Source organism: Gemmatimonas sp. (assembly GCF_041689975.1).
Lineage (GTDB): Bacteria > Gemmatimonadota > Gemmatimonadetes > Gemmatimonadales > Gemmatimonadaceae > Gemmatimonas.
The window spans coordinates 1-50,697 of the sequence record NZ_JBDNFF010000058.1 but is presented as its reverse complement, the minus strand read 5'-3'; the positions used below and the strand labels follow the sequence as shown (position 1 = coordinate 50,697).

41 protein-coding genes and 2 pseudogenes are annotated in these 50,697 nt (G+C 64.8%); 21 read left to right on the top strand and 22 right to left on the bottom strand.

The window, feature by feature from the left end:
* Positions 1-122: 122 nt before the first annotated feature.
* Positions 123-1,010: a M55 family metallopeptidase gene (locus tag ACESNG_RS04400; RefSeq protein ID WP_373059264.1), complete on the top strand. Its 888-nt coding sequence runs from the start codon at positions 123-125 to the stop codon at positions 1,008-1,010.
* A 104-nt stretch (positions 1,011-1,114) separates the two neighbouring features.
* Here the strand turns inward: ACESNG_RS04400 and ACESNG_RS04395 are convergent, their stop codons facing one another.
* Both ACESNG_RS04395 and dnaK read right to left on the bottom strand, forming a co-directional pair.
* Entirely contained in the window at positions 1,115-2,638 is a 1,524-nt protein-coding gene (locus tag ACESNG_RS04395; protein WP_373059266.1) for a trypsin-like peptidase domain-containing protein, read from the bottom strand.
* 134 nt (positions 2,639-2,772) lie between these two features.
* A complete protein-coding gene (gene dnaK / locus ACESNG_RS04390; RefSeq protein ID WP_373059268.1) occupies positions 2,773-4,713 on the bottom strand; it encodes a molecular chaperone DnaK in 1,941 nt (646 codons plus the stop codon).
* A 190-nt stretch (positions 4,714-4,903) separates the two neighbouring features.
* On the opposite strand from dnaK, the gene ACESNG_RS04385 reads away from it, so the two are divergent.
* The 5 genes from ACESNG_RS04385 (at position 4,904) to ACESNG_RS04365 (ending at position 10,922) form a co-directional block, all read left to right on the top strand.
* Positions 4,904-5,674, top strand: coding sequence for a rhomboid family intramembrane serine protease (locus ACESNG_RS04385; protein WP_373059270.1), 771 nt, complete (start codon positions 4,904-4,906; stop codon positions 5,672-5,674).
* A gap of 138 nt (positions 5,675-5,812) precedes the next feature.
* Positions 5,813-6,424 (top strand): DUF47 domain-containing protein, encoded by a 612-nt coding sequence (locus ACESNG_RS04380; protein ID WP_373059272.1) that lies wholly within the window; start codon positions 5,813-5,815, stop codon positions 6,422-6,424.
* Between the two features lie 7 nt (positions 6,425-6,431).
* Positions 6,432-7,469, top strand: coding sequence for an anion permease (locus tag ACESNG_RS04375; protein ID WP_373059274.1), 1,038 nt, complete (start codon positions 6,432-6,434; stop codon positions 7,467-7,469).
* Positions 7,470-7,530: 61 nt separating this feature from the next.
* Positions 7,531-9,672 (top strand): polyphosphate kinase 1, encoded by a 2,142-nt coding sequence (gene ppk1 / locus ACESNG_RS04370; protein ID WP_373059276.1) that lies wholly within the window; start codon positions 7,531-7,533, stop codon positions 9,670-9,672.
* Between the two features lie 32 nt (positions 9,673-9,704).
* Entirely contained in the window at positions 9,705-10,922 is a 1,218-nt protein-coding gene (locus tag ACESNG_RS04365; protein WP_373067964.1) for a porin, read from the top strand.
* A gap of 24 nt (positions 10,923-10,946) precedes the next feature.
* Here ACESNG_RS04365 and ACESNG_RS04360 read toward each other — a convergent pair whose 3' ends face one another.
* The 10 genes from ACESNG_RS04360 to ACESNG_RS04315 form a co-directional block, all read right to left on the bottom strand.
* Complete coding sequence (locus ACESNG_RS04360) at positions 10,947-12,542, bottom strand: Ppx/GppA phosphatase family protein (RefSeq protein WP_373059280.1); 1,596 nt, start codon at positions 12,540-12,542, stop codon at positions 10,947-10,949.
* Positions 12,539-13,252 carry a phosphate signaling complex protein PhoU gene (gene phoU, locus ACESNG_RS04355; RefSeq protein ID WP_373059282.1) on the bottom strand — a complete coding sequence of 238 codons (714 nt, stop codon included), beginning with the start codon at positions 13,250-13,252 and terminating at the stop codon, positions 12,539-12,541. The genes ACESNG_RS04360 and phoU overlap by 4 nt, the downstream gene beginning before the upstream one ends.
* On the bottom strand, positions 13,252-14,028 hold the full coding sequence (pstB, locus tag ACESNG_RS04350) for a phosphate ABC transporter ATP-binding protein PstB (protein ID WP_373059284.1): 777 nt from the start codon (positions 14,026-14,028) through the stop codon (positions 13,252-13,254). Before pstB ends, phoU begins: the two co-directional genes overlap by 1 nt.
* Entirely contained in the window at positions 14,025-14,813 is a 789-nt protein-coding gene (locus tag ACESNG_RS04345; protein WP_373059286.1) for a phosphate ABC transporter ATP-binding protein, read from the bottom strand. Before ACESNG_RS04345 ends, pstB begins: the two co-directional genes overlap by 4 nt.
* A complete protein-coding gene (gene pstA / locus ACESNG_RS04340) occupies positions 14,806-15,645 on the bottom strand; it encodes a phosphate ABC transporter permease PstA (protein ID WP_373067962.1) in 840 nt (279 codons plus the stop codon). Before pstA ends, ACESNG_RS04345 begins: the two co-directional genes overlap by 8 nt.
* Before the next feature lie 38 nt (positions 15,646-15,683).
* Positions 15,684-16,625 (bottom strand): phosphate ABC transporter permease subunit PstC, encoded by a 942-nt coding sequence (pstC, locus tag ACESNG_RS04335; RefSeq protein ID WP_373059290.1) that lies wholly within the window; start codon positions 16,623-16,625, stop codon positions 15,684-15,686.
* 56 nt (positions 16,626-16,681) lie between these two features.
* Complete coding sequence (gene pstS / locus ACESNG_RS04330; RefSeq protein ID WP_373059292.1) at positions 16,682-17,839, bottom strand: phosphate ABC transporter substrate-binding protein PstS; 1,158 nt, start codon at positions 17,837-17,839, stop codon at positions 16,682-16,684.
* The gene (locus ACESNG_RS04325; RefSeq protein ID WP_373059294.1) at positions 17,836-18,462 is read right to left on the bottom strand and encodes a hypothetical protein; all 627 of its coding nucleotides are present in this window, start codon (positions 18,460-18,462) and stop codon (positions 17,836-17,838) included. The genes pstS and ACESNG_RS04325 overlap by 4 nt, the downstream gene beginning before the upstream one ends.
* A 121-nt stretch (positions 18,463-18,583) precedes the next feature.
* Positions 18,584-20,332, bottom strand: a complete 1,749-nt coding sequence (locus ACESNG_RS04320) for a hypothetical protein (protein WP_373059296.1) — start codon at positions 20,330-20,332, stop codon at positions 18,584-18,586.
* A gap of 140 nt (positions 20,333-20,472) precedes the next feature.
* Complete coding sequence (locus ACESNG_RS04315; RefSeq protein WP_373067960.1) at positions 20,473-23,247, bottom strand: carboxypeptidase regulatory-like domain-containing protein; 2,775 nt, start codon at positions 23,245-23,247, stop codon at positions 20,473-20,475.
* A gap of 226 nt (positions 23,248-23,473) precedes the next feature.
* Here ACESNG_RS04315 and ACESNG_RS04310 point away from each other — a divergent pair.
* Positions 23,474-24,268 (top strand): annotated as a pseudogene (locus ACESNG_RS04310) (SIR2 family NAD-dependent protein deacylase); the annotation flags it as partial.
* A gap of 101 nt (positions 24,269-24,369) precedes the next feature.
* Here the strand turns inward: ACESNG_RS04310 and ACESNG_RS04305 are convergent.
* The 3 genes from ACESNG_RS04305 to udk are packed head-to-tail and all read right to left on the bottom strand — an operon-like array spanning position 24,370 to position 27,269.
* The gene (locus ACESNG_RS04305) at positions 24,370-25,812 is read right to left on the bottom strand and encodes an ATP-binding protein (protein WP_373059300.1); all 1,443 of its coding nucleotides are present in this window, start codon (positions 25,810-25,812) and stop codon (positions 24,370-24,372) included.
* Positions 25,813-25,871: 59 nt separating this feature from the next.
* The gene (locus ACESNG_RS04300; protein ID WP_373059302.1) at positions 25,872-26,588 is read right to left on the bottom strand and encodes a response regulator; all 717 of its coding nucleotides are present in this window, start codon (positions 26,586-26,588) and stop codon (positions 25,872-25,874) included.
* 12 nt (positions 26,589-26,600) lie between these two features.
* Entirely contained in the window at positions 26,601-27,269 is a 669-nt protein-coding gene (gene udk / locus ACESNG_RS04295; protein ID WP_373059304.1) for a uridine kinase, read from the bottom strand.
* A gap of 174 nt (positions 27,270-27,443) precedes the next feature.
* Here udk and ACESNG_RS04290 point away from each other — a divergent pair, with 174 nt between their 5' ends.
* The 6 genes from ACESNG_RS04290 to ACESNG_RS04265 all read left to right on the top strand — a co-directional run bounded on the left by ACESNG_RS04290 (position 27,444) and on the right by ACESNG_RS04265 (position 34,848).
* Positions 27,444-30,671, top strand: a complete 3,228-nt coding sequence (locus ACESNG_RS04290) for a 5'-nucleotidase C-terminal domain-containing protein (protein ID WP_373059306.1) — start codon at positions 27,444-27,446, stop codon at positions 30,669-30,671.
* Between the two features lie 17 nt (positions 30,672-30,688).
* On the top strand, positions 30,689-30,931 hold the full coding sequence (locus ACESNG_RS04285; protein ID WP_373067958.1) for a hypothetical protein: 243 nt from the start codon (positions 30,689-30,691) through the stop codon (positions 30,929-30,931).
* The gene (gene add, locus ACESNG_RS04280) at positions 30,928-31,998 is read left to right on the top strand and encodes an adenosine deaminase (protein ID WP_373067956.1); all 1,071 of its coding nucleotides are present in this window, start codon (positions 30,928-30,930) and stop codon (positions 31,996-31,998) included. The genes ACESNG_RS04285 and add overlap by 4 nt, the downstream gene beginning before the upstream one ends.
* 41 nt (positions 31,999-32,039) lie before the next feature.
* A complete protein-coding gene (locus tag ACESNG_RS04275) occupies positions 32,040-32,870 on the top strand; it encodes a purine-nucleoside phosphorylase (RefSeq protein ID WP_373059342.1) in 831 nt (276 codons plus the stop codon).
* A gap of 149 nt (positions 32,871-33,019) precedes the next feature.
* Positions 33,020-34,084: a hypothetical protein gene (locus ACESNG_RS04270; RefSeq protein ID WP_373059312.1), complete on the top strand. Its 1,065-nt coding sequence runs from the start codon at positions 33,020-33,022 to the stop codon at positions 34,082-34,084.
* A gap of 326 nt (positions 34,085-34,410) precedes the next feature.
* On the top strand, positions 34,411-34,848 hold the full coding sequence (locus ACESNG_RS04265) for a hypothetical protein (protein WP_373067954.1): 438 nt from the start codon (positions 34,411-34,413) through the stop codon (positions 34,846-34,848).
* A gap of 56 nt (positions 34,849-34,904) precedes the next feature.
* Here ACESNG_RS04265 and ACESNG_RS04260 read toward each other — a convergent pair whose 3' ends face one another.
* The 3 genes from ACESNG_RS04260 to ACESNG_RS04250 all read right to left on the bottom strand — a co-directional run bounded on the left by ACESNG_RS04260 (position 34,905) and on the right by ACESNG_RS04250 (position 36,795).
* A complete protein-coding gene (locus tag ACESNG_RS04260; protein ID WP_373059316.1) occupies positions 34,905-35,930 on the bottom strand; it encodes a S1/P1 nuclease in 1,026 nt (341 codons plus the stop codon).
* Positions 35,931-36,002: 72 nt separating this feature from the next.
* A complete protein-coding gene (locus ACESNG_RS04255) occupies positions 36,003-36,230 on the bottom strand; it encodes a hypothetical protein (RefSeq protein ID WP_373067952.1) in 228 nt (75 codons plus the stop codon).
* Positions 36,231-36,387: 157 nt separating this feature from the next.
* The gene (locus tag ACESNG_RS04250; protein WP_373059320.1) at positions 36,388-36,795 is read right to left on the bottom strand and encodes a DUF2237 family protein; all 408 of its coding nucleotides are present in this window, start codon (positions 36,793-36,795) and stop codon (positions 36,388-36,390) included.
* A gap of 169 nt (positions 36,796-36,964) precedes the next feature.
* Here ACESNG_RS04250 and bchE point away from each other — a divergent pair.
* Positions 36,965-38,312: pseudogene (gene bchE, locus ACESNG_RS04245) on the top strand (magnesium-protoporphyrin IX monomethyl ester anaerobic oxidative cyclase); the annotation flags it as partial.
* Positions 38,313-38,363: 51 nt separating this feature from the next.
* Positions 38,364-38,669, top strand: a complete 306-nt coding sequence (gene bchJ / locus ACESNG_RS04240; protein ID WP_373059344.1) for a bacteriochlorophyll 4-vinyl reductase — start codon at positions 38,364-38,366, stop codon at positions 38,667-38,669.
* Between the two features lie 7 nt (positions 38,670-38,676).
* Here bchJ and ACESNG_RS04235 read toward each other — a convergent pair whose 3' ends face one another.
* A complete protein-coding gene (locus ACESNG_RS04235) occupies positions 38,677-38,841 on the bottom strand; it encodes a hypothetical protein (RefSeq protein WP_373059322.1) in 165 nt (54 codons plus the stop codon).
* A 586-nt stretch (positions 38,842-39,427) separates the two neighbouring features.
* Positions 39,428-40,249 carry a M48 family metallopeptidase gene (locus tag ACESNG_RS04230; RefSeq protein ID WP_373059324.1) on the bottom strand — a complete coding sequence of 274 codons (822 nt, stop codon included), beginning with the start codon at positions 40,247-40,249 and terminating at the stop codon, positions 39,428-39,430.
* 111 nt (positions 40,250-40,360) lie between these two features.
* Here ACESNG_RS04230 and ACESNG_RS04225 point away from each other — a divergent pair, with 111 nt between their 5' ends.
* The 4 genes from ACESNG_RS04225 to ACESNG_RS04210 are packed head-to-tail and all read left to right on the top strand — an operon-like array spanning position 40,361 to position 44,695.
* Positions 40,361-41,128, top strand: a complete 768-nt coding sequence (locus ACESNG_RS04225; protein ID WP_373059326.1) for a TrmH family RNA methyltransferase — start codon at positions 40,361-40,363, stop codon at positions 41,126-41,128.
* A 51-nt stretch (positions 41,129-41,179) separates the two neighbouring features.
* Positions 41,180-42,025 carry an A24 family peptidase gene (locus ACESNG_RS04220; protein ID WP_373059328.1) on the top strand — a complete coding sequence of 282 codons (846 nt, stop codon included), beginning with the start codon at positions 41,180-41,182 and terminating at the stop codon, positions 42,023-42,025.
* Positions 42,026-42,036: 11 nt separating this feature from the next.
* Positions 42,037-43,365: a hypothetical protein gene (locus ACESNG_RS04215; protein WP_373059330.1), complete on the top strand. Its 1,329-nt coding sequence runs from the start codon at positions 42,037-42,039 to the stop codon at positions 43,363-43,365.
* Between the two features lie 4 nt (positions 43,366-43,369).
* Positions 43,370-44,695, top strand: coding sequence for a DUF445 domain-containing protein (locus ACESNG_RS04210; RefSeq protein ID WP_373059332.1), 1,326 nt, complete (start codon positions 43,370-43,372; stop codon positions 44,693-44,695).
* Between the two features lie 12 nt (positions 44,696-44,707).
* Here ACESNG_RS04210 and lon read toward each other — a convergent pair whose 3' ends face one another.
* Positions 44,708-47,167: an endopeptidase La gene (lon, locus tag ACESNG_RS04205; RefSeq protein WP_373059334.1), complete on the bottom strand. Its 2,460-nt coding sequence runs from the start codon at positions 47,165-47,167 to the stop codon at positions 44,708-44,710.
* Positions 47,168-47,458: 291 nt separating this feature from the next.
* Between lon and ffh the strand changes: the two genes are divergently transcribed.
* On the top strand, positions 47,459-48,835 hold the full coding sequence (gene ffh, locus ACESNG_RS04200; RefSeq protein WP_373059336.1) for a signal recognition particle protein: 1,377 nt from the start codon (positions 47,459-47,461) through the stop codon (positions 48,833-48,835).
* Between the two features lie 15 nt (positions 48,836-48,850).
* Here ffh and ACESNG_RS04195 read toward each other — a convergent pair whose 3' ends face one another.
* Entirely contained in the window at positions 48,851-49,342 is a 492-nt protein-coding gene (locus tag ACESNG_RS04195; protein WP_373059338.1) for a hypothetical protein, read from the bottom strand.
* 93 nt (positions 49,343-49,435) lie between these two features.
* Between ACESNG_RS04195 and ACESNG_RS04190 the strand changes: the two genes are divergently transcribed.
* A partial coding sequence (locus ACESNG_RS04190) for an amidohydrolase family protein (RefSeq protein ID WP_373067950.1) occupies positions 49,436-50,697 on the top strand: 1,262 nt, incomplete at its 3' end.

Sequence of the window (50,697 nt, the reverse complement as noted above, 5' to 3'; positions counted from 1 at the left end):
CCCCGCCAGCTCCTAAGGCTGGTGCGTCTACCAATTTCGCCACGTCCGCAAACTTCAAAAGGAGAATATAATGGGTGCACCCGCTCCCTGACCTTCCACCCATCGCTTCGCCGGTATCCAACATGACGCGTCCATCGCTGCTCGTCCTCGCTCTCGGCCTGCTCACGCTCGCGGCGCCGATGTCCGCTCAGCGTCCGATGAAGGTGTATATCTCCGTCGACTTGGAGGGGATCAGTGGGGTCAATAGCGACAATCAGACCTCGGCGGCTGGCGCGGAGTACGGGCGTGCACGCAAGCTCATGGTCGACGATGCGAACGCGGCGATTCGCGGTGCCTTCGACGGCGGCGCCACGGACGTGGTGGTCAATGATTCACACGGCAGCCAGCGGAACCTGCTGCCCGAGGATATTGATCCGCGGGTGAAGCTGATCAGTCACAGCTTCAAGCGGTATGGCATGATGGAGGGACTCGATAGCTCCTTTCATGCGATCATCTTCGTGGGCTATCACGCGAAGGCCGGCTCGCCGCGTGGGGTGTTTGCACATACCGGCTCCGGTGTGCTGGCCGATCTGCAGATCAACGGCGTGTCCGTGGGCGAGGGTGGCATGAATGCCGTGCTCGCACGCTGGTACGGCGTGCCGGTCGTGATGGTCACGGGCGACGATGTCGCGGTCGAGGAGCAGCGGGTGACTGTGCCCGACGTTCGAGGCGTCGTCGTGAAGCGCGCGATCAATTCGCGCGCCGTCGAACTGCGGCCATTGGTCGAGACGCGGCGCGAGATTCAGCAGGCCGCGAAGGAGAGTGTGGCCTCGGCGAGGAAATCGCCTCCCGAGCATCTCGCGCAGTACACAGTGCGCATGACGTTCCGCGATCCCACCATCCCCGAAGTGGCGACCGCGTTTCGCGAAGTGCGGCTGGTGACGCCGACCACGGTGGAGTTCACCCGCGACGCGATGCCGGATGCGTACCGGCTCATACGGGTGCTCTACCGGTTCATCAACACCGACTGAGTGGGCTGCCATACCCATGGACAACGGGTGGCATCGCACTGCGATGCCACCCGTTGCATGTGCTCGAGTGTTTCTGGTGTCTTCCCGCCACGGGCGAGCCCGTCTCAGCCGCCCACGCGGATGTTCACCACGCGCTGACCCACGCGCGGATCCATGTTCTGCACCAGCAGGCTCACGTAGTCACCGTCCTTGAGCCCCGAGAGCACACCCTGAAAATCGGTCACCGACTTCACGGTGCGACGCGGGGTCGGGTAGAGTACCTCCAGCACGATGTCGCTGCCTGGCGCGAGCTTGTCGCGCGCCGGACCGTCTTCGGTCACATCAGCCACGCGAACACCGCGGCCCTCGAGCTTCAGGCGCGCCGAGATTTCTGCGGGCACTGCTTCGACGGTGATCCCGAGCTTGCCCGCGGCCGGCACGGCTTTCGGTCCCGTCTCCGGCAACGTTGCGACGCGGCTGATCATCTCGGCTTCCACCAGCTTCACCTTGAAGCTTTTCTTGGTGCCGAAGCGCATCACTTCCACCGGCACCAGGTCACCTACGCGACGCGAACGCACGACACGCTGTAGTGAGCCCACGCGATCGACCGGCTTGCCGTCAACCGTGATGATCACGTCACCGACTTCGATGCCCGCGCCCTTGGCCGGACCGCCGTCAGCTGGGGTGAAGCCCCGCACCTTTACTCCTGCCACACGCGCCAATCCGTTGATGCCGGCGTCTTCCGGATCGATACTGCCAACCGACACACCCATCACGGGCAGGCGCACGCGCCCTTCCTTGATCAGGTCATCCGTCACCGCCTTCACCAGCGTGATCGGAATTGCGAAGCCGTAGCCGGAATAGAAGCCGGTCTGGCTGGCGATGGCGCTGTTCAGGCCGATCACTTCGCCGCGCAGGTTGATCAGCGGTCCGCCGGAGTTGCCCGGGTTGATCGCCGCATCGGTCTGGATGAAGTCGGAGATCGTGAAGTTGCCGGAGTTCGGCAGCTGGATTTCCGAGCCGCGTCCCTTGGCCGAGATGATGCCCGCGGTCACGGTGAAGTCGAGACCCAACGGATTGCCCACGGCAAGCACCCAGTCACCGATGCGCGTGGTCTCGTCGTTGCCGATGGCGAGCGTGGGGAGGCCCTTGGCGTCGATCTTCACCACCGCTACATCAGTCGTGGAGTCGGTGCCGATGACCTTCGCCTTGAAGGTGCGGCCGTCGGTGAGCGTGATCGACACCTGATCGGCGTCGGCCACCACATGATTGTTCGTGACGATATATCCGTCTTGCGTCACAATGAAGCCTGAGCCTTCGCCGCGCTGCTGCCGTGGCTGCTGCGGTCCGAACTGCTCGAGGAAGTCGTCCATACCCTGCGGTGCGCGACCGCGAACTTGCGGACGCGGGCGGGCAGAGCGGGTGGTGTTCACCGCCACGACGCCGGGTGTGACCCGTTCAGCGATGTCGGCGAATGAGCTTCCTTCAGGGGCCATGGGGCCGCCGCGCACGGAGGCCGAGCGCGATGTCGTGCCACCCTGCGCAAAGCTGATCTTCGTCCAATCCATACCGGACGCGAACAGTACGCCAGCGGAAAAGCTCACGGTCGCGGCGGCGGCGAAGCGAAATCGGGAGAAACGAGAAGCCATGTGTCGGAACCCGGTAAATGCGGTACGAGCGGTATGCTGTCTCAAACTGAACTGAAAGCTACATACGATAAGACACCGGACCCCCGCTTTCTGTTTCCGCGGGAATCCGGTGTCTCGACACGATCACGCGTGGCTTACTTCTTGGTGTCGTCGACGATCTCGTAGTCGGCTTCGACCACATCATCGGCCTTCGCGCCGCCTGCTTCCGGCTCGCCACCCGGAGCCGCACCCGCTTCAGGTGCCGCACCCTCGGCCGACTGCTGCTGATAGAAGGCCTGACCCGCTTCGCTGTAGGCCTTGGTGAGCTCTTCCTGCGCGGCCCGGATCTCGGTCATGTCGTCGCCCCGAAGCGCCTTGCGCGACCGCTCGATCGACGCGTCGATCCGCTCCTTCAGGTTGGCCGGTACCTTCTCGCCCCACTCCTTTACGTTCTTTTCGACTTCGTACGTCTGTGAGTCGAGGCGGTTGCGCGTCTCGATTTCTTCGCGACGCTGCTTGTCTTCACCCGCGTTCTTCTCGGCATCCTTCACCATCTTGTCGATGTCGCCATCAGACAAGCCACTGGACGCTTCGATGCGGATCTTGGTCTCCTTGCCCGACGCCTTGTCGCGCGCCGTCACATGCAGGATGCCGTTGGCGTCGATATCGAACGTGACCTCGACCTGCGGCATACCGCGCGCAGCTGGCGGGATGCCCGTGAGCTGGAACTTGCCGATCGTGCGGTTGTACACGGCCAGTTCGCGCTCGCCCTGCAGCACGTGAATCTCGACCGTCGTCTGATTGTCGTCGGCGGTGGAGAACGTCTCCGCCTTCTTGGTCGGGATGGTCGTGTTGCGCGGAATGAGTACCGTCATCACGCCACCGAGCGTTTCGATGCCGAGCGACAACGGCGTGACGTCGAGCAGCAGCACGTCCTTCTGCTCGCCGGTGAGCACAGCGCCCTGAATGGCAGCGCCGACGGCCACGACTTCGTCAGGATTCACGCCCTTGTTGGGCTCCTTGCCGAAGAACTCCTTCACGACCTGCTGGATCTTCGGGATACGCGTGGAGCCGCCAACGAGGATGATCTCGTCGACTTCACTCGGCTGCATGCCGGCATCCTTGAGCGCTTTCTTCATGGGCTCGAGGGTGCGCTGAATGAGATCGTCCACGAGCTGCTCGAACTTGGCGCGTGTGAGCGAGTAGTTCAGGTGCTTCGGGCCCGACTGGTCGGCGGTGATGAACGGCAGGTTGATGTCGGTGCTGTTCGCGCTCGACAGCTCCATCTTCGCCTTTTCGGCCGCTTCCTTGAGACGCTGGATCGCCATCGGATCCTTGCTCAAGTCGATCGCCTGATCGCGCTTGAACTCGGCCACCAGCCAATCCATGACACGCTGGTCGAAGTCGTCGCCGCCAAGGTGCGTATCACCGTTGGTCGATTTCACTTCGAACTGTTTCGTGCCATCCACGTCGTACAGTTCGAGGACGGAGATGTCGTACGTACCGCCGCCGAGGTCGAACACGGCGACCTTCTCGTCGGTTTTCTTGTTCTTGTCGAGGCCGTACGCGAGGGCGGCTGCCGTAGGCTCGTTGATGATGCGGAGCACGTCGAGTCCGGCGATCTTGCCGGCGTCCTTGGTGGCCTGGCGCTGCGCGTCGTTGAAATACGCAGGCACCGTGATGACGGCCTTGGTCACACTGTGGCCGAGGTAGTCTTCGGCCGTCTGCTTCATCTTCTGCAGGATCATGGCCGAGATCTCGGGCGGCGTGTAGCGCTTGCCACCCACTTCGACCGAGGCCACGTCGTTCGGGCCGGCGACGATCTTGTAGGGCACGCGCGACTGTTCGGCCTGCGCTTCGCTGGTCCGTTGACCCATGAAGCGCTTGATTGAAAAGATCGTATTCTGCGGATTGGTCACCGCCTGACGCTTGGCGATCTGACCAACCAGGCGCTCGCCGTCCTTCGTAAAGCCGACGACCGACGGGGTGGTACGACCGCCCTCGGCGTTCGGGATGACCACGGGATCGCCACCTTCCAGCACGGACACCACCGAGTTGGTGGTTCCAAGGTCGATGCCGATAACTTTTTCAGCCATTGAGGTCTCGTTGAAGAGTTGTAGCCTATGGGGACTTCTACGATCGGTCTTGATGTGTTCCACTGCTTCGCGCATCAAGGGCAAGCACTGGGCCGCGGTGCTCCTGCCGGACCGGCGCAATTTCGGCCGTAGGGAGAGAAACGAAGGCTGTCGCAGCGGCAGTCTGCCAATTTGACCTGCTTGGGGTGCCATGTTTCCCATTTCAGACGACAATCCCACGCTCCGGACCCCGGTAATGACTATCGGGCTGCTGGTGATCACGTGGGCGGTTTGGTTTTTCGTGCAGGGGGCGGGAAGTCCGCTGCCGCTGGCGATCAGCGTGTGCGACCTGGGGATGGTGCCGGGTGAGCTGAGCCGGATGGCGCCGGTGGGGTACGGGGTGCCGCTGGGGCGTTTCGGCGACCAGGCTCTGGCGTGCGTGATCGACGACTACGCCATCAATTGGCTGACGCCGATCACGAGCATCTTTTTGCACGGGGGGTGGGGGCACATCATCGGCAACTCGCTCTACCTGTGGGTGTTCGGCAACAATGTGGAAGACAGCATGGGGCGGTGGCGCTTTTTAGCGTTCTATCTCCTCACTGGCGTCGCTGCGGCGATGGCGCATCTGGCGGTCGATCCGTCGTCGCCGGTGCCCACCGTAGGGGCGTCAGGGGCAATCTCCGGGATCATGGGCGCGTATCTCTTGCTGTATCCGCACGTGAAGGTGCGGACCTTCATTCCGCCGTTCTTTTTGCTGCGGTTTCCGGCGTGGGCGGTGCTCATCCTGTGGTTCGGCAGCCAGGTGCTGGCGGGATTGCCTGATCTGTCGCCCTTGCGCCGCGAGATCTCCGGCGGCGTGGCCGTGTGGGCCCACGTGGGCGGCTTTGTCGTGGGGGCAATACTGGCGCGCTGGTTCGAGAATAAGGAACTGGTGCGCCGTAAGGTGGCGGTGAGCGACGCGAAAGTGGTTTGGCGCTGAACCATTTAGTTCCAGATCGGTACGTCAACGTCATGTAACGATGAAGGTCACATGTGGCGTTTCGGCACCGGTGACGCAATCGTTACCGTGCGTTCGGTCACCTTGTGGGCCTTATGCCTTCTCTCAGCCATCCAAGTCGTGAAGCTCTTCTCAAAAGACGAAACGTTTTTCGATCATTTCCGACAGCTTGCCGTGTACATGGGTAGTGCTTCGAGCCTGCTTCGCACCCTTTTCGAGAATCCCGCCGACGCCGCGCGCATTGCCGTCCAGATCAAGAAGGTCGAAACCGATGGTGACGCGGTGGTGCACCTGATCAATCAGCGTATCGACACCAGTTTCGTGACGCCGCTGGATCGCGAAGACATTCACGTGCTCGCCACTCGTTTGGACAATGTGATCGATCTGATCAACGGGGCGGCCCGTCGTGTGGTGATGTTCCGGGTGACGACACCGCGTGACGGCGCCGTGGAAATGGCCGATGTGTTGGTGCGGGCGAGTGCGGTGATTCTCGAGTCGGTGGGCGATGTCACAAAACGCGTGAAGATGCTGGAGCACGGCCGCCGGGTCAAAGCGCTCGAGGAAGAAGGTGATGTGCTGTACGCACAATCGGTGGGTGCCCTGTTCGCGCACGACGAGCCGGCGATCGAAGTGTTGAAGTGGAAGGAGATCTACGATTCGCTGGAAGAGGCGATCGACGAGTGCGAGGATGTATCGAACGTGCTGGAAAGCATCGCGCTCAAGAACAGCTGACGGATCTGTGGTCAACTTCGTCATCTTCATCGTCGTCGTCGCGTTGGCGTTCGACTTCATCAATGGATTTCATGATTCGGCCAACTCGATCGCCACGATCGTCGGCACGCGCGTTCTAAGCCCGCTGGCGGCTGTGATCTGGGCGGCGGTGTTCAACTTCTCCGCCCTGTTCTTCGTAGGCACGGGCGTGGCCAAGGCGCTCGCCGCCGGTTTCATCGATCTGAATGTGGTCGACCCAAACGTGATCTTGGGCGGACTGTTGGGTGCGATCATCTGGAATCTGGTCACGTGGTGGTTCGGCATTCCCTCGAGTTCATCGCACGCGCTGATCGGCGGGTACGCCGGCGCTGCCGTGTCGAAAGCCGGTATCACGGCGCTCCTCTGGGGCCGCAAGTGGATCGAGACGCTGTCGGCGATCGTGCTGTCGCCGGCGGTCGGCATGCTGATGGGCTTCATCCTGATGGTGTTGGTGCTCAACCTGTTTCGGCGCGTGACGAGTACGAAGGCGGACCGGTTCTTCCGCGTGGCGCAGCTCACCAGTTCGGCGTTGCTCTCGTTGGCGCACGGCGGCAATGATGCGCAGAAGACGATGGGTATCATCGTCGGCCTTCTCGTGGCGACGCAGGCGTCGTTCGCCGGCGAAACCGGGCTGCTGCGCTACATGCACGTCACGTCGTTGGAGTCGATCCCCTTGTGGGTCGAGCTGAGTGCCTACACGATGATCTCCTTGGGCACGCTCTCCGGTGGCTGGCGTATCGTACACACCATGGGCACGCGCATAACGAAGCTGCGTCCGGTGGGTGGATTCTGCGCCGAGACCGGTGGCGCGCTCGTCATTCTGTTCGCGACGCGGTTCGGCATTCCGGTGAGCACCACGCATACGATCACGGGGGCCATCGTGGGCGTCGGTGCCACGAACCGTTTGTCGGCCGTGCGCTGGGGCTTGGCGAGCAAGATTGTGTGGGCGTGGGTGATCACCATTCCGGCCGCAGCAGCGATGGCGGCGATCTCGTACAAACTACTGGCCGCGTTCAATCCACTCTGATCCGATTCCTGTCCGCCGCGGCACGCCGCGCCGGACGGCCGCCATCCCGTCGTCGACCGCTTTGTCGCTGCCGTACCTGAATCGCGAGCTGAGTTGGCTCGACTTCAATGCGCGCGTGCTGGAGGAAGCGTTGGACGCTCGCGTGCCACTACTGGAGCGCCTCAAGTTCCTGGCGATCTTTAGTACGAATCTGGACGAGTTCTACATGGTCCGGGTGGCGGGACTGCGTCGCAAAGTCACGTCGGGTGCTCCGCAGTATCCGCCCGATCCGCTGTCTCCCCCCGAGCAGCTCGAAGCCATTCGCACGCGGGTGTACGAGCTGTTGAAGCGTCGCCATCATGCGCTGCATGCCTTGGTGTTGCCGGCGCTCGAGGAGAAAGGCATCAAACTTGTGCCGATGTCCTCGCTGGACGAAACGGAGCAGGAACGACTACACGCCTATTTCGAATCGCAGGTGTTCCCGGTGCTGACGCCGTTGGCCGTGGACCCCGGGCACCCCTTTCCGTACATCTCGAATCTGTCGCTGTCGCTCGCGGTGGCCATCGGCGATCCGGACAGCGGCAAGGAGCATTTTGCTCGCGTGAAGGTGCCGCGCTCGTTGCCCCGGTGGGTGCCGATCGATCGCGAGGGAGAGCACGTCTACGTGCCGCTCGAGGAAGTGATCGGCGAGCATCTCGGCACGCTGTTCCCGGGGATGGAGGTGAAGCGGTGGTTCACCTTCCGTATTACGCGTTACTCCGATCTCGATCTGGGGCAGATCGATCAGCCGGAAGATCTGTTGGAGACGATCGAGCAGCAAGTGTTTCAGCGTCGCTTCGGTGAAGTGGTGCGACTGGAAGTCCAGCGTGACATGCCGGAGTCCATGCGGCAGCTCCTTCTCGAGGAGCTGACTGAGAGCGAGACGCAGCTCGTCGCTCCGCTCAGCGCGCGCGATGTGCACGACCAGGATGATCTGCTGGAGCTGGGTGATCTGATGCAGATCGCCGGTCTCGACGTGCCGGAGCTGCGTGATGCCCCGTACACGCCGGTGGTACCGGCGCCGTTCCGCGATGGGCGCAACATCTTCGACGTAATCCGCGAGCGTGACGTGCTGGTGCATCACCCGTACGAGTCGTTCAGCTCGTCGGTGGAGGCGTTTCTCGAAGCCGCCTCGAGTGATCCGCAGGTGCTCGCCATCAAGCTCACGCTGTACCGCACGTCGGGTGACACGGCCATCGTGCGCGCGCTCACCGAGGCGGCCGAAGCCGGGAAGCAGGTGGCGGTGATCATCGAGTTGCAGGCGCGATTCGACGAGCAGAACAACATCACGTTTGCGCGCACGATGGAAAACTACGGTATCCACGTCGCGTACGGATTGCCGGGGCTCAAGACGCACGCCAAGACGGTGTTGGTGGTGCGACGCGATGCCGACGGCATACGGCGGTACGTGCATGTCAGCACCGGCAACTACAACTCGAAGACGGCGCGACTGTACACGGATATCGGGCTGTTCACGAGTAACCCGCAGATCGGCGCCGATTCGAGTGACTTGTTCAACTCGCTCACCGGGGTATCGCGACAGAAGTTCTACCGGCGGCTGATCATGGCCCCGGCGAACTTGCGGAAGCGCACGCTCGAACTGATCGAACGCGAGTCGGCGCATGCGAAGGCGGGACGCGGCGGGCGCATCATCGCGAAGATGAATGCGCTGGTCGACCCTGAGATCATCGTGGCGTTGTATCGAGCGTCGCAGGCCGGTGTGGAGATTGATCTGATCGTGCGCGGCATCTGCTGTCTGCTGCCCGGGCTTCGCGGCGTGAGCGATCGCATCCGCGTGGTCAGCATCATCGGCCGCTTTCTCGAGCATTCACGGATCGCGTACTTCTCGAACGGCGGGAATCCCGAGTACTACATCGGGTCGGCCGACTGGATGCCGCGCAATTTCGATCGTCGCGTGGAGGCCATGACTCCCATCGAGGACGTGGCCTGGCACGACCGACTGCAGCGCGTGCTGGAAACGTGTCTGACCGACAATCGGCAAGCATGGGAGCTCGGGGCCGATGGCGCGTATCGTCGGCGCTTGCCGAATGGCGCCGAGGAGCGCGCCACGCACGCCACGCTGATGCGCGATCCCTGGGGCGGAACGGAGCCGAAGGCGGGTGCGAAGGCGAGCACGAAGGCGAGCACGAAACGGAAGCGGAGTCCGTCGCCGGACGTGGGCTAGCCTTTCGCGGCGGATCTGTGCACCGTTCCGCCATGGTCAGAATTTACGTTTACACGTTCGTGACGGCGGCTTCGTGCGCGTTGATCGGCGCCCGTGCGGGCCGCGCCCAGCCCGCGCCTGCCTTCCCGAACCCGGCGATCACGCTGGACGGAAAGGGTATCACCGTCAACGGCACCGATGGTGTTACCACGCTCAATTTCCGCTTCCGCGTGCAGCAGCTGGCGTCGGCGACCAGCGAGAGCGAGACGGACTATGGCATCAAGCGCACGAACCTGGCGATCCGCCGGATGCGGCTGCGCCTGGAGGGGACGCTGCGTGACCCGCGCTTGCGGGTGAACGTGCAGCTGTCGTTTTCGCGCGGGGACATGGACCAGGAGAGCACCAGTTTCGCCAATGTGCTGCGCGATGCGAACGTCACGTGGCAGTTCACGCCGCATCTGGCGGGAGCGTTCGGTCAGGCCAAGCTCCCGGGCAACCGGCAGCGTCTGGTGTCGTCGAGCGAGCTCCAGTCACCTGACCGATCGCCCGTGAACGCCCTCTTCACGGCCGACCGTGACGTTGGCGCATTCCTTTCCTACTCGCGCGACATCGGCAAGGTGCGTTACGTCATCCGTGGTGCCGTGTCGTCGGGCGAAGGACGCAACCCGCAGGCGGGCGACGGCGGCCTCGCGTACACCACGCGATGGGAGCTGCTGCCGCTTGGGGCGTTCACCAACGGTGGTGACTACGTCGAGGGCGATCTGGCGCGCGAGCCCACGCTCAAAGTGTCGTTCGCCGCGGGGCTCTCGCGGAACGATCGGGCGATTCGGACCGGTGGGCAGTTGGGGCCGGCGCTGTTCGCGCCACGTGGTATCACGACGTACTTCGCTGACGCGCTTCTGAAAAAGCGTGGAGTCGCGGTGGCGGTGGAATACGCGCATCGCGTGTCGCCCGATCCGATCACGCGGAGCGGCGCGAGTATCCGCCACGTGTATGCGGGGCAAGGCGTGAACGTGCAAACGAGCTGGCTGCTGCCGCACAGCAGCTGGGAGCCGATGCTACGCTACTCGGCGGTGACGCCGGCCAGGAGCATTCAAGCCCTCAGCACGGTCGAGGCCCTGCAGGAGAGCGCGCTCGGACTGGCGCGCTACGTGAATGGACACCGCATCAAGATGAACGGCGAGTTCTTCCACACGCGCTATCGCAACGCGGCAGCGGATCGTCGGCGCGGCGACTGGACGCTGCGGTTGGGCGCGGAAGTGGGGATCTGAGCCAGTCGGGCGGCCACGGCGCGATTATTCGCCGTCGCCGTCGTCGTCCGCGCTGATCTCTGTGCCGTCGGGCGCGACCACGACGATCGGGCGGCCGAGGAGTTCCTCGAGTAACTGGCGCTTCCGGCTTGCGCCCCAGCACTCGAGGCGCACGTTGGTGGCGCCTTCGGCTTCGACCACACTCACACGCAAGGCGTCGTTGCCCAGTTTTATACGCAGCGCACCGACGGCTGCCACATGTCCGCGGTCCATGCCGTCGGCAAAACGCAGCAGCGCGGACAGCTTGACGACCCGCTCGCGCGACGCACGGTCGAGCTGCGCAAAGCCGCGATGCTTCATCTTGGGCGGCGTGCCACGATGGTAACGGGCCACGTGCGCCACGACGATCTGCTCGGCAGGCGTCATACCCAGCAGGTCGGCGTGCGATATGAGGTGAAAGGAATGCTTGTGGTGTTTCTCGTAGTTGATGTGGTATCCCACGTCATGCAGCAGCGCCGCGTCGGCGAGTAACTGGCGGTCGCGCACGTCGAGATGTAGCCGTGGTGCGAGCGCGTCGAACAGTTGCAAGGACAGCGTCTGCACCTGACGCGCATGCGGTTCCTCGTAATGACAACGCTCGGCGAATTCACGCACGGAGCGCTCGCGCGCCACACCCGGGTCGGCGACCACCGGCGCGACGCGTGCCGCTTCAAGCAGCAGCCCTTCGCGAATGCCGTAGGCCGACGCCAGCAGGTCGCGCGGATCGAAACGCGAGAGGACTTCGGCGGCCACGGCGAGACCGGCCACGATGATGTCGGCGCGCGCCGGGTTGAGTCCCGGCACATGCGCGCGCTCGTTGGAATCCAGACGCTGCAGCCAGTCGAGCACATGCTCGACTTCCACGCGGGTCACACGCGTGCCGTGCGGCGATTTCACGGCCACATGCTGTCGCGACAGCACGATGCCGGCGAGGTTCGTGAACGTGCCGCCTGAGCCGATGACTTGCGCGCCGCGCCAGTCCTTCACGGGCACCGAGCGCTTGAGGCCGTCGCGCACATGCTCGCGCAGCGCGCGCACGCGGCGCGGGTTGACCTTGGGTGTCAGGAATCGTTCGGTGAGACGTACGGCACCGAACGGTAGGGACGCCAGGCGTTCGATGAGTCCGTCCTTGGCCAGCACGAGTTCAAGCGAGCCTCCCCCGATGTCCATGACCACCGTGCGACCGGCGCCGAGTTCGAAGTGCGCCAGGGCACTACGGAAGCAGAGCAGCGCTTCTTCCTCGCCGCTGAGGATGCGGACCTGACGGCCGGTGAGTGCTTCCACCTTTTCCGTAAAGTCGGCGGCGTTGGCCGCATCGCGCACCGCGCTGGTGGCCACGATCTCGATGCGGGCGGCTCCCAACTGGCCGGCCAGCGTCACCATGCGTTGTACGGCAGTCACGGCCGCGTCGATGGCAGTCGGCGACAGGGCGCCAGTGGCCTCCAGGCCCTCACCCAGCCGCGGCATCGCCTTCATCTCGTCCACCACCCGGATCTGACCGGTGGGCGACACATCCGCCACGATCTGGCGAACCGAGTTCGAGCCGATGTCGATCGCGGCGATCCGGATGTCGGTCGATGCGGTCGTGATGGGTGCCGTCATGTCGCGTCGTTGGAAGAAGGCGTCGGGGCGTCTTCGTCGTACCGATGACGAATCTGCTTCCCCTCGGCAAGATACACGGCGTCTTCCCCGATGTTGGTGGCGAGGTCGGCCACCCGCTCCAGATTCCGGCTCACGAGCAGGAGTTCGAGCGACGGGGCGATGGTCTGCGGGTCGCCCATCATGTCGGCCAGAAGCGCGCGGAAGATGCTTTCGTGCTGTGCATCGACGTCGTCGTCGGCCTTGCCCACGGCGCGGCCAAGGGCGCCGTCGCCGCGAATGAAGGCGTCGAGGGCGTCGCTCAGCATGGCGCGGGCGCGTCGGGCCATGTCGGCCAGCGCGGGGACCGTCGGCACCGCCGTGCGCTGATCGACCAAGCGCACCGCGCATTGCGCGATATTCACCGCGTGGTCGCCCACGCGCTCGAGGTCGCTGGACACCTTGATTGCGCCGATCAGGAAGCGCAGGTCGCGCGCCATGGGCTGCTGCAGCGCCAGCATGGCGATCGCCTGATTCTCGGCCTCCACCTCGAGCCGGTCGAGCTCTTCGTCGGCCTCGATGACGGCAATAGCCTTGTCTCGGTCGCGCTCGAGCAGCGCCTCAACCGAAAGCGCAACCAGCGACTCGGCTCGCTCGGACATGTCGAGCAGCCGCTGTTTGAGCACAGCGAGCTCATCGTGAAAGTGCCGGTAGCCGGCAGGAACGTCACGCATCAGCCAAACCTCCCGGTAATGAACGCTTCGGTGCGCGAATCCGATGGGCGCGTGAAGAGACGGTCGGTCGCGGCTTCTTCCACGAGCACGCCGTCGACCAACAGCGCGGTGCGGCGCGAGACACGCGCGGCTTGATGTAAGTTGTGTGTCACGATGATGATGGTCAGGTCCGGCTGAAGGTCGTACAGCAGCTCTTCGATACGTTGCGTGGCCTGTGGGTCGAGCGCGCTGGTGGGTTCGTCGAGTAGCAGCACCGCCGGTCGATTGGCGAGCGCGCGGGCGATGCAGAGACGTTGCTGCTGACCACCCGAGAGTGTCAGCGCGTTCTCGCGCAGCCGGTCCTTGACCTCGTCCCACAAGGCGGCGCGCCGGAGCGCGTCTTCGACCGCGTCGTCGAGTTCGCGACCCTTCAGGCCGGCGTTCAGTCGCGGACCATACGCCACGTTGTCGAACACGGTGCGGGGGAATGGATTGGAGCGTTGAAACACCATGCCGACGCGTTGCCGCAGTTCACTCACATCGACCGTGGGCTCGTATACGTTGTCGCCATCGAGCAGGAGTCGCCCGTTGCTGCGTGCACCGGGCAGTGCTTCGTTGAGGCGATTAATCGCGCGCAACAATGTGCTTTTACCGGAGCCTGATGGGCCGATGAGTGCGGTGACCGAGCGCGGGCGTACCGCCAGGTCGATGTTGTGTAGTGCCGGCGCGCTCCCGAACCACGCCGAGAAGCGCTCGAGCACGACTGCGCCGGGAAGCCCGCGGATGTTGGTGGTCATCCAAATCGACCGGTGATATATGCTTCGGTGCGTGCGTCGGTCGGCGTGGTGAACAGCTGCCGCGTGGGTGCGCACTCCACGATGCATCCATCGAGCAGAAATGCCGTGATGTCGGAGATGCGCGCGGCCTGCTGCATGTTGTGTGTCACCATGATCACCGTGACGGTATCACGCAGATCGTACAGCAGCTCTTCGATGCGTTGCGTACCCAGCGGATCGAGCGACGCGGTCGGTTCGTCGAGTAACAGGACGTCGGGTTGCACCGCCAGCGCCCGCGCAATACAGAGTCGCTGCTGCTGGCCGCCGGAGAGTGCCATCGCGGAACCGAACAACCGGTCGACCACTTCGCGCCACAGTCCCGCACGTTGCAAGGCGACTTCGACGAGTGCTTCCAAATCGTTTTGGGTGAGGTCGCGACGATGGGCGCGAATGCCGGCGGCGACATTGTCGAACACCGACAGCGTGACGAACGGCGTGGGGCGTTGGAAGACCATTCCCACACGACGCCGCAGCGCCACCACATCGGTAGTCGACGCGTACGCTCGAAACGCGCCGATCTCCACATCGCCGCTCACGAACGCGCCTTCGTCGAGTTCATGCAGTCGATTGATGCAGCGCAGCACGGTGCTCTTGCCGCAGCCGGACGGACCGACGATGGCGAGTACGCGTCCTGCCGGCGCTTCGACGCTGAGCGTTCGGAGCACGCTGCGGTCCGCGAAGCCGGCCGAGAGATTGCCGAGCCGTACGTGAGGGGCTGTGGCGTTCGTCACGCGCGGCTCAGCCATCTGCGCGCCCCACGCGAGGCGTGACCGCCGACAACAACCTGGCGCGTGCGCGCACCACGGCGCGCCCGGTGACACTGATCACGGTGACGAGGATGAGCAGCACCAGCGCGCCGGCCCACGCCTGCGCGCGCCATTCGTCGTACGGGCTTTGCGCATACGCATAGATCTGCAGCGGCAGCGCGGCGATGGGACGCGCCGGATCGACCGACCAGAACGGGTTGCCGAATGCCGTGAACAGCAACGGCGCCGTTTCGCCGGCTGCGCGCGACATCGCAATCAGCATCGCGGTCACGATGCCCGGCATGGCGGTGCGCAGCACCACGGTGAGCGAGGTACGCCACCGCGAGAAGCCGAGGGCCAGCGCGGCTTCGGTGAGGGCGACAGGCACCAGACGTACCATCTCCTCGGTGGCTCGCGCGACGAGCGGCAGCACCAACAAGCCCAGCGCGATGCCGCCGGCCCACGCCGAGAAGTGTCCGGAGGGCCGCACGATCAATTCCCAGGCGAAAATACCGAGCACGATGGACGGCAAACCACTGAGGACATCGGCCAGCAGCCGTACCGCCTGCGCAAAGCGACCACGACGATGTTCGGCGAGATAAAGTCCGGCGCCGATGCCGACCGGAACGGCGACGGTCATCGCGATGGCGACCAGCATGATCGAGCCGACGATCGCGTTGGCCACTCCGCCGCCGTGCACGCCGGGCGGCGACGGCAACTGCGTGAAGAACGTGGGCGTGAGTTGTCCGAGTCCATTCACCAGCAGGTGCGCGAGAATCATCACGAGGGGAATGATGGCCACGATGGCGGCCGTCCACGTGAGCGCCGTCATGACGCGACCGGTTCGTTTGCGGCGGTGTGAGCGGGCGTTCATGACCATCGTCCGCCGGACCATCCTTCACCCGGCAGGCCAGTCGCTACTCGACGCACGAGCCAGCGCGCCAGGAGGTTCACCAGCAGTGTGATCAACAGCAGCATGGCGGCGACGGCCATCAACGCCGAGAGATGGGCATTGCTCGACGCTTCGGCGAATTCGTTGGCTAGTAGCGACGCCATGGTGTACGCGGGATCGAACAGGGAATCGGGAATCGCGTGTCGATTGCCGATCACCATGGTCACCGCCAGCGTTTCGCCGAGCGCACGGCCCAGCCCCAGCATGACGCCCCCCACGAGTCCTGAACGGGCGGCGGGGAGTACGGCATCGCGTACCACCTCCCAGCGCGTGGCGCCAAGGGCGAGAGCCGCTTCGCGTTGCGCCGGCGGCACGGCCAACAAGACCTCTCGGCTCACGCTCGCGATGTACGGCAGGATCATGATGGTGAGCACGAGGCTGGCGGCGAGCAGGCTCGGGCCGTAGGCCGGACCGCGGAACAGCGGAATCGCCGCGCCGAGGGGCAGTAAGACCGGCATCACCGTACTGCGCAGCCACGGGACCAGGACGAACACCCCCCAGAGTCCGTATACCACCGAGGGAATCGCGGCCAGCAGATTGACCAGAAACGATACTGGTTCGCGCAAGCGTGGTGGTCCGATGTCGACGGTGAATACGGCCACCCCGATGGCCAGTGGCGTGGCGATGCCAAGTGCGATCAACGATGACAGCAGTGTGCCGACGATCGCGGGGAGGGCGCCGAAGCGGGCGCGGGGAACGTCCCACATGGTGCCGAAGGCGAGATCGCGCGCGTGGAGCGAGAGGGCCGGCCATGCGGCGTGCAGGACCACGGCGGTGAGCAGCACGAGCACGAGGGGGATCGCGGCGGCGCACACGGTCGTGATCGTGCGATAGAGCCGGTCACCGAGCGGGGTCAGCATCCCGTGAAGCTAAAATTTCGTGATTCATGACCGGCCCGTGCAGTGTAACGGATCTGTCACGGCAACCCCGGCCGTCCTCCCGCCAGGGCGGCATCGAGGCGATCGACGATGCGGCTGGCGGCTTCTGAGGGCAACGGCACGTAGCCCAGCGTGCTGGCCACGTCGGGATTGTCGAGAAGTGCCCATCGGATGAAGGCGGCCAGTCGGCGGCTCTTCTCGCCGCCGATGGCCGACGGGGCGATGAGCATCCACGTGAACGACGCGATCGGGTACGACTGGGCACCCGGTGCGTTCACGAGTGAGACGCGCAAGTCGGGTGTGCCGTTGCCGTCGGAGGCACCGAGCTTGCGGTCGGCCTCCAGCACGGCGGTGGCGGCCGAAGCGATCTCGAACGGCATGGGCGAGATGAACCGGCCGGCGGCGTTGCGCACATGCACGACCGGCAGGCGGTTCTGTCTCGCGTACACCACTTCGAGATATCCGATGGCGCCCGGCATCTGTTTCACTTGACCGGCGACGCCTTCGTTCCCCTTGCCGCCTATGCCGACGGGCCAGCGCACGTCCTTCCCGCGCCCCGGACCGGCGGCCCACGCAGGGCTCACAGTGGTCAGGAAGTCGCTGAAAATGTAGGACGTGCCGCTGCCGTCGGCGCGATGCACCACGAGGATGTCGGTGTCGGGGAGCGTGAGCTTGGGATTGGCCAACGCGATACGCGGATCGCTCCAGCGGGTGACGGTGCCGAGGAAGATGTCGGCGATCACGTCAGGGCTGAGATTGAGCGGTCGCGCGAGTCTCGGAAGGTTGTACGTGATGGCGACGGCGCCGATCACGGTGGGAATGTGCAACACCGGCATACCCGCGCTCGCGAGTTCTTCATCGGTCATCGGGACATCGGTCGCGCCGAAGTCGATGGTGCGGGCGACCAGCTGACGAATACCGCCGCCGGAACCGATCGACTGGTAGTTGATGCGGACGTTGGTGAGTGCGGCGTACTCGTTGAACCAGCGCGCGTAGAGCGGATACGGGAAGGTTGCGCCAGCGCCGGTGAGATCGACGCGTACACCGGGAGCTGCGGCGGCGCGGTCCGAGGCGACGTCCAACGGAGGCGCGGCCGGGCTGCACGCGCTGAGGAGCAGCAGCGCGAACGACAGCGCGCGCCGGAGCTGCGGGGGGTGATTCTGCGACCCTGACGCCGCGCGAGGGCTGCGTGTCATAGCGCGTTCGCGTAGCCGACGAACTTGAAGCGACCGTCGCGTTCGATAATGGTACCGAACAGGCGGGCTTCGGCCGGCGCCTCACCGCCGCGCTGGATGTTCACGAGGCACTCTCCGTGCAATCGGTTCCGATCTTCGTCCACTATCGGTACGGGGCAGCGAATGGCCACCACGTTCAACGCCTGACCACCGAAGTTTTTGAGCACCGCGCGGATGCCTTCATTGGAGCTGGCCAGCAACTGTCCCCAGAGGAGCTCTGGAGGCGCCTCATAGGGCGGGAGGCTCATACGCGAGCCAGGGTAGTACAGCGCCGCAAACTCTGCGCGATCGATCAGCAACATGTTCAGCAAGGTCGTGTCGTTCGAGGCAACGGCGCTGGCCCAGCGATCAACGAGTTCCTCGCGTGTTGCACTCGCTCCTCGGAGCGTATCAGGCAGGGCGCCGATGTCACGCTGGAATCGCGCCAGATGCGCTGCGATCGGCAGTATGGAATCGACCGTCCCGCCGGCCGCAACCACCTCGGCCACATGGGCAGCCTGTGAGTCGGCCGCCGTGCGAGGCGCGCTATCCCGACACGCGGACAGCAGGACAAGCAACAGAGACGTGGAGAGAAGACGGGGCATGTTGAGTGCAGGAGGGCAGAAAACGGAAACGGTCGGCGTCACCAAGGCGACGCCGACCGTTGGAACACCACACAAACTGGCCTGTCGCTGCGGCTAACCTACACCGCAGCGACCGATCGGGTCAGTTGCGGGCGTAGTTGGTCCAACCGGCCCACCACTTCACGCCGGTCGGCGCGGCGGCGCCGCGATAGGCGGTGGGGACGATGAACGTGCCTACGCGCGCCGCGATGCGCGGATCGGCGGCGAAGTTATTGAGGCCACCCGTGGCAATCGGCGACGACGCTGACGGGGCCCAGTCGAACTGGGCGGCCGTGGTGGTCGCACCAACCGTCGGCAGCGCGGTGAACAGGCTGGCTGCCGTGACCGTGCTGGCACCCACCACGATGTTCGAGTTACGTGCCGTGAAGGCCGCTTCCTGTCCGAAGTTCGTCGCGCCATCGAAATTCGCACCGCTGGCAAGCTCGCCGTTCTCGGCGAAGTACAGGTTCCGCACAATCAGGGAATCCACCTGGAACCGATTGTTCGACGTGGAGTCGCGCAGGGAGATCGCACCGCGCGGCCACCGTGCCAACACGCCGTTCAGGTAGTATCCACCCGTGCCGCGGCGGAGCACCGCACCCACGCCGCCCGAACCTGGAACGGTTACGCCGGTCGGCGTACCGATCATGGTGAAGTTCGCGAACACGTTCATGTTGTACAGCCCTTCGTCACGACCCGAGCTCTGCGCGTTGGCGCCGCTCGGCGCGACACACCCACCGCCGTTGCAGCCGTCGATCTCGAAGCCCTGCGGATCGGTGGACACCGCACCGGCGCCCGGTCGCGGCGTCAGAAACGTGCTCTGGAGGCCGATCATGAACTGATTCAGGCCGCGATATCCTTCCGAGCCGTCGAAGTGATCGTCGCCCGACTCGTACGACACGAGATAACGGCCGTTCACCGAGCCACCGAACCACTCGAAATTGTCATCGAGTCCGGCCAGCGCCTGGACATACTCCACCGTCGTGCCGCTGCCGACGGCGGCGAAGGTGAAGGAATTGAGTTCGGCATCGGTCAGCGTGGCGTACCCGGCAAACTCTACACGCAGGTAGCGCAGCGTACCGCTGTTGTCGGCGTCAATCGTACCGCCCGTGTAGATCACGCCGGCCGGGTTGGCCCCGATCACCGAGCCGTTCGAGCCTTCGACGATGATGTTGCCGGTGCGATTCGCGCGGCCATTGCCCACAATCACCAAGCCGCCCCAGTCACCCGGCGAGCGATTGCCCGGCAAGCGCTGCGACGTCAGGACGATCGGTGCCGCAGCGGTGCCATTCGCGTTGATCTGTGCACCGCGCAACACGAAGAGCGCGGAGCCGAGTGCGGTCGTGTCACCAACGATCCGTGTGCCCGGAGCGATAGTCAGCGTGGCGCCGCTGTTCACGTATACGAATCCGCGTAACACGTAGTTGGTGTCGGCCGTGAGCGTGCGGTTGGCATTGATGGAACCGGTGAGTACCGCTGACGGCGGCGGTGCAACGCTGTACGCGACCGTCACCGTGGCCGAAGCGTTGGAGGCCACCGTGGCCGGTGAGCCGGTGACTGTGGCGTTGTAGCGCGTGGTGCTTTGGGTCACCTGCGCTGCCGCCACGGTGTAGCTGCCCGGTGCTACGCTGACCGTGGTGGAGGCCGTGGCGGTCTGTGAGAAGCTGTTCGGTCCCGTGACCGTGAGCGCTGCGTTTACGCCGGACGGCAAGCCAGACACGGTAACGGTGAGGGTGCCGTTGGCCGGCGTGATCGGAGTCGTCGGGCCGTCGTCATCGCTACTGCAAGCCGAGAGCGCGAGAAGCGCCATCGAGGTAACGGCCATCGCGCGCAAGCGCTGGGTCGTAGTCATCTGCCATCCTATCGTTGGGTGGTCGGTCGTGCGAGAGTCGCACCGGTCACTGCTTGGTGGAATCACGCGATCCTCTGTGGCGGATACGTCATGACCCGGTCACGGTTGTGTCACCGTGCCGGGTCATGGGATGAGTGCGACTACTGGCGCCAGGAGAAGCCAAACGAGAGAATGCGGCCGGCGTTGAATCCTTCACGCTCCAAGTTGCCCTGCAGGAAGCGATATCGCGCATCGAGCAGATTGCGGGCGTCCACGCGCCCCGACAAGCTGCCGACCACCGGGAAACGCAGCGACAGGTCAAACACGTGACGCGGCTTTTCGACGATGTTCGGCAGGGGGATCACGCCGGCTGCCGTGATCCGCTCGCCCACCACGTTGTAGAGCACTGTAGCATTGGTGCGGCCAGACAACGAGGAGTAGGTCATTCCCGCATTCACCACGTACGGCGCCTGTCCGACGAGTCGACGCGTGCGGTCGGTGACGGTGAGGCCACCGATAGTATCGAGATCCACGGAAGAGCTCATCAACGTCAAGTTGCTGAAGCCCGTCAGCGATTCGGCCCACCGTCCAAGAAATCCGAGCTGCTTGCGCGCCTCGAGCTCTACACCGGCGTTGATGGCGCTCAGTGCATTCTGGAAGCGCGCTTGGTACGCCCCCGACGTGGCTTGTTCGACCCGTTCAATTGGGCTGTCAAAGCGCTTCGCGAAGACGCCGATGCTGAGCACTTCGCCCGGGTTGGGGAAGGCTTCGTAGCGAAGATCGACGTTGTCGATCAGCGAACGGCGCAGCTTGTCGTTACCCGTGACACTGACGCCGCCGAGCACATCGCGGAACGTCACGGGCGCGAGTTCGCGGTACTCTGGACGCGCGAGCGTGCGCGTGATGCCGAAGCGCAGGTTCTGCGTTTCGGTGAGCTTGGCATTGACCAGCAGCGACGGAAGCACATCCGTGTTATTCAGATTCGCTGACGACGTGAACCCACCCTGTGTGGACGCATTCACGGTAATGTCCGCCGACTCGACCCGGGCACCGGCGATGATGCGCACGCGGCTGCCGAGGCCCCAGTCGGCCATCATGTAGCCGGCGACGGTGCGATCGTCGGCGGTGTACGATCCGGCTTGACCGATGGGCTGCACGTTGATGAGCGAGCAACCGTCGCAGGCCTGAGAGCCGCCGAAGATGACGTCCGGCTGCTGGCTACGGATAGCATCCGGCGCGCGGCTGAGGAAGGCGAAAATGGGAGCGTCGGAGCTGCGGTCGGTCTGACGCGCATACGCGCCGATCTTGAGCGTGTTCTGATTGGCGAGCTTACCGACATTGATCGTGTGATCCACCTGCGCGGTGTTGTTCGTCTCCTGCAGGTCGAAATACAGGCGGCGGGCACCGTCGAGTGAGCTGAGTAGGGTGTACTGCCCGGTGTTGTTGCGGGCGTAGACCACGTCGGAACGATCCGGCTCACGGCGTCCCGTGTTGGCGTACGTGGCCGACCACGCCGTCTTGTTGCGCTCGCCTAGCTGATGCTCGCCTTGACCGGTCACGGTCGCCACGCCGCGCTCCACGTAGCGTAACGTCGTACGCGCAATGCTGTCGCCAAGGTTCTCGTCGAACCCGCGATCCACGCGCGCTTCGTTGTCCGCGCTGCGCGTAGCCGTGGTGTTCAGCGACACGCGGGAACTCTTGCCCAGCATGGTGGAGAAGTTGGCGATGCCGCCCCACTGCGCGGTGCTGCGACCGGTGCTGCCGCTGACACTGGTGAGCGGCACCACGGTGTTGTCGGCGCCCTGGTTGCCGACCGCGTACTTTTCGTCGGCGCGTACTTCTTCGGAGTAGCCGTAGCTGCCGCTGAGCACGTAGCCGATGCGCTTGCCGAATACGCTGTTGCCGCCGGTGGAGGCGCCGAACGATCCGTTTGGGCCGCCGTTCCGCGCGGTCGGATTCCAGACGTTGCGCTGCTGCCGCGCCATCTGATTAAACTGAGTCTGCGAGACGTTCCCCAGGAAATTGGCCGAAGAAAGCGCGTTCGGCATCTGACGATTGCCGCTCGCGAGGCCGATCCATTCGCCGCCGGCACGGGGCGCGAATGGTAGGGTCTGCCCCATGACGCGTGAGTTGCCGCCGAAGCTCGTGCTGTAGTTTACCTGGCGTGCACCAGGAAACTCCTTGGTGCGGATATTTACATTCGCACCAGCGAAGTCGCCCGGTTGATCGGGAGTGAACGTTTTGCTGGTGGTGATGTCCTGTAGCAGGTTGGACGGGAAGAGGTCGAGTGGCACGACTTTGCGTTCTGGTTCCGGACTCGGAATGCGGGCGCCGTTCAGCGAGGCGGTGGTGTAGCGCTCGCTCAGGCCACGCACCTGAAGATACTTGCCGTCCTGCACGGTCACGCCGCTCACGCGCTGCGCCGCTTGAGCCGCATCGGCATCGGGGCTGCGGGCGATCTGCTCGGCCGTAATGGCGTTGACCACGTTCGTGGCGGTCCGCTGCGAATTGAGCGCGTCGTTGACGCTGCCTTTTTCCTTCGTGGCCGTCACACTGATCGCGGCCAGTTGCACATCGGCCGAGGCGAGCGACACGTCAAGTTCGATCGAGCCGTTCACCGGCACCACGATGCCGGTAATTGTCTTCGGCCCGTAGCCGATGCGGCGCACCTGCAGCGTGGTAGTTCCTGCGGGGACGCGAGTGATCGTGTATCGACCGTCAACGCCCGACTGAGCGCCGATCGTCGTCCCGACGATCTGCACGCCGGCAGCCGGGATACCCTGACCGGACTTGGTATCGATGACGCGGCCAGTGATCCGGCCAACGGGAGCCTCCGCTCCCTGAGCAGCAACTATGGAAGCGGGGACGACGGCAGCCGCAATCGCCAGCATCAAATGACGCGCGAAACGGGAATGCACGTGTGCGTAGGGCCGCATGGATGATCGGGTCGGTATATAGAAGACTGCTGGCACGCCCTCTCGGGCGCTCGAGGTTCAGTATTCCGGCGCCCTCGGGCCTCCGGTTATCGCTAAAGCTTCGTGACCCAGGTTTCGATCTCCGCACGGTTGTGCAACGAACGTGTCACGGAGAATGGAAAGAGGGGGCTGGTGCGGCGCGCCTTGTCGTGATACTCTCGCCGGCACAATGCCTGCCTCTGATCCGCTGCTTGAACGTCGACGCGTTGCGTCGCCTCCGCCGACCGATCCGCAGACGCGCGCTGAAGCGCTCTCGGTCGCGGCCCGTGCCCTCCGCGCGGCTGAACACGTGTGCGTGCTGTCCGGCGCCGGCGTGTCCGCCGAAAGCGGTATTCCAACCTTCCGTGACGCGCTGACGGGACTCTGGGCGAAGTACTCGCCACAGGAGCTCGCTACGCCCGCCGCATTCGAAGCGAACCCCAACCGGGTCTGGCAATGGTATGCCGCCCGTCGCTCCATGGTGCGGGCGGCGCAGCCCAATGCCGCGCATCAGGCGTTGGTCACACTCGCCTCGCGGGTCGCGCACTGCACGCTGGTTACGCAAAACGTGGACGATCTGCACGCGCGGGCAGGCTCACGTGATGTAATCAGCCTCCACGGGTCACTCATGCGGGCTCGCTGCAGCGCGGGGTGCCCCGGCACGATGGTGCCGACCGAGGCGCAGGCTGCCGAGCCGCCGCTCTGCACAACCTGCGGTGCCCTCATGCGCCCGGACGTGGTCTGGTTCGGCGAGCAAATGCCGATGGCCGCGTTCGGGGCCGCCCGCAACGCGGCGGTGGCCTGCGACGTGTTCCTTTCGGTCGGCACGTCGAATGTAGTGGAGCCGGCGGCCTCGCTGCCTTGGATCTCCGCTACCCACGGGGCCACGGTGATCGTGGTGAATCCCAGCATGGAGGGCCAGCGCCGTGGCCCGAGCATCCTGTCCATCGAAGGGCCGGCCGGGGTGATGCTGCCGCGACTGATCGCCGAAGCGTTCGCCGGGCGGCGAGCGCGGCGTCACGAATCGGCGGGCACGCCCGGCCATGTTCACGCTGTTTCCGCGCAATCCGAAGCAGAGCCCCCGATCGCGCCGACGCCGACGGATCAGCCTTCGGATGAGCCTACGGAGTAGTTTGCGGATGCGCCGGCGCGAGGGATCCAGGCCGAGATCGTGGTCCCGACACCGGGCTGCGACTCGGCCTTGACCTTTCCCCCATGCGACTCGGCCAGATGTCGCACGATGGCCAGGCCCAGTCCGGTGCCGCCGGCCTCGCGCGAGCGACCGGGGTCGGCCCGATAGAACCGCTCGAAGATCCGCGGCAGGTGCTCGGCCCCGATCCCGGCGCCGGTGTCTCGCACGCCAATCCGCACGCCGCCGCCCTCCTGCTGCGAGAAGAGCACGACTTCGCCGGCCGCCGTGTGTCGCAGCGCGTTCTCGGCGAGGTTGCTGAGAATCTGCCTCGCCGCCGTTGGGTCTATATACAAATGATCGGCGTTGTCGCCCATCTCGGTACGGAGTCCCACGCCCTTGCTGGCCGCGACCGATTGCAGTGGCGCAAACACTTCCGTGGCCACTGCCGCGACGTCGAGGTCCACGGGATTCGGCACCCAACCGCCAGACTCGATGCGCGACAGGTCGAGCAGGTCGTCGACAATGCGTTGCATGCGACGCACGTTCCCTTCCGCCATGGCGAGGAACCGACGGCGCAGCTCGGGGGGCAGATCTTCGTCCTGCAGCGTTTCGACGAAGCCGCCGATCACCGTGAGCGGCGTGCGCAACTCGTGCGAGACGTTGGCGACAAAGTCGCGGCGTACGGTCTCGAGTCGACGGACTGGTGTGAGGTCGTAGAGCGCGAGAACGGCACCGCCGCCAGGCAGCGGACGGGCGGTGAGTGACATGATACGATCGTCGACGCGCACCTCGTCGGGTACTGCGTCGGGTACCGCGTCGGCGCCCGAAAGCACGTCGGCCAACGCCTCGCGGAGGGCGCGGTCACGCGGCAAAAAATCGGCGGGGAAGGGCACCGGCTCACGCAGCCGCAGCAGTTGCCGTGCGGTCTCGTTGATCCGTACTACGCGTTGTCGCGCATCGACCGCGATCACGCCTTCGTTGAGCGATTCGGTCAACGCGACCAGTAGCGCTTCCTCGCCATTCAGCGCCTGCAGCCTCGCTTCGAGTTGCTCCGCCAGCCGGCGCAGGGCTTCGGCCAGGTCGCCCACTTCACCAACGGCAATCGCACGTGACGGGCGCTGCGTGAGATCGCCGGCCGCAAGTCCGCGCGCGACGTCACGGAGTTCTTCGATCGGGCGCGCCACGGGCGCGGCCAGCACCTGTGCGAGCGCCACACCGACCAGCAGGGCGGCGAGTCCGGCGACCACGATATCGCGACGCACTTTGGCCAGGAATTCATCGGCCGAGGCGGCAGCGGTCGGCTCTTCGGCACGCACGCGCTCAGTGACGCGTCGTTCGACCGCGAAGAGCACGATGCCGACGAGCAGCGTCGCGACCACGAAGCTGTTCACAACGATGCGCTGGGCAAGTCTCATGACACGCTCATGACACGTTCATGACGGCGAGACGTGGCGATGGCGCGACAGACGCGCCGTCACCCGCCGCGCGGCATCGCCGCGCGGAAGCGATAGCCGAATCCACGCACCGTCTCGATCATGTCGCCGGCAGCGCCGAGTTTGGTGCGCAGCCGCTGTACGTGCATGTCGACCGTGCGCGTTTGAATGTCGGGTGCAGCATCCCACACCGTTTCCAGCAGGAGTCCGCGTCCTTGCACGCGTCCCCGTCGTTCCACGAGCGTGAGCAGCAGTTTGAACTCGGTGGGTGTAAGCTCCACCCCCTGTCCTTCCACCTTGACCGCCATGGCGGCACGGTCGATGTGCAGCGGACCGATCACCAGCGTGTCGGCATTGACCGGCGCAACGTTGCCCGTGCGTCGCAGGATCGCGGCAACTCGCAAGACCATTTCGGCGGGGCTGAACGGCTTGGTGAGATAGTCGTCGGCACCCAGCGAGAGACCGCGTATGCGATCGGGCTCTTCGCGGCGCGCGGTCAGCATGAGCACGGCGATATCACGGGTGGATTCATCGGCGCGCAGCTGTTCGAGCACGTCGAAACCCGAGATGCCCGGGAGCATGAGGTCGAGCACGATCAGCGACGGCCGCTCGCGGCGCGCGTGATCGAGCGCCTCCTGCCCGGTGGCCGCCGTGGCCACGCGGTACCCGACTTTCGCGAGATGGTAGGTAACGAGCGCTACGATTTCCGGCTCGTCATCGACCACGAGAATGCGTTCAGTGGACGGCGCAGCTTGCATGCAGGATCTGGCTCAGGCCGGTTCGGCCGTTACGGACACGGAGAAGGGGGTTCGCGCAGCGTCGCGCGAGATGAGCCGACGCTGGATTTTGGCGACGATCATCTCGATGGCGACCAGATTGCTGCCACCCCTCGGGACGATCACGTCAGCGTAGCGTTTGCTGGGTTCGACGAACTGCAGATGCATCGGTTGCACGGTATTCAAGTACTGATCGAGCACTGATTCGAGCGTCCGTCCGCGCACGGCCGTGTCGCGGCGAATGCGTCGGATGAGCCGGATGTCGGGATCAGCGTCGACAAAGACCTTCACGTCGCACAAGGCGCGCACATTGGCATCGGCCAGCAGCAGAATGCCGTCGACGACAACGACATCCGCCGGCGCGATGCGTCGGGTGCGTTCGCTTCGTGAATGGGTCGCGAATTCGTAGACGGGCATGTCCACCGGTTCGCCGCGCGAGAGCGCGTCGAGATGCAAGGTGAGCAACTCCATGTCGAAGGCATCGGGATGATCCCAGTTCACGTGATGCAACTGCGACAGCGTGAGGTGCCGGAAGTCGCGGTAGTACGCGTCCATCTCGAGAAAGGCGACCGAGGCAACGGGCAGTGCTTCGGCGACCTTGCGCGCTACTGTCGACTTTCCTGAGCCGGTGCCGCCTGCGATCCCGATGATCAGTGGTTTCACGAGCGGATGTTCTGGTTCCGACACTGCACGATGACTAACCTGTCCCCTTGTCGTGACCGGACCGCCACAACGGTGTAACGGACGCGTATCGGCGGCCGGAACCGATCGGGTCAAGTTCGCGGTCACCGAGAGGAGGGGCAAGCGGTTCACCAGCGCCGTTGCTAGCTTTCCTCGATGGGACGCTTGCCTTCGCTCTTCGCCGCGGCCGTACTGACACTGTCCGCGGTCGCCCCCCTTCCTGCGCAGTCGGGGCGGTTCGACCTGATCATTGCCGCCACTACTGACGTACACGGACGTCTGCGGGGGTGGGACTACTACGCCAACGCTCCCGATCCGGCCCGCACGCTGGCCGGGGCGGCCACGATCGTGGATTCGGTCCGTACGGCCAATCCGGGGCGGGTCCTCTTGGTCGAGGGTGGGGATATCCTCTCGGGCAATCCACTGCTGTATGTGGCGGCCAAGGTCGCCCCGCCGCCGGTACATCCGGTAATCGCCGCCATGAACGTCATGCACTATGACGCTGCGGTGATCGGGAATCATGAGTTCAACTACGGCGTACCGGCGCTGCGGGCGGCGATCGCCAAGGCGGCTTTCCCCTTCGTGGCCGCCAACGTGCGCGACGCCCAAGGGCGCCCGTTCGTGGCGCCGTACACGCTGATCGACAAGCAGGGCGTGCGTATCGCGATCATCGGCGGGACCACGCCGGGCTCGATGCTCTGGGATCGCGACAATCTGCGGGAGGCCGGTCTCACGGTCACCGATATTGTGGCGTCGGTGCGCAGCGCGGTGGCGGACGTGAAGCGGCGGAAGGCCGATGTGGTGGTGGTGCTGCTGCATTCCGGGTTGGACGAAGCCACGACCTACGATACGGTCGGGACGGGCCTTGCCTCGGAGAACGTCGCCGCGCGCGTGCCGCGTGAAATCAACGGTATCGATCTCGTAGTGTACGGCCACTCGCACCGTGAGCTGGTGGATTCCACGATCAACGGCGCGCTGCTGGTGCAGCCGCGTAACTGGGCGGCATCGGTGGCTCTGGCCACGCTGACGCTCGAGAAGTCGAAGGGCAAGTGGGCGGTCGTGAAGCACCGCGGCCAATCGGTGAAGGTGGCTGGCCACGCCGAGTCGCCGGCGGTGCTGGCGGCCTCCGCTGCGACGCACAAGGCCACGGTGGCGTGGGTGACCACGCCGGTGGGGCGCACGGCGGTGACGTGGCGTGCCGACAGTTCGCGCGTGGTCGACGCGCCGATCACCGACCTGATCACCGAAGTGATGCGCCGGGAGTCGGGTGCAGAACTTGCGGCTACTGCCGCTTTCTCGCTCGATGCGACGCTCGACACCGGCGCAGTGACGCAGGCGGCACTGTCGCGACTCTATCCTTACGAGAATACGCTGCGGGCCGTGCGCATTTCCGGTTCGCAGCTGCGCGCGTTCCTCGAGCAGTCGGCCTTGTACTACCGCACACTCTTGCCAGATGGCACGGCGCCAGCCGGTGGGTTGGTGGACCCGAAAATTCCCGGCTACAACTTCGACGTGGTTACGGGCGTGGACTACGTGATCGACCTCACGAAGCCCGCCGGTGCACGCATCACGACGCTCACGCGGAATGGCCGCGCCGTGCAGCCCACGGATTCGTTCACGATGGCGCTGAACAACTATCGCCAGAGTGGCGGTGGTGGGTACGCGATGCTGACCAGTGCGCCGGTTGTGTTCCAGAAGGATGTCGACATCCGCTCGCTGATCATCGACGCTGTGGCCAAGGCAGGCACGCTCGATCCGGCCCGGTACGCCACGGTGAACTGGCGTCTGGAACCGGCCGCAGCGCGGGCGATCGCCTATCGCGAGCAGAACCGCGCTCGCGCGGGCGAGGCAGCCGGTGGTGCGCCAGCGGCTGCCTCGGCGCCGATGTCGGGGGCGGCGCCGGGGGCGGGGGCGCGGCAAGCGGGGCGTACGCTGCGCGTGATCACCATGAGTGATTTCCATGGCGCGCTCGCGAGCCGCCCGGACGAACGCGGACGCGCGCAAGGTGGTGCGGTGGCGCTGTCAGCGGCGATCGAGAAGGCGCAGCGCGAGTGCCGCGGTCAGTGCCAGAGTGTGGTGGTCGATGCCGGTGACTTGTTCTCCGGTGCTCCGGCCTCCGACTGGGATGCAGGTAAACCCACGGTGGCCGTTTTCAACCGGCTCCACGTGGCGGCGGGCGCCATCGGGAATCACGAGTTCGACTTCGGGCAGGATACACTCCGCATGCGTCTGAAAGAGCTTGAGTACGCGGTGCTGGGTGCCAATGTGCGAGGGGCCGACGGACGTCCGCTGCCCTGGCTGCGGGCCGACACCGTAGTGGTGCGAGGCGGAGTGCGCATCGGCATCGTCGGCACCGCCGGTGAGCACACGGGCACGTCGACCAAAATGCGCAATGTGCGGCAGCTCAAGTTCCTCGACGCGGCACCGATCATTAGCGCGCGCGTCCGCGCACTGCGCGCGGGCGGAGCGCAGGTGGTCATCGCGCTCGCGCACGATGGCGCCCGCTGCGATCGCGACAAGCCAGACGTCTGTTCGGGTGGTGGCCTTGATATCATTGCGAAGCTCACGGACAAGCCCGATGTGTTCGTGATGGGTCACTCGCACACGAACATCGTGCTGCGTCGGCGCGAGATGCCGGTTGTACAGACGTCGTCCAATGGCCGAGCGATCGCGGTAGTGGACGTCCCGCTCGATGGCGGCCAGGCGCGCGCCGAGATTCGCAACGTGTTCGGCGAAGAACGAGCCGGTGCCGATCCCCTCGTGGACTCGATCGTCGCGGCGGCCACGGCGAAGGTGCAGACACGGATGGATCGGTCCGTGGCAACGATCGCGGCGCCTTTGCAACGTCGCGGCAATCAGTATGCACTGGGCAATCTCGTGGCTGACGCGACACGAGTGAAGGGCAACGCCGACTTCGGCGCGTGGAACAACGGCGGCATCCGCACCGATATCCCGGCCGGTCCGATCACGTTTGGCGGTGTGCACGGCATTTCGCCGTTCAGCAATGTGTTGGTGCGCATTCGCCTGCGCGGGCGCGATCTCGTGGCGGCGGCCGAACGGTGGGTATGGAACGGTCGTCCGAATACACATGTGAGTGGACTCGCGATCGAATACGATCCCGCCAAGCCGCAGGGTCAGCGCGTACTGCGTGTGCTCGGTGCTGACGGCGCGCCACTCGATCCCGACCGGATTTACTCGCTGGCTATCAATGACTTCATGATCGACGATCCCGAGGGCGCCTCGCTGGCGCGCACCATTTCAGTCGAGGTGCTGACGGTGCGTGACATCGACATGCTGGCGAGCTACCTGCAGGAGCTGCCGCAGCCCGTGCGCGGCGATCCGACCGAACGTATTCGCGCCGTTGGCGCGGGAGCACCAAAATGAGTGATGTGGTTTCTCCGATGTCAGTGCCCGACGCACTTCGGGTGTATGTGAACGAACGTGGCGTATCGGTGCCGCATGGTTCGGTGGCGGTCGACGCCGTCCGTGCGCTCTTTCCTGAACTGGCCGCCGAGGTGGATGCCGGGCGCCAGCGTCTCACCGATAGTCGCGGTTTGCCGGTCAGCGCGTCGCAGGCGCTGGTCGGTGGCTCGATCTATCGAGTCGTTCCGGTGCGCGAGCAGATGAACGAGGCGACCTCGTGAGCACGCTGAATCCGGCGTTCATCGAGATCGTCCAGCGTATGCCGAAGGCAGATCTCCATTGTCATCTCGACGGTTCCTTGCGGCCGTCTACATTGCTCGAGCTGTCGGTGGAGCGCGATCTCCCGCTTCCCGTGGTGACGGCCACCGCGCTCGGCGACTGGATGCGGGTCGACCACGCACTCAATCTCGAGGATTACCTCGCGCGCTTCGGCGTCACGCTGGCGGCGATGCAGGACACGGTGTCGTTGGAGCGCATCGCACACGAGTTCGTCCTCGATGCGGCGCTCGACGGGGTGCGCTACATCGAAGCGCGATTCTGCCCCGCGCTCCATGTGCGCGGCGGCCTGTCGCTCGACGACGTGATGCAGGCCGTGGGGCGCGGTCTCGCGCGCGGCCAGAAGGAGACGGGTACACTGGCCCGCGTGATCGTTTGTGCGCTGCGCAGCATGCCGTGGCCGCACGCGATGGTGATGGCCGAGCTGGCGGTGGCGTACAAAGGCAAGGGCGTGGTGGCCTTCGACCTCGCCGGCGGCGAGCTGGGCAACTCGGCCACGGCCCACGCGCTGGCGTTCGACTACGCACGTGCGCACGATCTCGCCGTCACGGTGCATGCGGGCGAAGGCGATGGCCCGGTCAGCATTCGTGAAGCACTGCACCGTTGCGCCGCCGATCGGATCGGTCACGGCACACGGCTGCGCGAAGATCCGTCGCTGGAGGCGTATGTGATCGATCACCGGATCACGCTCGAAGTGTGCCCGACCAGCAACGTGCAGACGCGCGTGGTGCCCAGTTTCGGCGACCATCCACTGGCGCGGTATGTGGTCATGGGCGCGGTGGTCACGATCAACACCGACAATCGCCTGATGAGCGGCGTGTCGCTCACCGACGAGTACGTGCGCTGTGCGCAGCACCTCGACTTCGATCTCGACACGCTGGCCATGCTCGCGATCACGTCATTCGACTCGGCGTTTTTGCCACACGTGGAGCGTGAAACGTTGCGCGAGAATATCGCCATCGAAATCGGCAACCTGTTGGCCGACGCGGAAGACATCCAGGTGACCCTATGAACGAGCGCGCTTTCGTCACCCAATCGTTCGAATCGCAGCGGATGGTGCCGGGGGCCGCGGCCGCCAAGGTGGCCGCGGAGTACATCCGGCAGCGTCTCGGACCCGATGCCCCCGTACCGGTGTGCGGGATCGTGCTCGGCTCCGGGTTGGGTGGACTGGCCGACCGGATCGAGCGCTCGGTACGCATTCCCTTCTCGCATGTGCCGGGCTTCCCCACGGCCACGGTGGCTGGCCATGCCGGTCAGATGCTGATCGGTCTGTTGGGCGGGCGACACGTGATAGCGCTGGCCGGCCGCTTTCACCTATACGAGGGCCACGACGCGGCGTTGGCCGCCTTTCCCGTGCGCGTGATGCATGCGCTTGGCGTCAAGGTCTATTTCGCGTCGAACGCGGCCGGTGGTGTGCGCCGTACGTTCAATCCGGGCGATCTCATGGTGATCTCCGATCACATGAACCTGATGTTCCGGAATCCGCTGTTCGGCGCCGTGGAGCCGGGCGACGAGCGTTTCCCGGATATGTCCGATCCGTACGACGCGGAGTTGCGCACTCTGCTGCATGAGTCGGCGCGAACGACTGGCGTGCCGTTGCACGATGGTGTGTACTGCGGGCTACTGGGGCCGACGTACGAAACGCCGGCCGAAGTGCGAATGCTGGAGCGGCTCGGCGTCGATGCCGTGGGGATGTCGACGGTGCCTGAGGTGATAGTCGCGCGCGCCCTCGGGATGCGCGTGGCTGCCGTATCTTGCATTACCAACAAGGCGGCCGGTCTCTCGCTCGAAAAACTCAATCACGCCGAGGTGATGGAAACTGGTCGAGCGGTCGCCGGCCGCTTCGAAGCGCTGATCACGGATTTCGTGGGGCGTTTGCCCTGACGAGGCGGCAGGAGTATGCCGCGCGGCGCTGTGCGCATGAGACCGCAACACAGGACACCAGCGGTCGGCTGCGTGTCGATCTTGACGCCGCTGGGCGCTGATCGCACCTTAGCGGAATGACCCGTTTAATGATTGTACCGTGCCTGCTCATGACGCTAACTGTGGCGAGCCTCCCGCTGCCCGCCCAGTCGTCCGTGGCCCGCAACGCATCGCTGTTGTGGCAGGTGGACGGTTCAGAATCTGGTGAACCGTTTGGCGACCTGCGCGACTACGTGCTGCTGAGGGACGGCACCGTGTGGGCTCTCGACTTTAAGGACCAGACGATCCGCCGCTACGATGCCAAGGGTGCGCCGCTCTCGAGTGTGGGCCGTCAGGGCAGCGGTCCTGGTGAGATGCGCAATGCCAACGGACTCGCCGTGGCGCCCGATGGCGCGGTGTGGGTGAACGATCCGGCCAATGGGCGACTCTTGGTGTTCGCAGCCAGCGGCGCGCCGCAGCGCGCGATCACGCTCAAGATTGGTGGCTACGGCTATCGCTGGGAGGGTTGGTTCGATACGTCGGGCTACCTGATTGACAAAGAGATCGGAAAGGATGCGCAATTCCGTCGCGTCGATCGCGATGGGACGGTACGCGGCACGATTCCCCACCCCGAGTGCGGCCTGCGCTCCACCACGAGCGAATACCGCGCCGAGACGCCCGGCAAGGGCATGATGATGGCGTCATACCCCTTTACCTTGGGTGGTGGTCGCGTCGCAGATCGGCGCGGCTACTTTTGGTGCGCCTCCGCGGGCGGCACCCGCGTCGCGCGTCTCGCGTACGGAAAGTTGGACACAGTCGCGCGAACCGCGATCGACATTCCGCTGCTGCCGGTGAGTCGCGAGGAGCGAAACGAGACCGTTCGCACGGTGCGCGATCGCTTGGCCAAGTACGCCACGAGCGACTTCGATCCGGCCAAGGTGCCGACCACGAAGTCTGGCATCGCCGGTCTGCACGTGGATAACGAAGGGCGCCTGTGGGTGGCGCATGTCTCCCCGTGGAAACGATCCAGTACCACCTTCGACGTATTCGACGGGGCTGGCAAGTCGATGTTCCGCGTCACGCTCCCGATTCGCGCCGTGGTGCATCTGCCCGTGATTGCCAGCGGGAACGAGTTTCTGCTGGCGGTGATGGATGACGACGATGTGATCAAACTGGCTCGGTATCGGTTGCGTTGAATGCTCGGCGTACGGTGCGCTGTTCGTGTTCATCCGCGGCGCAGCGGTCGTAGGACGGAGGACGCAACGGCGTTGACCGGGGACGAGCACGGATGGGTCGAGTGCGGTACCGTGACACCGTGTTGCCGAGCATCCGCTCCACGCCAGGATCGACCGGGCTCCGACGCGTATCCAGCGCCAGCGCCAAGGCGCCAAGGAGACCAGACGTATTCGTGAACTCCACGATCACCACTTCGATCCCGACTACGACAAAAAATGGGGTTGAGGAACTCGTGGATCAGCTCCCAGAAGTCGTCGAGGCGTGACGGCGTCGTGATGGACATGGCGTGTGTGCGCCCGCTGCTCCCGACTATCTGATCGTCATCCACGAGGGAGAGCAGGCGATTGGTGAGCCAGCCCGCGGCGGCGCCAAGCAGGCACCCGCCCATCGCCTCCACGGCAAACAGTTTCCCGACGTGCCCGACCGTAAACGTGTCGCCACCGGACGCGATTTACAGCAGTACGCTGAAGATCACGACGCCGACCCCTGTGGACAGCGACTCGCCGGTGACGGTGGCGTTGAGAGCTTCGGGTGCACCGAAGGAGCGAAGAATCGCGCCCATGGCGATCGGGTCGGTGGGAGAACTGAGCGCCCCAAACACGAAGCACCACATCGCGGGGAGCGGCGCGTTGAGTGCCCCCGCGAGTACGTGCAGCCCTCCACCCGCCAAGCGCGTGGCTACCAGCTCAAATGGCGTCTTCCGATGCTCGTCACCTTGTGGTGATGGTGTGACCGGTGCCTCCGGAGGCCAGCCGCAGTGCTTGGCGCCGCCGTCGCGGGCTACTTCGCCGGCGCCCGGTCGCCCAAGCGCGCCTCGAGCAACGCTGCGAGTCGATACGCGGCGAGCGCTAGACGTGTGCGCGCGATCACCTCGCCGCGTGCGAGGTAGTCGGTGGAGAGCATGGGCGGCGCGTTGCCCTCGCGCGGCGGGAGGTCGTACGCGACGTAGCGGGCCAGCGTGGCGCTTTCGTCGGCCCACGACTTCACGGTGGCGGCGAGCGCGGCACCGTCAGGAATCAGCAGGTCGTCGCCCGGCGCATCGGCCATCGGCAGCGCTGACTCGAGGCCGCGCGCGACCTCGTCGAGCGGGAAGTCCCGCGACACTCGTCCAACCATGCCATCCCAGACGGCATGCAGGTTGGTGGAGTCGGTGTCACTACGCGGCGTACGTACCCAGACGCGGTTCGCACCAGAGTCACCGTTGGGGTCGGCCGTACTGGAGCGCGAGGTGCCATGCACCGGCTGGTGCAGATCGCCCACGATGTGAACGATCCACCCCAAGTGGTACGCGCGCACACTGGCCGGCACCGCCCGGTCCGCCAGGGCGTCGGCCATTTTGGGCAACTCGCTGGCGGCGTTGGGTTCGGTGAGCGCAATTGGGGGCGTACCGTCCAACGAAAATGACCGTGTCAAATAGTGCCACCCGTCGCGCCGCGCCATGGTGGGGAAGCCGGGGAGTAGCGGCGTGGGCGTCGCGTCGGCGCTGGATTCGCGGTAAAAGCGGGCATCGCTGCGGATGCGATCGGGCCAGACGGACACACGAATGAAAAGCTCGCGCATACCCGCGATGGTCTGCACATCGATGCCTTCCGCCAAACTGGTGAGATCGGGGTGTTCCCGCAGCAACGCGTTGACCCGGTCGCGCACCGGCTGACTGAGGCGATCATAGGCCATGGCGGCCATCGCGCGATGGCTAATCGCGTCCCAGCGACGCACCACGGGGGCGTGCGGCGCAGGGTTATCTAGCGCGGACACCGTGGCGGGCGTGAGCGCGAAGAGGCAGACGAGCAGTTTGAGTATTTGCACACGATGAGGATACCGCGGAATACCGCCAATGACATCCACGAATCGACGCTCAGCCCGATTCACGAGCGGTCGTCATGCGGTCATCCATTGCTGGCGAGTGCCGTCGGTGAAGGCGACGCGTCGAATCACCACTGACATCGTCCGCGTCGCGCACGACCAGCGTCCATCGCCGAGGACCAATGCCGACGTGGCGCAAAGTGTTGATGTGGTGTGCGGCAGGTTGATCGTGCGGCCGAGCGGGCGCATCACGAGGCGGGACTGGGCACCGTCGCCGTGTTTCGAGATCGGATCGATCTCCAAGGTCTTCACCGCGCTCTCCGCGCACCGGCTTGTTGGACAGGGGACCTGGCGACGCCGCCCGTCGCGGTCATGGTGTCACCGGTTCCGGCCGCACGGGCTGTGCGTGTCGGGGAACGGCTGGCATTCCCGCACTGATGTCGCCCCGCCGCCGCGCCATTCAGCCACCTCCAGCGGCGCCCGTACTCAGCGCATGCGCCTCAAGCTCGGCGAGTGACACCACATCAAGGGCGCGTTCATGACAGGCCGAGAGAACCACCGGCGGGGCCACGTTGGCCTCCAGTGCCTCCCGCCAACGCAGTACGCAGAGGCACCACCGATCACCCGGCCGTAGCCCTGGAAAGTCATACTCCGGGCGCGGCGTCACGAGGTCGTTGCCGCGCGCCCGCGAGAACGCCAAAAATTCGGCAGTCACCACCGCACACACCGTATGCGATCCTACGTCCTGCGGGCCGGTGCGGCAAAAGCCATCGCGCCAGTATCCAGTGCGTGGCGCCGTGCAGCAGCAGTCGAGCGTACCACCGAGCACGTTGCGCGGTGCCAACTGGTCAGGAAGCTCGTTCGTCACAGTGTCCTCATCGTCAAGGAAGAACGGTTGGTTGAGCTATCAAGCAAAATCCGACACGTATTTCGGTAAAGCCCCGACAGCGGCACCCCGCGCGCGGTGACACGATGCCGCAACACCACCACGATAACCGTCACGCCACACTGACACGTTACGCCTCGGAGTTCGCCGCATGCGCATCCTCCTCGTACACCCCAACTACCACTCGGGCGGTGCAGAGATCGCCGGCAACTGGCCACCGGCTTGGGTTGCCTACATCAGCGGCGCGCTCAAGTCCGCTGGCTTTCTCGACATCCGGTTCATCGACGCGATGACCGACCATGTCACCGACGACGCGCTGGAGTTCATCCTCCGCGCTGAGCAGCCCGACGCCGTGCTGCGTACCGCCATCACCCCCGCCAGCTATAAGGCGCAGGAGACGATGGCCCTCGCGAAGAAAATCCACCCCAACGCGGTCACGCTGCTGGGCGGGATCCACGGCACCTTCATGTACGGGCAGGTCCTCAACGAGGCCCCGGCGATCGACTACATCGTGCGCGGCGAGGGAGAGGAGATCGTCGTCAACGTGGTGAAGGCGATTGCCGAGGGGACGCTTGAGACGACCCGCGACGAAATTTGCGGTATCGCGTTCCGGCGTGACGGACAGCCCATTGCCACCACACCGCACCCGCCGATCCAAGAGCTCGATTCGCTCACGCCAGACTGGGCGATTCTCGATTGGAGCAAGTACATCTACATCCCGCTCAACTGCCGCGTGGCCGTCCCCAATTTCGCGCGCGGCTGCCCCTTCACCTGCCCCTTCACCTGCAGCTTCTGCTCGCAGTGGAAATTCTGGCGTCAGTATCGTACGCGCGACCCGAAGAAGTTCGTCGACGAAATCGAAACCCTCGTGAAGGTGCACAAGATCGGCTTCTTCATCCTCGCCGACGAGGAGCCGACGATCAACCGCAAGAAGTTCGTCGAACTGTGCGAAGAGCTCGTGCGACGCGACCTCGGAATCCACTGGGGCATCAACACGCGCGTGACCGACATCCTGCGTGACGAGGAACTCCTGCCGCTCTATCGCAAAGCAGGGCTCGTGCACGTGTCGCTCGGCACCGAGGCCGCCGCGCAGCTCAAGCTCGACCGCTTCAACAAGGAGAACAAAGTCGAGCAGTCCTAAAAAGGCGATTCAGCTGCTCAGGGACAATGGTATCGTCACCGAGGCGCAGTTCATCGTCGGTCTCGAGAACGAAACCCCCGAAACGCTGGCGGAAACGTACGCGATGGCGCAGGACTGGAAGCCCGACCTCGTGAACTGGAACTGCTACACGCCGTGGCCCTTCTCCGACCTCTTCCAAGACCTCGGCGACAAGGTCGAAGTGCGCGACTACGCCAAGTACAACTTCGTCACCCCGATCATCCAACCCGACGTGATGACTCGCGACGAGGTGCTTGCCGGCGTGCTCAAGAACTACGGGCGCTTTTACTTCAAGAAGGCTACCGGTGGCTACCTCTGGGACAAGGATCCCTATCGCCGGACGGCAGACTACCTGATCGCGTACAGTATCCCGCGTCTCGCGCAGCTGCTCATGCGCGCGCTTCCAGCACGGCTCGCCTTGCGGACGCTGCTGGCGGGGATCATGCGCCACACGTGGACGTTCGCCGGAACGGCGACGGTGCACGTCGCGCACAGCCGCGGAGCGCCATTACGATTGGTGCTCACGCACTGCCCGATGGGCCGCGCGCTCCACGAGCCGGTGCCCACCTGTCACTTTTACGCGGGCACGCTTGAGCAGATGTTGCACCGTCTGGTTTCGCCGACGGCGCGCGTACACGAAGTCGCGTGCGAGGCCACGGGTGCGGCGGGGTGTGAGTTTGCGCTGGCGGTCAGATAGGGGCTCGTCACGCGGCGCGCAGCCTGCGGAGTTCCTTCCGCGCGCTGAGATCCACGATGTCCTGCGCGCGACCCGCGCGCTTGGGCGCGACGAGGCGTGCCGGCGAAATCGTAGCAACCAGCACGCCCTCTACATCAAAGACGGCAATCTCGGTGCACGCGTAAGCCCACATGACGCTCCAGGCGCACCCAGAGGGCCCGGCCGGGCGCGGTGCTGGAGAGAACGCCCACCCATGAGATGGTGCATGTGTGTGACGGGAGCCGCGGAGAAACCCACCACAACACCGCCACACAGAACTGGGACGTGCCCGTGAGCAGGAGGTCACCTGACCAGCCGGGCGCGAACACCCCCGACGCACTGCGACATACCTCAGCACCCAGACCCGGGACGACGCTGCCAAAATGGAGCACGCGGTTCGAGACCCCACCGCTCGCGCGACCACGAGGTGGCGGGGGTCGTGGAGCACACCTGTCGCGGGCGCGAGCCGGATGCTCCATCCGGCGCATGGCCAGCAGCGCTGCCGCGAGCGTATCGTGCGATCGAATGTGGTGTCGACTTCCGGTCCCTGCGCATCCGCCGATACTCAATTTAAAGGTTTGCGGAGACGGAAGCGTCAATGACGATGCCCGAGTCGGTGGTCGCCTCACCGCCAGACGCCGCCGGCACGCGCCGCGCGCGACGCGGGGCGATAACACAATGATGATCGGCGCCTGCAGCGTTCTCTGCCGTCGCGTCCACCTTAATCCCACCCCCGCTCACTACCGCCGCGTCGGCGTCCGCGGCAGCCCCGCCAAGCGTGTTTTGAACGTCTGAAAGGCCCGCGTGTCGCGGGTAAGCGACTTCAAAACGACCGGGTTCAGCTTTTCGATTTCCGCTTCGGTGTTGGCGACACGACTTTCTTCCATCGGGTGCGAGGCGAGGAACACATCCAATCCGCTGGGGTTACGTTGGCGTTCGGCGAGGAGAATGCGGAACATGCTCGGCATGCCGCGCGGATCGATGCCGGCGCGCGTTACGTACGTGACGCCGAACTTGTCGGCTGAGGCTTCGTCGTCACGGCTGAATTTCGCGAAGCCGGCTTGGGCACCGACCTGCAAAGCCGCGCCGGCCACGCCCTGACAGGCCGACGGCACGAATATGCAGAGCCCCGTCAAGCCGATGTTCGCGCGCTGCGCCTTGGCCATCTGCTGCATACTGTGGCGCTGCGTCACATGTGCGATCTCGTGGCCCAGCACGCCGGCGAGTTCAGACATGTCGGTGGTCTTCTCGATGAGGCCCCGGTATACGTAGATATGGCCGCCGGGTACGGCGAAGGCGTTGATCTCCCCTTGGTCGACCACGTTGAAGCGCCAGGTGAGGCTTCGGTCGTCGGAGACCCGGGCGATGGAGTCGCCGAGCACGTTGATGTAGCGCACGATGTCGGGGTCGCGAATCATGGGAAGCTCGCGCTCGACCTGCTGCGCGTAGTCGTTGCCCATCGCCACTTCTTGTTGAGTTGGCGGCACACAGGCCGTCCCGGCGAACGAGGCCGTGAGGCCGATCATCGCCAACTGGCTGTTCCGTCGTGTATTCTCACGCATGGCAGTCGCCTGTCCGAAATGCTGGTCTAGTCTCAAGGTGCGTCTGGCCTGCACCACGGCATGGCCCGTGCCACACCCTGAGGCATACCCCACTCGCACCCGTTTGCATCTGTGAAGCTACTGACACTGGCTCGTGACCTGCAGCGCCGGAAAGCGCGTGAGCGGGAGCACCGATTTGTGGCGGAGGGGGTGCGTACAGTCGAGGCGTTACTGGCGTCGGGACTGCCGGTTGACGGGCTGCTCGTCACTCTTGGTTTGCGCGATCAGCCCCGTGGGCGGGAGCTGGCGGAGGCGGCGGACGGCAGGGGCATCCCCGTGGTCGAGGTGAGCGACGGGGAGCTGGACAGCGCGGCGGGTACTGACACGCCGCAGGGTGTGCTGGCCGTGGCGCCGATCCCGGAGCGGTCTTTGCGGGCACCTGAAGGCCCTTCCAGCCGATTTTTAGTGCTGGACGCCCTGCAGGACCCCGGCAACGTGGGCACGGTAATACGAACGGCGGCGGCGCTGGGCGTCACGGCCACGGTCGCATTGCCGGGAACCGTTGACCTGTGGAACGCTAAAGTCGTCCGTAGCACGATGGGCGCACTCTTCGTGCACCCGGCGTTGCCGATGTCGTGGGACGCGTTCGCGGAATATGCCGCAGCGCACGCCGTGCCGGTGTGGGCGGCGGACACCGATGGGGTGCCTCTCGATCAGGTCACGGCGGACTCTCTGCCGGCGCGTCTCGCGCTGGTGGTGAGCAACGAAGGGGCCGGCTTGTCACCTCAAATCGCGGCGGCGGTCACATCGCGGGTCGCGATCCGGATGGCGACCGGTATCGAGTCGCTGAACGTGGCGGTGGCCGCCGGGATCCTGCTGCATTCGCTGCGCGTCCGGTAGTCGCTGCTTCGCCGCCGTTTCACCTTCGCCGTTTGCCCTTCGCCCAATTCTGTGCTGCCACTTACTGCTGACTTTTTCGTACTCGTGCTCCTTCCGGTGTTCGTGCTCGGGGCTTCGATCGGGTCCTTCCTGAACGTGTGCATTTCGCGCTGGCCGGCCGAGCTCAGTGTGGTGCGACCGCGCTCCCGTTGCCCGAAGTGCGAGCGCGCGATCGCCTGGCACGAGAATATTCCGCTGCTCAGTTGGGTCTTGCTGCGGGGGAAGTGTCGTGGCTGCAGCTTGCCGATCTCGATACAGTACCCGGCCGTCGAATTGATCGTGGCGCTGGGGTGGGTGGCGAGCTTCGTGGCGTTCGGGCTGACCTTCGAGTCACTGCGGGTCGCGGTATTCGGCACGGTCCTGTTCGGCATCGCGGTGACCGACGCCATGACGTATCTGATTCCTGACGGCTTCACCATCAGCGGTCTGGTGTTGGTGTTCGCGGCGGCGATCGCGAACTTCTTCATCGGCGAGACCTCCCACTTTGCGTCGCCGTGGGCGGCGTTCATCGGTGCCTGCGCCGGTGCCGGTGCGATCACGATCATCGGCTGGCTGGCTGAAGTCATCATGAGGCGCGAAGCGATGGGCTTCGGCGATTCGACCCTCATGGCCGTGGTCGGCGCCGCACTTGGGGCCGAGCGTTCGTTGCTCACGATTGTCGTGGGAGCGTTCGTGGGCGCCGTGGTGTTTTTGCTCATCGTGGGGCCCATCGTGAAGTGGCGCACGCGTGGTACCGACGCGGCGTTCGAGTTCCCCGATGTGCCGTTCGGGGTGTTCCTTGCGCCTGCTGCCATGCTGGTCTTGCTTTGGGGAGATCCCCTTATCGCGTGGTATCTGCAGCGCGCGTTCCCGACCTGATCTCGATGCTGATGCGAATCATTTCCCCCGTCTCGACTCGTCGCCGAAAGGTGCTTTGCGTGCGCCTGCTGGGCGTGTGCGCCGCCCTGACCACGATCGCCGGTTGTGGCGAGAAGACTCCGCAGGGGGAAGGGCCGTATGCGGAACTGGTGGCGGAGTTCGTGCCGAAAATCGAGAAGGAAACGGGGCTGACCTTCAAAACGCCGCCGCGCATCGAATCCCGCACGCGCGATGAGGTCGGCAAGTTCGTGCGCCAGCAGCTCGAAAGTGAGCGGGCGCGCAAGCAGCTGGCCGGCCAAGAGTCGGCGTACAAGCTGCTGGGCATGATGCCTGACACCATGAATCTGCTGGCGCTGCTGCAAAAGCTGCTCGAGGAGCAGATTGTAGGCTACTACGATCCCGCTACGAAGGTGCTGTACGTGGTGGACGGTGCTCCTTCGGTGATGCTGCGTCAGACGGTGTCGCACGAACTGGTGCACGCGCTGCAGGATCAGTACGTGAAGATCGACTCGGTGCAGGCGCAGGTGGACAACGCGGATCGTCAAGCGGCGGCGCAGGCCGTACTCGAGGGCGAAGCGGTGTTCCTGCAACTTCGCATGGATCCGAACGTCGGGCCGATGCTGAAGATGCCCGGGGGCTGGGATCGCATTCGCGATGCGATGAAAGACGCGCAGACGGGTATGCCGGTGTTTTCGGCCGCACCGCGCGCCGTGCGCGAAGGGTTGCTGTTTCCGTATCTCGGTGGGGCCGATTTTGTGCGGCGCTTCATCGAGAAGCGTCCCGAGAAGGAACTGCTCATGGACCTGCCGATCTCCACCAAGCAGATTCTGAATGACGCGGCCTACTTCACGGACAACAAGGCCACGCGCGACGTGCCGGTTACGGTCACACTGCCCGCGCCGCGCACCGGCACGGTGGTGTACAGCAACAGTTTCGGCGAGTTCGAAACGCGATTGCTGTTGGTGCAGCACCTCAAGGATGAAACGCTGGCCCGTCGCGGCGCGGGTGGTGGAGACGGCGACAAGTTCGCGGTGGTCCGTACGGCCGATGGTGATGCGCTGGTCTGGGCGACGGCGTGGGATTCGGCAGTAGACGCCGCCGACTTTCTCGATCTCATGGGCGATGCCGCGCGTCGGCGCTACGAGATGGCGCGCATCGAGTTCCCGGCCGGCGCCACGTCGCGGCAGTACGATGTGCCGGCCAAGGGCACGCGAATCGCGCGCATGGTTACGGTGAGGCTGGAACAGGTGGACGGCCAGCCCGTAGTGATCTACATGGACACTCCCGCACGGATCGGCGCCACGCTGATCGACCTGGCCGGCATCACCGTCGCCCGCTAACAACATGGCGATCCCGCCAGTCACGGAAGCGGTCACGGCAACCGCAGCCGCTGCGGGACCACCCGCCCTGCAGATCACACCGGACGACGAACTCAAGCGCGTCCGCCTAGTGAGAATGCAGCGGGCGGCCACGCTGATGCTGGTAGGCGTCGCGCTGCTGTTCGTAGTCACGCGCCTGCTCGAGTCGCGGTACCCTTGGCTCGGTTTTGTGCGGGCGTTTTCGGAAGCCGCTATGGTAGGTGGTATCGCCGACTGGTTCGCGGTCACGGCGCTGTTCCGTCACCCGCTGGGGATCCCGATTCCGCACACGGCCATTGTCGCCTCGCGAAAGGATCGCATCGGCACCGCGCTCGGCAATTTCGTACAGCGCAACTTCCTGACACGTGACGTGGTTATGGCCAAGATCGCGGCCATGAACCTCGGTGACCGCGCGGCGCAATGGCTGGCGCAGCCTGAGAACAGTCGGCGTCTGGCGCGACAGGCGGCGCACGGGCTCTCGGGTGCAGTGGGAGTGATGCGCGACGAAGACGTGCAGGAGCTGGTGGATCGTGGCATCGTGTCGCGGTTGCGGCGCATGCAGGCGGCGCCGCTCATGGCGCGGCTGTTCGACTTACTCACCACCGGCGGACGGCATCAGGCGCTGCTGGATGACGCGCTGCGTCTCGCGGCCAGATTTCTGAACGAGAACGAGGCGATGATCCGCGAGAAGGTGAAAGCGGAGAGCCCGTGGTGGGTGCCCGGAGCCGTGGATAATCGCTTGGGAGACAAGATCGTGAGCGGCGTGGAAAAGACGCTGGTGGCGGTCGCGGCCGACCCCGATCATCCGCTGCGTCAGAGATACGACGAGGCAGTGGACCGCTTTGTAGTCTCGCTGCGGGAGAACCCCGAGACCATCGCGCGCTTCGAGCAGATCAAGCTCGATGTGCTGGCCCATCCCGGCGTCGCGGATTTCTCGCGTGACGTGTGGGGCGATGTCAAGGAGCGGATCGCTACCTACGCCCAGCGGCTCGCCGCCGACACCGACAAGGAGCCGGATCAGATCGAGAAGTGGTTGGCTGGCCTCGGGCAAAAAGTGCTCGCGGACCCGGCGCTCTCGGCCAAGGTGAATGGCTGGATCGTAGAGATCGTGTCCTACTCGGTGGAGCAGGCGCGCGAGGAAGTCGCGAAGCTGATCTCGGCCACCGTCGCAGCATGGGACGCCGATGCGACGTCCCGGAAAATCGAACTGCAGATCGGTCGCGATCTGCAGTTCATTCGGATCAACGGGACGATCGTGGGCGGACTGGTCGGGTTGATTCTGTATTCGGCGGGGTTGCTGCTCGCTCGGTGATTGGCGTCGGCGCTACCGATCCAACGCCACCGCGGTTGCGCGATCATCCGAAGTCGCGACCCCACTGATCGAGCCGAGCGGCAGCGCGTCGGCCGGATGCGTATCCGCATGCGGTAGCAACGCGAGATGCAGCACTTCGTCCATGGTGGCTGCGAAGGTGAATGCCATCTTGTCACGCACTTCCTGCGGCACGTCGCGCACGTCCTTCTCGTTGCCCTTGGGCATGATCACTTCGCGCAGCCCCGCGCGGTACGCCGCCAGGACCTTCTCCTTTACGCCACCGATTTCGAGCACGCGTCCACGCAGCGTAACTTCGCCGGTGAGCGCGAGATCACGACGGACCGGACGGCGCGAGAGTGCACTGGCGAGCGCCAGGGTGACGGCGATACCGGCTGACGGGCCGTCTTTCGGAATCGAACCTGCGGGGAAATGCAGGTGCATGTCGGATTCGCGGAACTCGCTGTCCTCGATGCCGAGTGTGACCGCGCGTGAACGAACGAATGAGTACGCGGCGTCGACCGACTCGCGCATCACGTCGCCCAACTGACCGGTCACGGTGAGCTTGCCGTTGCCCGGCATGCGCAGCGCTTCGATCGTCATGATGTCGCCACCGGTGCTCGTCCAGGCGAGGCCGGTCACGGCGCCGATTTCCGGCTCCATCTCGGCTTCTTCCATGGAAAAGCGCGGCGTGCCCAGGATCTCCTCGGCCCGCTCGATGCCGATCTCCCACGACGTGACGTCGCCGTCGGCCTTGGCGCGGGCGCGCTTGCGCAGCAGCGACGCGAGCGATCGTTCGAACGTGCGCAGACCGGCTTCACGCGAGTAGCGGCTGGTGATGAACCCCAGCGTCTGCTCCGGTACGCTGATGTCGTCGGTGGTGAGTCCGTGGTCCTCTAACAGGCGCGGCATCAGATACCGCTGGGCGATCTCGACTTTTTCTTCGATGGTGTAACCCGCAATCTGGATCACTTCCATGCGGTCGCGTAACGGACCGGGAATATCGTACAGGTTGTTTGCCGTGCAGATAAACAGCACGCTCGACAGGTCGAACGGCAGGTTCAAGTAGTGGTCCACGAACGTCGTATTCTGCGACGGATCGAGGACTTCGAGCATGGCTGCTGTCGGATCGCCCGAGCTGCCGCCGTTGCTCATCTTGTCGATCTCGTCGATCATGATGACCGGGTCGCGCACTTCCACGCGACGCAGCGCCTGAATGAGGAGCCCCGGCATCGCGCCTACGTAGGTGCGCCGGTGTCCACGAATCTCGGCTTCATCACGTACACCGCCTACCGAAATGCGATAGAACTCGCGGCCGATGGATTTGGCGATCGCTTCACCCAGCGAGGTCTTGCCGGTGCCCGGCGGCCCCACCAAACAGAGGATCGGGCCGGTGGGATCGCCGCCGCGCAGTTTTCGCACGGCGAGATACTCGATGATGCGTTCCTTCGCTTCGTCGAGGCCGTAGTGACGATCGCTGAGCGCGTCTTCGACCTTGGCGAGCACGATCTCCTGATCGTCGCCGCTGCGCGCATGCCAGGGCAGGGCGAGCACCCAATCGAGATACGTGCGCAACACCTGATACTCGCTGGACGCGGGCGAGAGCATACGCAGCCGTTCCGTTTCACGGCGCGCCTCGCTCGCGACCTTTTCGGGAAGACGCGCTTCGTCGATCCGGCGCAGCAGATCGACTGATTCCTTCTCGTTCGGATCGGCCTCGCCCAGCTCCGATTGAATCGCGCGTAGTTGCTGGCGGAGGTAGAACTCGCGCTGATGCTGCTCGATCTTGACCTCGGTCTGCTTCTTCACGTCATCCATCACGCGGGCGCGGGCCACTTCACGCTCGAGGCGCGAAAGAATGAAGCGAATGCGATGGCCGATATCGAGACGCTGCAGCACCTCCTCCTTGTCGGAGATGCGCAAGTTCATGTTCGTGGCCGCCAGATCGGCGAAGCGTCCGGGATCGGACACATTCATCTTGAGGATCTGCGGCACTTCGTTCGGGATGCGATCGACCAACTCGGCCAGCGTCTCCGCGGCGGACACGGTGCGCACCACGAGCTCGTCGAGCTCCATCGGCTCAGCCGGCGTTTCCTTCGCGCCCTGGATCTGCGCGATCGCGAACGGGTTGACCTGATCGATGGCGTCGATCGTGATGCGCCGTAGTCCCTGCAGCGTAATCTGGACCGTGTCGCCCGGCAGGTTGATGCGCTCGTGCACGCGAGCCGCGACGCCCACGCGCCCGATGAAATTGTGCGGATCGATCGCGTCGTCTCCGTCTCCGGAGGCCACGACGAGTGCGACGATCAGCCCGGATTCCTCGTGCGCGCGCAGGAGCGCGAGATTCTCGGGGGCGCCCATCTGCACCGCGATCGTCCCCAGTGGGTACACGATCGTGGAGCGCAGCGCCATCAAGGGCAGCGTAGGAGACAGCTCGGCGCGAAGAATTTCTTCCTTGCGCTGGCCGCGAGGCATCGGAATGCTGGGGAACCGCGGATTCGATCGTGACACGTGACCGGCGAAGAAAGTGACAGCGTGAACCGAGCTACGCCAATTATAGGACGGGCCGAACGGCGTACAACGCGTGATTCCGACGGAAGTTGCGCTATGGGTGGCCTGTTTCGTCACCCCCCAGGCACGAAACGGATGCTCGGCGTCACGGCCCGGGCGGGGAGTAGCGTGCGGGCGGCCCGCGATGGGCTCGAGCCCCACGGCTCCACCGCGATGGTTGTATGAGGCGACCGCGTGGGTTAGCCTTTCAGGTCTATGTTCGACGAACTATCAGACAAACTCGGGAACGTCTTCGCGAAGCTTCGCGGACGTGGCGTTCTCACCGATGCCGACATCAAGGAAGGGCTGCGCGAGGTTCGCCGCGTTCTTCTGGAAGCCGACGTGAATTTCTCGCTTACGCGTGAGTTCCTCGAACGGGTGGAGAAGCGGGCCGTCGGTGTGCTGCAGATCAAGACGATCCAGCCGGCCCAGCAGTTGGTGAAGATCGTTCACGACGAGCTCACCGCGATGCTCGGCGAACGGCGCGAGGGGCTCAAGATGAGCACCTTGCCGCCGACGATCATCATGATGGTCGGCCTGCAGGGGTCGGGAAAGACGACCACAGCCGGCAAGCTCGCCCGCAAGTTGATGCTCGAGAACAAGTCGACACGACTGGTGGCGGCCGACGTATACCGCCCCGCCGCCATTGATCAGCTCGAGACGCTGGGCCGTGCGCTGAACGTGCCGGTGTACGCCGATCGCGATACGAAGGACGTCGTGAAGATCGCGAAGGCCGGCATCGATCAGGGCATGCGGGCGCGCGATCGCGTGGTCATCATCGACACCGCCGGTCGTTTGCAGATCGACACGGACATGATGGACGAGCTCAAGCGGCTCAAGGCTGCGATCAAGCCCGACGAAATTCTGTTCGTGGCCGATGGCATGACCGGTCAGGAAGCGGTCAGGATTGCGCAGGGCTTCGACGAAGCGTTGAACGTGACGGGTGTAATCCTGACCAAGCTCGACGGCGATGCGCGCGGTGGTGCGGCGCTCTCGATTTACGGCGTGCTCAAGAAGCCGATCAAGTACATCGGTGTCGGTGAGAAGCCCGATGCGCTTGAGGAGTTCCATCCCGAGCGCATGGCCGGTCGCATCCTGCAGATGGGCGACATCGTGTCGCTCGTGGAGAAGGCGCAGGAAACGTTCGACGCCACCGAAGCGAAGAAGCTCGAGAAGAAGGTCCGCAAGGAAGGCATGGATCTCGAGGACTTCCTCACGGCGATGCGTCAGATGCAGAAGCTCGGACCGCTCGAGAATCTGCTGAAGCTGCTGCCGGGCGTGAACTCGAAGATGTTAAAGGACGTCAAGATGGACCCGAAGCGCATGAAGCACATCGAGGCCATCGTGTTGTCCATGACGCCGCAGGAGCGGAAGAAGCCGGAGATATTGAACGGCTCGCGCCGGGCGCGTATCGCGAAAGGGTGCGGTCGGCCGGTGAGCGAGATCAACAAGCTGCTCGAGCAGTTCCGCGAAATGCAGAAGATGATGAAGAAGATGGGCGGCGGGCCCGGCGGCGCCGGTGGCAAGGGGGGCGGTGGAATGCCCCGCCTGCCATTCGGCGGCGGTGGCGGCGGGATGTTCGGAATGCGGTGAACGAAACGGCGAGCCTCAGCTCGCCGTTTCTGTGTTCACCAGTTCGGAATCCAATCCTGGCCACGACGGGAGATTGTACGTGACCAGCGTGCGCAGGTAATGGCGCCCCTCGTCACCATGCTGCGTAACGACCGCCGCGGCGCCACGCGCCACCGCTTCGGCGTCGGCATACGGCGGTTCCAGCTCTTCGGGGATCACACCGGCCTCGTGCGTCACGCCGGCAGCATCGAGAAAAGTGATCTGGATCTGCGGTTCGAGATCGACGTAGAGCAGCTGGAGCAGCTCCAGCTCATCCTGCGGCGTCTGGGCATTCAGGCGCACGAATTCGCGGGCGAGCTTGTCGACCGGCCATGACATGAGCGTGGCGGCGCGGAACCCGCCGCCCTTGGCGGCGAGACGTTGCGAATACAGAGTGCGCGCGCCCTTGTGCTTGGCGAGGGCGGAGGTGACGAGCGACAAGCGCCGCTCGGGTGTCAGTAATCGATAGGGAGTAAGTGACTTGGCCATGGGCGAAAGCTAGCGGCGCGGGTGGCGCGGAGGGAAACCCTTTCGCCAGCGCCGATGGTTCCGGAAGACGTCAGAAACACGTAATCTCTGATTATGACTCGCTTCTCCCACTTTCGTGCGGTATCTCGACTGACCGCGCTGCTGGTCCTGGCTGCCTGTTCTGCTGCCGCCGATTACGACGTCGTTATTCGTGGCGGCACCCTTTACGACGGTTCCGGCGGCGCACCGATCGTGGGGGATGTAGCGATCCGTGGAGATTCCATCGTCGCCATCGGCACCGTGAGCGGATCCGGGCGGATCGAGCTCGAGGCCGATGGACTGGCGGTTGCACCCGGCTTCATCAACATGTTGAGCTGGGCCACGGAGTCGCTGATCGAAGACGGACGCAGTCAGAGCGACATCCGACAAGGGGTCACGCTCGAAGTAATGGGTGAGGGCGACTCGATGGGGCCGCTGTCCGATACGCTGCGCGCCGACATGATTTCGCAACAGGGTGACATCACATTCCCGATCAACTGGCGCACGTTGCGCGGCTATCAGGACTCGTTGGTGAAGAAGGGCATCAGCACCAACATCGCGTCGTTCATCGGCGCGACCACGGTACGGACCAATCACGTGGGATGGGATGATCGCGCTCCCACCGCGTTGGAACTCGAAGCCATGCAGGCCGAGGTCCGCGTGGCCATGGAAGAAGGCGCACTCGGCGTGGGCTCATCGTTGATCTATGCGCCGGCCTTTTACGCGAAGACGCCGGAACTGGTGGCGCTCATGAAGGCCGCCGCGCCATTCGGCGGCATGTACATCTCGCACCTGCGCAGTGAGGGCGCGCGCCTCGAGGAAGCCGTCGAGGAGTTGATCACGATTGCGCGCGACGCTGGTGTGCGCGCCGAGATCTATCACCTGAAGGCTGCTGGTGAGAGCAACTGGCCGAAGATGGAGAAGGTGCTGGCGCGTATCGAAGCCGCGCGCGCGGAAGGGCTGGAGATCACTGCCGACATCTATCCGTACACGGCAGGTGCCACCGGACTCGACGCCGCGATGCCGCCGTGGGTGCAAGAAGGCGGCTACGCTGCGTGGACGAAGCGTCTGCAGGATCCGGTGATCCGCCAGCGCGTTGCCAAGGAAATGCGTACGCCGACCGATCAGTGGGAAAGCCTGCTGCTGGCTGCCGGGTCGCCCGAACGCGTGGTCCTGTCGGGCTTCAAGGCCGACTCGCTCAAGCAGTATACGGGCAAGACACTGGCGGCGGTGGCCAAGCTGCGTGGTACCACACCGGAAGAGACGGCGATGGATTTGGTAGTGAAGGATGGCACGCGTGTGGGCACGATCTACTTCATCATCGACGAGGACAACAT

What these genes read in the sequence shown, in the direction of transcription:
- ACESNG_RS04400 (WP_373059264.1), top strand. Translation starts at nt 123, where the DNA reads ATGACGCGTCCATCGCTGCTCGTCCTCGCTCTCGGCCTGCTCACGCTC.
- ACESNG_RS04395 (WP_373059266.1), bottom strand. Translation starts at nt 2,638, where the DNA reads ATGGCTTCTCGTTTCTCCCGATTTCGCTTCGCCGCCGCCGCGACCGTG.
- dnaK (WP_373059268.1), bottom strand. Translation starts at nt 4,713, where the DNA reads ATGGCTGAAAAAGTTATCGGCATCGACCTTGGAACCACCAACTCGGTG.
- ACESNG_RS04385 (WP_373059270.1), top strand. Translation starts at nt 4,904, where the DNA reads ATGTTTCCCATTTCAGACGACAATCCCACGCTCCGGACCCCGGTAATG.
- ACESNG_RS04365 (WP_373067964.1), top strand. Translation starts at nt 9,705, where the DNA reads ATGGTCAGAATTTACGTTTACACGTTCGTGACGGCGGCTTCGTGCGCG.
- ACESNG_RS04360 (WP_373059280.1), bottom strand. Translation starts at nt 12,542, where the DNA reads ATGACGGCACCCATCACGACCGCATCGACCGACATCCGGATCGCCGCG.
- phoU (WP_373059282.1), bottom strand. Translation starts at nt 13,252, where the DNA reads ATGCGTGACGTTCCTGCCGGCTACCGGCACTTTCACGATGAGCTCGCT.
- pstB (WP_373059284.1), bottom strand. Translation starts at nt 14,028, where the DNA reads ATGACCACCAACATCCGCGGGCTTCCCGGCGCAGTCGTGCTCGAGCGC.
- ACESNG_RS04345 (WP_373059286.1), bottom strand. Translation starts at nt 14,813, where the DNA reads ATGGCTGAGCCGCGCGTGACGAACGCCACAGCCCCTCACGTACGGCTC.
- pstA (WP_373067962.1), bottom strand. Translation starts at nt 15,645, where the DNA reads ATGACGGCGCTCACGTGGACGGCCGCCATCGTGGCCATCATTCCCCTC.
- pstC (WP_373059290.1), bottom strand. Translation starts at nt 16,625, where the DNA reads ATGCTGACCCCGCTCGGTGACCGGCTCTATCGCACGATCACGACCGTG.
- pstS (WP_373059292.1), bottom strand. Translation starts at nt 17,839, where the DNA reads ATGACACGCAGCCCTCGCGCGGCGTCAGGGTCGCAGAATCACCCCCCG.
- ACESNG_RS04325 (WP_373059294.1), bottom strand. Translation starts at nt 18,462, where the DNA reads ATGCCCCGTCTTCTCTCCACGTCTCTGTTGCTTGTCCTGCTGTCCGCG.
- ACESNG_RS04320 (WP_373059296.1), bottom strand. Translation starts at nt 20,332, where the DNA reads ATGACTACGACCCAGCGCTTGCGCGCGATGGCCGTTACCTCGATGGCG.
- ACESNG_RS04315 (WP_373067960.1), bottom strand. Translation starts at nt 23,247, where the DNA reads ATGCGGCCCTACGCACACGTGCATTCCCGTTTCGCGCGTCATTTGATG.
- ACESNG_RS04305 (WP_373059300.1), bottom strand. Translation starts at nt 25,812, where the DNA reads ATGAGACTTGCCCAGCGCATCGTTGTGAACAGCTTCGTGGTCGCGACG.
- ACESNG_RS04300 (WP_373059302.1), bottom strand. Translation starts at nt 26,588, where the DNA reads ATGCAAGCTGCGCCGTCCACTGAACGCATTCTCGTGGTCGATGACGAG.
- ACESNG_RS04290 (WP_373059306.1), top strand. Translation starts at nt 27,444, where the DNA reads ATGGGACGCTTGCCTTCGCTCTTCGCCGCGGCCGTACTGACACTGTCC.
- ACESNG_RS04285 (WP_373067958.1), top strand. Translation starts at nt 30,689, where the DNA reads ATGTCAGTGCCCGACGCACTTCGGGTGTATGTGAACGAACGTGGCGTA.
- ACESNG_RS04275 (WP_373059342.1), top strand. Translation starts at nt 32,040, where the DNA reads ATGGTGCCGGGGGCCGCGGCCGCCAAGGTGGCCGCGGAGTACATCCGG.
- ACESNG_RS04270 (WP_373059312.1), top strand. Translation starts at nt 33,020, where the DNA reads ATGACGCTAACTGTGGCGAGCCTCCCGCTGCCCGCCCAGTCGTCCGTG.
- bchJ (WP_373059344.1), top strand. Translation starts at nt 38,364, where the DNA reads ATGCGCGCGCTTCCAGCACGGCTCGCCTTGCGGACGCTGCTGGCGGGG.
- ACESNG_RS04235 (WP_373059322.1), bottom strand. Translation starts at nt 38,841, where the DNA reads ATGTGGGCTTACGCGTGCACCGAGATTGCCGTCTTTGATGTAGAGGGC.
- ACESNG_RS04230 (WP_373059324.1), bottom strand. Translation starts at nt 40,249, where the DNA reads ATGCGTGAGAATACACGACGGAACAGCCAGTTGGCGATGATCGGCCTC.
- ACESNG_RS04215 (WP_373059330.1), top strand. Translation starts at nt 42,037, where the DNA reads ATGCGAATCATTTCCCCCGTCTCGACTCGTCGCCGAAAGGTGCTTTGC.
- ACESNG_RS04210 (WP_373059332.1), top strand. Translation starts at nt 43,370, where the DNA reads ATGGCGATCCCGCCAGTCACGGAAGCGGTCACGGCAACCGCAGCCGCT.
- lon (WP_373059334.1), bottom strand. Translation starts at nt 47,167, where the DNA reads ATGCCTCGCGGCCAGCGCAAGGAAGAAATTCTTCGCGCCGAGCTGTCT.
- ffh (WP_373059336.1), top strand. Translation starts at nt 47,459, where the DNA reads ATGTTCGACGAACTATCAGACAAACTCGGGAACGTCTTCGCGAAGCTT.
- ACESNG_RS04195 (WP_373059338.1), bottom strand. Translation starts at nt 49,342, where the DNA reads ATGGCCAAGTCACTTACTCCCTATCGATTACTGACACCCGAGCGGCGC.